This is a genomic window from uncultured Selenomonas sp. (genome assembly GCA_905372355.1).
Classification (GTDB): Bacteria; Bacillota; Negativicutes; order Selenomonadales; family Selenomonadaceae; genus Selenomonas.
In genome coordinates this window covers 1-57671 of record CAJPOT010000010.1, presented here as the reverse complement: position 1 = coordinate 57671, position 57671 = coordinate 1, and the positions used below count along the sequence as shown (strand labels likewise).

At 57.9% G+C, this 57671-nt stretch carries 49 protein-coding genes, 1 tRNA gene and 1 riboswitch (1 of these 51 running past the window's edge); of the genes, 16 read left to right on the top strand and 34 right to left on the bottom strand.

Going from position 1 to position 57671, the window contains the following annotated elements; genetic code table 11:
* The 8 genes from QZ177_RS07530 to QZ177_RS07495 form a co-directional block, all read right to left on the bottom strand.
* On the bottom strand, positions 1 to 341 hold the 5' portion of the coding sequence (locus tag QZ177_RS07530; protein WP_294176495.1) for an HAD-IA family hydrolase. It extends 298 nt beyond the left edge of the window; the window shows 341 of its 639 coding nt (coding positions 1–341); its start codon is at positions 339 to 341; its stop codon lies beyond the left edge, outside the window.
* Positions 342 to 350: 9 nt separating this feature from the next.
* Positions 351 to 1352, bottom strand: coding sequence for a Gfo/Idh/MocA family oxidoreductase (locus QZ177_RS07525; RefSeq protein WP_294176493.1), 1002 nt, complete (start codon positions 1350 to 1352; stop codon positions 351 to 353).
* A gap of 14 nt (positions 1353 to 1366) precedes the next feature.
* The gene (locus QZ177_RS07520; RefSeq protein ID WP_294176492.1) at positions 1367 to 2530 is read right to left on the bottom strand and encodes a DUF819 family protein; all 1164 of its coding nucleotides are present in this window, start codon (positions 2528 to 2530) and stop codon (positions 1367 to 1369) included.
* A 237-nt stretch (positions 2531 to 2767) separates the two neighbouring features.
* On the bottom strand, positions 2768 to 3772 hold the full coding sequence (locus tag QZ177_RS07515) for an ABC transporter substrate-binding protein (protein ID WP_265070544.1): 1005 nt from the start codon (positions 3770 to 3772) through the stop codon (positions 2768 to 2770).
* Positions 3773 to 3862: 90 nt separating this feature from the next.
* Positions 3863 to 4606 carry an ABC transporter ATP-binding protein gene (locus QZ177_RS07510; RefSeq protein WP_294176490.1) on the bottom strand — a complete coding sequence of 248 codons (744 nt, stop codon included), beginning with the start codon at positions 4604 to 4606 and terminating at the stop codon, positions 3863 to 3865.
* Position 4607: 1 nt separating this feature from the next.
* Positions 4608 to 5609, bottom strand: a complete 1002-nt coding sequence (locus QZ177_RS07505) for an iron ABC transporter permease (RefSeq protein ID WP_294176489.1) — start codon at positions 5607 to 5609, stop codon at positions 4608 to 4610.
* Between the two features lie 127 nt (positions 5610 to 5736).
* Positions 5737 to 7395, bottom strand: a complete 1659-nt coding sequence (locus tag QZ177_RS07500; RefSeq protein WP_265070547.1) for an RNA-binding domain-containing protein — start codon at positions 7393 to 7395, stop codon at positions 5737 to 5739.
* A gap of 196 nt (positions 7396 to 7591) precedes the next feature.
* A tRNA-Ala gene (locus QZ177_RS07495) sits at positions 7592 to 7667 on the bottom strand.
* A gap of 207 nt (positions 7668 to 7874) precedes the next feature.
* On the opposite strand from QZ177_RS07495, the gene QZ177_RS07490 reads away from it, so the two are divergent.
* Complete coding sequence (locus QZ177_RS07490) at positions 7875 to 8807, top strand: sugar ABC transporter substrate-binding protein (protein WP_294176486.1); 933 nt, start codon at positions 7875 to 7877, stop codon at positions 8805 to 8807.
* Positions 8808 to 8823: 16 nt separating this feature from the next.
* Entirely contained in the window at positions 8824 to 10548 is a 1725-nt protein-coding gene (locus QZ177_RS07485) for a methyl-accepting chemotaxis protein (RefSeq protein WP_294176484.1), read from the top strand.
* 174 nt (positions 10549 to 10722) lie between these two features.
* Here the strand turns inward: QZ177_RS07485 and QZ177_RS07480 are convergent, their stop codons facing one another.
* The 18 genes from QZ177_RS07480 to QZ177_RS07395 all read right to left on the bottom strand — a co-directional run bounded on the left by QZ177_RS07480 (position 10723) and on the right by QZ177_RS07395 (position 32189).
* Positions 10723 to 11154 (bottom strand): flavodoxin, encoded by a 432-nt coding sequence (locus tag QZ177_RS07480; RefSeq protein ID WP_294176483.1) that lies wholly within the window; start codon positions 11152 to 11154, stop codon positions 10723 to 10725.
* A gap of 59 nt (positions 11155 to 11213) precedes the next feature.
* Positions 11214 to 11786, bottom strand: a complete 573-nt coding sequence (locus QZ177_RS07475; protein ID WP_037369876.1) for a DUF3793 family protein — start codon at positions 11784 to 11786, stop codon at positions 11214 to 11216.
* A 207-nt stretch (positions 11787 to 11993) separates the two neighbouring features.
* Positions 11994 to 12425 carry a flavodoxin gene (locus QZ177_RS07470; RefSeq protein WP_294176481.1) on the bottom strand — a complete coding sequence of 144 codons (432 nt, stop codon included), beginning with the start codon at positions 12423 to 12425 and terminating at the stop codon, positions 11994 to 11996.
* A 232-nt stretch (positions 12426 to 12657) separates the two neighbouring features.
* Positions 12658 to 13380, bottom strand: coding sequence for a vWA domain-containing protein (locus QZ177_RS07465; protein WP_294176479.1), 723 nt, complete (start codon positions 13378 to 13380; stop codon positions 12658 to 12660).
* 369 nt (positions 13381 to 13749) lie between these two features.
* Positions 13750 to 16143 (bottom strand): hypothetical protein, encoded by a 2394-nt coding sequence (locus tag QZ177_RS07460; RefSeq protein ID WP_294176475.1) that lies wholly within the window; start codon positions 16141 to 16143, stop codon positions 13750 to 13752.
* A 410-nt stretch (positions 16144 to 16553) separates the two neighbouring features.
* Complete coding sequence (locus QZ177_RS07455; protein WP_294176473.1) at positions 16554 to 17552, bottom strand: ABC transporter substrate-binding protein; 999 nt, start codon at positions 17550 to 17552, stop codon at positions 16554 to 16556.
* 3 nt (positions 17553 to 17555) lie between these two features.
* On the bottom strand, positions 17556 to 18572 hold the full coding sequence (locus QZ177_RS07450) for an iron ABC transporter permease (RefSeq protein WP_294176471.1): 1017 nt from the start codon (positions 18570 to 18572) through the stop codon (positions 17556 to 17558).
* Between the two features lie 61 nt (positions 18573 to 18633).
* Positions 18634 to 19665 carry an iron ABC transporter permease gene (locus QZ177_RS07445; RefSeq protein ID WP_294176468.1) on the bottom strand — a complete coding sequence of 344 codons (1032 nt, stop codon included), beginning with the start codon at positions 19663 to 19665 and terminating at the stop codon, positions 18634 to 18636.
* 78 nt (positions 19666 to 19743) lie between these two features.
* Positions 19744 to 21906 carry a TonB-dependent siderophore receptor gene (locus QZ177_RS07440; RefSeq protein WP_294176466.1) on the bottom strand — a complete coding sequence of 721 codons (2163 nt, stop codon included), beginning with the start codon at positions 21904 to 21906 and terminating at the stop codon, positions 19744 to 19746.
* Positions 21907 to 21944: 38 nt separating this feature from the next.
* Positions 21945 to 22128, bottom strand: a riboswitch (cobalamin riboswitch).
* 121 nt (positions 22129 to 22249) lie between these two features.
* Positions 22250 to 22894: a PepSY domain-containing protein gene (locus QZ177_RS07435; RefSeq protein ID WP_009645826.1), complete on the bottom strand. Its 645-nt coding sequence runs from the start codon at positions 22892 to 22894 to the stop codon at positions 22250 to 22252.
* 166 nt (positions 22895 to 23060) lie between these two features.
* Positions 23061 to 24242 carry an iron-containing alcohol dehydrogenase gene (locus QZ177_RS07430; RefSeq protein ID WP_294176461.1) on the bottom strand — a complete coding sequence of 394 codons (1182 nt, stop codon included), beginning with the start codon at positions 24240 to 24242 and terminating at the stop codon, positions 23061 to 23063.
* 85 nt (positions 24243 to 24327) lie between these two features.
* Complete coding sequence (locus tag QZ177_RS07425) at positions 24328 to 25338, bottom strand: hypothetical protein (protein ID WP_294176459.1); 1011 nt, start codon at positions 25336 to 25338, stop codon at positions 24328 to 24330.
* A 239-nt stretch (positions 25339 to 25577) separates the two neighbouring features.
* Complete coding sequence (locus QZ177_RS07420) at positions 25578 to 27584, bottom strand: TonB-dependent receptor (RefSeq protein WP_294176457.1); 2007 nt, start codon at positions 27582 to 27584, stop codon at positions 25578 to 25580.
* Between the two features lie 103 nt (positions 27585 to 27687).
* Complete coding sequence (locus QZ177_RS07415; RefSeq protein WP_009645852.1) at positions 27688 to 28638, bottom strand: ABC transporter substrate-binding protein; 951 nt, start codon at positions 28636 to 28638, stop codon at positions 27688 to 27690.
* 228 nt (positions 28639 to 28866) lie between these two features.
* On the bottom strand, positions 28867 to 29613 hold the full coding sequence (locus QZ177_RS07410; RefSeq protein WP_013741077.1) for an ABC transporter permease: 747 nt from the start codon (positions 29611 to 29613) through the stop codon (positions 28867 to 28869).
* Positions 29610 to 30353: an ABC transporter ATP-binding protein gene (locus QZ177_RS07405; protein WP_294176451.1), complete on the bottom strand. Its 744-nt coding sequence runs from the start codon at positions 30351 to 30353 to the stop codon at positions 29610 to 29612. The genes QZ177_RS07410 and QZ177_RS07405 overlap by 4 nt, the downstream gene beginning before the upstream one ends.
* The gene (locus tag QZ177_RS07400; protein WP_294176449.1) at positions 30350 to 31159 is read right to left on the bottom strand and encodes an ABC transporter ATP-binding protein; all 810 of its coding nucleotides are present in this window, start codon (positions 31157 to 31159) and stop codon (positions 30350 to 30352) included. The genes QZ177_RS07405 and QZ177_RS07400 overlap by 4 nt, the downstream gene beginning before the upstream one ends.
* Positions 31160 to 31163: 4 nt before the next feature.
* Complete coding sequence (locus QZ177_RS07395) at positions 31164 to 32189, bottom strand: iron ABC transporter permease (RefSeq protein ID WP_294176447.1); 1026 nt, start codon at positions 32187 to 32189, stop codon at positions 31164 to 31166.
* 295 nt (positions 32190 to 32484) lie between these two features.
* Between QZ177_RS07395 and QZ177_RS07390 the strand changes: the two genes are divergently transcribed.
* A complete protein-coding gene (locus QZ177_RS07390) occupies positions 32485 to 32592 on the top strand; it encodes a nitrate reductase (RefSeq protein ID WP_265070561.1) in 108 nt (35 codons plus the stop codon).
* A 281-nt stretch (positions 32593 to 32873) separates the two neighbouring features.
* Here QZ177_RS07390 and QZ177_RS07385 read toward each other — a convergent pair whose 3' ends face one another.
* Entirely contained in the window at positions 32874 to 34160 is a 1287-nt protein-coding gene (locus tag QZ177_RS07385; protein WP_294176444.1) for an adenylosuccinate synthase, read from the bottom strand.
* Positions 34161 to 34231: 71 nt separating this feature from the next.
* A complete protein-coding gene (gene purB / locus QZ177_RS07380) occupies positions 34232 to 35524 on the bottom strand; it encodes an adenylosuccinate lyase (RefSeq protein WP_294176443.1) in 1293 nt (430 codons plus the stop codon).
* A gap of 221 nt (positions 35525 to 35745) precedes the next feature.
* Between purB and QZ177_RS07375 the strand changes: the two genes are divergently transcribed.
* Positions 35746 to 35850, top strand: coding sequence for a nitrate reductase (locus QZ177_RS07375; protein ID WP_265070564.1), 105 nt, complete (start codon positions 35746 to 35748; stop codon positions 35848 to 35850).
* Between the two features lie 172 nt (positions 35851 to 36022).
* On the opposite strand, the gene QZ177_RS07370 is transcribed toward QZ177_RS07375, so the two are convergent.
* Positions 36023 to 36490 carry a CYTH domain-containing protein gene (locus QZ177_RS07370; protein WP_294176436.1) on the bottom strand — a complete coding sequence of 156 codons (468 nt, stop codon included), beginning with the start codon at positions 36488 to 36490 and terminating at the stop codon, positions 36023 to 36025.
* Positions 36491 to 36624: 134 nt separating this feature from the next.
* The gene (locus QZ177_RS07365) at positions 36625 to 38178 is read right to left on the bottom strand and encodes a DASS family sodium-coupled anion symporter (RefSeq protein WP_009645810.1); all 1554 of its coding nucleotides are present in this window, start codon (positions 38176 to 38178) and stop codon (positions 36625 to 36627) included.
* Between the two features lie 471 nt (positions 38179 to 38649).
* Between QZ177_RS07365 and QZ177_RS07360 the strand changes: the two genes are divergently transcribed.
* Together QZ177_RS07360 and QZ177_RS07355 are read left to right on the top strand one after the other, a co-directional pair.
* On the top strand, positions 38650 to 39936 hold the full coding sequence (locus QZ177_RS07360) for an LCP family protein (protein ID WP_294176434.1): 1287 nt from the start codon (positions 38650 to 38652) through the stop codon (positions 39934 to 39936).
* A gap of 175 nt (positions 39937 to 40111) precedes the next feature.
* Positions 40112 to 41095: a nuclease gene (locus QZ177_RS07355; RefSeq protein ID WP_294176432.1), complete on the top strand. Its 984-nt coding sequence runs from the start codon at positions 40112 to 40114 to the stop codon at positions 41093 to 41095.
* A 133-nt stretch (positions 41096 to 41228) separates the two neighbouring features.
* Here QZ177_RS07355 and QZ177_RS07350 read toward each other — a convergent pair whose 3' ends face one another.
* Positions 41229 to 42065 carry an NlpC/P60 family protein gene (locus QZ177_RS07350; RefSeq protein WP_294176430.1) on the bottom strand — a complete coding sequence of 279 codons (837 nt, stop codon included), beginning with the start codon at positions 42063 to 42065 and terminating at the stop codon, positions 41229 to 41231.
* A 359-nt stretch (positions 42066 to 42424) separates the two neighbouring features.
* On the opposite strand from QZ177_RS07350, the gene QZ177_RS07345 reads away from it, so the two are divergent.
* The 9 genes from QZ177_RS07345 (at position 42425) to QZ177_RS07305 (ending at position 54397) form a co-directional block, all read left to right on the top strand.
* Positions 42425 to 44560, top strand: a complete 2136-nt coding sequence (locus QZ177_RS07345; protein ID WP_294176428.1) for a GAF domain-containing protein — start codon at positions 42425 to 42427, stop codon at positions 44558 to 44560.
* Positions 44557 to 45462 carry a hypothetical protein gene (locus tag QZ177_RS07340; protein WP_294176425.1) on the top strand — a complete coding sequence of 302 codons (906 nt, stop codon included), beginning with the start codon at positions 44557 to 44559 and terminating at the stop codon, positions 45460 to 45462. Before QZ177_RS07345 ends, QZ177_RS07340 begins: the two co-directional genes overlap by 4 nt.
* Positions 45455 to 47281, top strand: coding sequence for a DUF2194 domain-containing protein (locus QZ177_RS07335; protein ID WP_294176424.1), 1827 nt, complete (start codon positions 45455 to 45457; stop codon positions 47279 to 47281). The genes QZ177_RS07340 and QZ177_RS07335 overlap by 8 nt, the downstream gene beginning before the upstream one ends.
* Positions 47281 to 48723 (top strand): GT4 family glycosyltransferase PelF, encoded by a 1443-nt coding sequence (gene pelF / locus QZ177_RS07330; protein WP_294176423.1) that lies wholly within the window; start codon positions 47281 to 47283, stop codon positions 48721 to 48723. Before QZ177_RS07335 ends, pelF begins: the two co-directional genes overlap by 1 nt.
* Complete coding sequence (gene pelG, locus QZ177_RS07325) at positions 48704 to 49195, top strand: exopolysaccharide Pel transporter PelG (protein WP_294176422.1); 492 nt, start codon at positions 48704 to 48706, stop codon at positions 49193 to 49195. The genes pelF and pelG (QZ177_RS07325) overlap by 20 nt, the downstream gene beginning before the upstream one ends.
* On the top strand, positions 49192 to 50181 hold the full coding sequence (gene pelG / locus QZ177_RS07320; RefSeq protein ID WP_294176421.1) for an exopolysaccharide Pel transporter PelG: 990 nt from the start codon (positions 49192 to 49194) through the stop codon (positions 50179 to 50181). The genes pelG (QZ177_RS07325) and pelG (QZ177_RS07320) overlap by 4 nt, the downstream gene beginning before the upstream one ends.
* Positions 50178 to 52175 (top strand): peroxidase, encoded by a 1998-nt coding sequence (locus tag QZ177_RS07315; RefSeq protein ID WP_294176419.1) that lies wholly within the window; start codon positions 50178 to 50180, stop codon positions 52173 to 52175. Before pelG (QZ177_RS07320) ends, QZ177_RS07315 begins: the two co-directional genes overlap by 4 nt.
* 24 nt (positions 52176 to 52199) lie before the next feature.
* On the top strand, positions 52200 to 53222 hold the full coding sequence (locus QZ177_RS07310; RefSeq protein WP_294176417.1) for an endo alpha-1,4 polygalactosaminidase: 1023 nt from the start codon (positions 52200 to 52202) through the stop codon (positions 53220 to 53222).
* A 158-nt stretch (positions 53223 to 53380) separates the two neighbouring features.
* Entirely contained in the window at positions 53381 to 54397 is a 1017-nt protein-coding gene (locus QZ177_RS07305; RefSeq protein ID WP_294176415.1) for a diguanylate cyclase, read from the top strand.
* A gap of 57 nt (positions 54398 to 54454) precedes the next feature.
* On the opposite strand, the gene QZ177_RS07300 is transcribed toward QZ177_RS07305, so the two are convergent.
* Positions 54455 to 54886: an AtzH-like domain-containing protein gene (locus tag QZ177_RS07300; protein WP_294176413.1), complete on the bottom strand. Its 432-nt coding sequence runs from the start codon at positions 54884 to 54886 to the stop codon at positions 54455 to 54457.
* A gap of 278 nt (positions 54887 to 55164) precedes the next feature.
* On the opposite strand from QZ177_RS07300, the gene QZ177_RS07295 reads away from it, so the two are divergent.
* Positions 55165 to 55791 (top strand): peptidase C39, encoded by a 627-nt coding sequence (locus tag QZ177_RS07295; RefSeq protein ID WP_294176411.1) that lies wholly within the window; start codon positions 55165 to 55167, stop codon positions 55789 to 55791.
* Between the two features lie 168 nt (positions 55792 to 55959).
* On the opposite strand, the gene QZ177_RS07290 is transcribed toward QZ177_RS07295, so the two are convergent.
* Together QZ177_RS07290 and QZ177_RS07285 are read right to left on the bottom strand one after the other, a co-directional pair.
* Positions 55960 to 56460 (bottom strand): polymer-forming cytoskeletal protein, encoded by a 501-nt coding sequence (locus QZ177_RS07290; RefSeq protein WP_294176410.1) that lies wholly within the window; start codon positions 56458 to 56460, stop codon positions 55960 to 55962.
* Between the two features lie 14 nt (positions 56461 to 56474).
* On the bottom strand, positions 56475 to 57401 hold the full coding sequence (locus QZ177_RS07285; protein WP_294176409.1) for a M23 family metallopeptidase: 927 nt from the start codon (positions 57399 to 57401) through the stop codon (positions 56475 to 56477).
* Positions 57402 to 57671 lie beyond the last annotated feature (270 nt).

The following is a 57671-nucleotide window of genomic DNA, read 5'->3' as shown; positions in this document are numbered from 1 at the left end:
TGGCGCGTCTTCGTCGAGATGATGGCGGTCTTCACACCTGCCGCACGCAATTTTTCGAGGAGCGGCAGCGTCTCGGGATAGAAATGCGTATTCGGCGTCATTTCCTTGTCGGCCTCCTTGCGATAGCTGACGAGGAAACGCTCGCATTCCGCCGCCTCCTCGATGCCCGCAATGCGGCGGATCGCTTCGTCCATCGGCAGGCCGATCGTGCGGCGGATCGCCTCGTCGGGCACGTCGTCATAGCCGAGCTTCCTAAGCGTCGTATGGAAGCAGCCTGTGATGCCCTTTTCCGAATTTGCAAGCGTATAATCGAAATCAAACAGATAATAGCGGTATTTCATTCATTCACCTCAAGATCTTTCTGCAGCCGCTTCTTCCTCGGGGTACTTGACGCCCCAGGCTTCCCGCAGCTTCGTCATGATCTCCATGACGCCCCGCGTATAGTCGAAGCGCATCTCGTTTCCTTCCCCGCGGACGGCGCGCTCCATCGCGAGGACCTCGTAATCGAGCGCTTTTTCCGTCTCGCCCGCCGCAACATCTTCCCGGCGTCCATCCGCCGCCCAGATGATGGAAGCACGGTCGGCACGCGGATAGTCGCAGATCTCGATATAAGCGTCGTCGAAGGAGAACACGGCTCGCTTGGGCTGCTTGGCGTGAAGGGACAGCGTGATGGCGGCCATTTCCTCGGCGCTGTTCTTAAGCACGATGACCGCCTGCTCGTCGACACCGCTCGGTGCAAGACGCGCCAGAGAGACGATTTCCTCAGGGTTTTCCGCGAGGAAAAAACGTGCGCAGGACAAAGCGTAGACGCCGATGTCGAGGAGTGCGCCGCCCGCGAGACGGAGATTGAAGAAGCGGTTTTCCATATCGTAAGGCTTATAACTGCCGAAGCTCAGCTGCGCGAGACGCATCGAGCCGAACTCGCCCGCCTCGATGCGCGAGGCGAGCGCACGATAGAGCGGCATGTGGTAGATCGTCATCGCCTCAGCGAGGACGAGTCCCTTCTCCTCGGCGAGAGAGGCCGCCGTCGCAAGCTCGTGCGCATTGAGCGTGATGGCCTTTTCCGCGAGTACATGCTTGCCGGCGGAGAGCGCCTGCATGATGTAGGGCGCATGCGTATTGTGCGGCGTCGAAATGTAGACGATGTCAATGTCCGGGTCGGCGAAGAGAGCCGCCGGCGTATCGTACGCTTTTTCTATGCCGAACTCTGCCGCGAAGTCCCTCACCTTCTGCGGCGTGCGCCCCGCTGCAGCGCAGAAGCCGCGTCCGAGCCGCTGCAGCGCCTGCGCCATTTCATGCGCGATCGTGCCGCAGCCGATCGTCGCCCAGCGGCAGGTTCTCTTCTTTTCCATAACGTACAACCCCTTCAAGCGAGCATTTCCAGCAAGCGTGCAATCCATAGTCCGAGCGGCGTGCCGATGATGTGTCCAAGGATCGCCAGGAATATGCCGACGGGGATCAAAGCGCCGGAATACAGGCTCGCGAGAATCGGCGCTGACGCTGCGCCGCCGATATTCGCCATCGAGGATATGCACAGCGTGAACATGTCGAGCCGGAAGATGCGTGCGATCAACGCCATGAGAAGGAAGTGCACGCCGAGGATGATGAAGCCCGCGAGCACCCAGGCGGGTGCATCGCCGAACTGCAGCAGGGATGTGCGCGAGGCGATGAGCGCGATGAGCGAGTAGAGCATCACGTTTGCAACCTCCATGGAGCCGGCAATGCGCCCGAGCGGAGAAAAGGCGGCGATGAGTCCGGAGGCTGCAATGAAGAGAATCGTCCAGATGGACTGCGTGAGAAAGGGCATGGCAACGTAAAGCAAGGGGCCGAGATCTGCGCCAACGGAGGAAACGAGGAGCGACGTGCCAAAGATCAAGAAGATTCCTTGAAAAGAAATATCTCCCGTCCTCCTCGCATCATCGTCCTCGATCGCCTGCGATACGGCGTCCAGCTTCGCCGTATCCACTGCCATCCAGCGATTGAAGCGCGGGGCAAGCGTGACGAGCCAGAAGAGGAACAGGACCCAGATCGTATAGTCGATAGAGTCGACGATGAACGCACCTTCCATGTCGATCGTTGGAATGTGCAGCGCGGTCTGAATCTCCATGATATTGTCGTAGCCGCCGATCCATGAGCCGGAGAGTGCACCGAGCGTCATCCACGCGTTGACGCCGAGATGATCCTTCATGGCGAGGAAGGCGACGACGAACCCGGCGGCAATCGTGACGGTCGCAGAGAAGAAGCCGAGGAGCATGCGCGGCCCGATGCGAAAGATCTTGCGGACATCCGAGCGCAGGAGCATCGTGAAGATCATCGCATAGGTCAGGAGCGCCGAAAGCTCGCGATAGACGGGCTTCGTTGCCGCCATGCTCCAGACGCCGAGCGTAGCGAGCAGCATCGAACCGATGTAGATGAAGACGACGCCGGGGACGAAGCGAAAGACCGTCCACCCCGTCACCCTTTCGGCAGCAAGAATCACAGACGCGAAGAACACAAGGACGGAGACATAGGAAAGCCCGTCGGTGATCATCAAATCCCTCCTTTTTTGCAAAAGCGTCGGTATACAGAACTCCCTGCCAGTATACCATAAGGAAAGCGCCCGGACTACTCGCCTTTCGTACAAATCCAAAAAAAGCGCCGCACAGGCGCCTCTTTTGGTCAAGTATTGAGAATTCATGCACACCCCGCACATGCGGGAGACGTGCCAGGCAGCATCAAGAACGTACGGGAAGCTTCAACATCGCCGAGCAGCGCTTCCTTGAGAGTCTCACTGCAGGTTGATTCCGTGAATCTCTTCGGCAAGGCGCTTCAATGCCTCGACCGTGCGCACGCCCGGCGTGATCTCCGAGAGTTTCACCTTGAGGAAGTGGTTTTCCTTGACGGCCTTGACATTCGCAAGCTGAGGATTTTCCTTGATGGCGGCGACCTTCTTCTGGAAGTCGTCATCGTTCCGTATGCCGTTGCTGTAGTCGGCAATGATGATGTACTCGGGATCTGCAGCGACCACGCTTTCCCATGTCGTCGCCGCCCATGTCTTGTCAACGCCGGCGTCCGCCATGACATTTTCCGCGCCGATAAGCTTGAGGATGTTCGTCGTGTAGCCCTTGTAAGCAGTGAAAGGCTTACCGTCCGAGGCGTCGTAAATGAACACGCGCTTTTTCGGCAGATCCTTGATCTTTTCCTGCACGTCTGCGAGGATCTTCTTCTGCCCGTCAACCCATTCCTGCGCCTTCGGCTCGACACCGAAAATCGCGCCAAGCTTCATCATGTCGTCAAACACGGTATCGAGGCCAGCATCGAGCTTCTGCATCGAAGACGGGATATAGATGGGCACGCCCTGTGCCGTAATCGAATCTGCGGGAATGCCGCGCTTCGTGAAAGGCACCTCCCAACCCGTTGCGAAATCGGGCTTTTCTGCCATGAAGGTTTCGTAGGACGGCCACTTTTCCGCGAGCACCTTGACCTTGTCATAAGACGCCTGCAAGGGCGGGTAAATGTCTTCCTCCTTCATCGCCGTGCCGACCATCTTATCCTCAAGACCGAGCGCGAGCATCATTTCCGTCGTTGCCTGCGACATCGAGATGGCGCGGCTCGGCGCCTTTTCCACCGAAGCCGTCACTTCCTTCCCGTCGAGCGTTTCCGTCCATGTGACGGGATAGCCCGCCGCCTTTCCTTCCTCCGCCTTCTTTGCGTCATTGCCGCAGCCGGCGAGCGATGCGAGGAGCAGGGCGGCGAGTCCCGCCGCAGCCGTCTTCTTCAGCCATTTCTTCATAAAGATCCTCCTTTGATATATACCCTTGCCGCAGCGCTTGCCGCGACCATACGACTCATACAAGGAAACGCTGAATGTATCAGTGATTCTTCAATAATTCAAATAGACGCGCCCGTTCTTCTCAAATCGCACGAAGGGAACGCCGAAGATCTCTTCCAAAAGCTCCGTGCGCATAACGGCGCCCGTCTCCCCTTCTTCTCGTATGCGACCGTCTTTCATGACGACGACGCGGTCGGCATACTGGGCGGCGAGCGACAGGTCGTGCAACACGAGGACGATCGTGCCGCCGTAGGCGCGCAGCGTGTTCATGAGCGCGACCTTGTAGCGGACGTCGAGGTGGTTCGTCGGCTCGTCCATAAGGATGAGTTCCGGCTTCTGCGCGAGAACCTTGGCGATCATGACGCGTTGGATCTCGCCGCCCGACATGCTGCCGATGCGGCGCTTCGCCATCGCCTCAATGCCGACCTCGCGCATGGCAGTGCGCGCGATCTCGCAGTCGGCTTGCGTGTAGTCGCGAAACTGCCGCTTGTAGGGGAAGCGCCCCATGACGACGACGTCCTCGACAGCGAAGTCCGCGATGGTTTCGCGCTGCTGCGGCAGCATTGCCGCCTTCAAGGCGTAAGCGTGCGGCGAAATCGCGCTGATGTCTTCGCCGCAGAAAAAAACGTGACCGGGCGCAGCACGATTCTTCCCGAGGAAGGACATCAAGGTGCTTTTTCCCGATCCGTTTGCACCGAGGATCGCCGTGATCTTTTCCGCAGCGAAGTCGACGGACACGTCGTCGAGAATCTTTTTTGCGCCGACCGTGAAAGACAAGTTCCTGACCGAGAGCATGTCAATAGCCTCCGTACTTGCGGCTGATGATCCACAGGAACACGGGCGCGCCAAGTCCCGCCGTCAAGATGCCGATGGGAAGCTCTTCGGGGCGGAAGGCGCTTCTCGCGAGCACATCGGCCCAGACGAGGACGATGCCGCCGAAAAGCGCCGTGAACCACAGCAGCACGCCGTGCTTCGGCTCGCCGAAGAAGCGCGCCGCATGTGGGATGATGAGTCCGATGAAGCCGATGATGCCCGAGAGCGCCACGACAACCGCCACGACGGCGGACGAAAAGAGCACGATGAGCCGCTGCAGGCGCATGACGGACATGCCGAGATGACGCGCTTCCTCCTTGCCGAGCAGGAGGATGTCAAGCTCATGGCGCAAGAGGTAGATGAAGAGCATGAGCGCCGCGAGCGACGCCGCCATGACAGGCACCGCCTTCCACTGGATGCCCGTGAGGCTGCCCATGAGCCAGAACATGGCGCTTCGCACCTGCGCCTCATCCTTCGCTCCGTAAATCGCGAGCATCGTCAGGGCGGAAAAGAGCGCCGAGATGCCCATTCCCATGAGAACGAGGCGCACGGGACTGCCGCTCCTCCCCGTCAGAAAGATCACGAGCGCCGTCGAAAGCGCCGCGCCGAAAAAGGCGCCGACGTAAATGCCATAGCCAAAAAGCTGCTGCGCCAGTCCCGAGACGATGCAGACGACGGCGCCTGTGCTCGCTCCCGCCGAAACGCCGAGAATATAGGGGTCAGCAAGATAATTCTGCGAGACCGTCTGCATCAAAAGCCCCGTGAGTCCCAAAGCGGCTCCGGCAAGCGCCGCAAAAAGGATGCGCGGCAGGCGAATGTCGAAAAGAATCATCGCATTCTTCGATGATTCTCCTGAAAGAGCCGCAGAGATCTCAGCGAAGAGCGTATCCGTCGGCAGTGTCACCGAGCCGAACCCCAACGCGAGCACAATGCTGCAAATGAGCACGAGAACCAAGAAAGCCGCACGCAGTCTCAATGATTTCATCGGTATCCTTTCGTGTTGCCAAGCATCGAAGACCTACCACTTGGCGGAACGCTCCGCTGTCCTCAACGGCGGAAGCGTATACGTTTCATTTCACTAAACCTAATCATACCTAAGAAGAATAGTATTGTCAATGCGAATGTGTCGACAGCACATACTTGCGCCCGCGCTTCTGCCCGACAGCTCGCAGCCTGCCGTCCTCTGTCAGTCGCTTGAGCAACACATAGGCATAATTGTCACTGACGCGCAGGAGATCGGCAGCTTCTCCTCGTGTAATGCTGCCCTGTGCCTGAACGTACCGCAGGATGAGTTCGGGCTGACGTACTTCTTCGATGCCGGCCTGGCGAACATAGGCAGCGGTTTCATTCGCTGCCGCATACATTTGAGCACTGAGCATGTAACTGCGGTTTTTTCCGCTTCCCTTCGCTTCTATCACTCCATTCTCAACCATACGTTCAAGGTTCGCACGGATGCGATGTTCGCTCAGATGTGTCATTTTCCCGAGATCGGCAAACGTCAGGCGGCGTTCCATCTGCAAGGCCGAAAGAATCAGCAGGGCATGGATTGATGGCAGATTCCCCGTACGCTGCTGCTCATCTTGGATGAGCTTCATGAAAGCCAGATTCGGCTTGGCACGCGCAATAAAAACCCGTACGTTGTTCTCCGTTGTCTCGGAGTAATCGGGCCACGGACGACCGTAGATGATGGAACCCGCAAATATGCGATCAATGCCGCGCCCCGTACGCTCGGCAAGCCCTATGCGTTTCATAGCATCGGCAAGCGCCGGATTCCTGCCGCGCGGCGCAGCGGAAATGAGATTGCGCAAAGATATTCCTTCAATAAAGCCGCCGGGGTTTTCGATGGTCAGACCTTCTTCTGTAATTTGCACGAGCGTCATGCCGAGCTGTGCATAATCACGATGACAAAAAGCATTGACAAGCGCTTCGCGAAAAGAGGCGGGAGAAAATTCGGGAATGGCTGTGCGAAACAGCCCCTGCTCGATATCTCGTTCCGGATTCCACGCCTTGAAATATTCTGCATATTTCTCAAAGACGGCAAGCAACGGCAAGCGTGTCTGCTCATTCAATCGAATGGCAGAACCCTCAAGAACTTGAAATGCAGTCTGTGCCGTAGGGATGAAACGTGCAAGGCTTTCTTCCTTGCCGAGGAGAAGCAGTCCGGCAATGGTCGGCAGCATTCTCCCCTCATGCTCAACGGTCAAACGCAGGGCTTCCAAGAGTTCTTGATCCGACAGCTCTAAAAGCTCCGCCTCTCCATGTCGCTGGGCGATAATATGGCGTAAGTGCAGGATCTGGGCGCTGCTTAAGTCAGCGAAGTCAGCATTCGGTACCATTTGCGCAGAAAAATCGAAAGCGCCTAATTCAGATAACCGTATAGGAATCTCAAATGGATAGAGTGGCACATTTTCCGGAGATCCATCCGCCTTCAAGCGACGGCGCAAAATTTTTCCGCTGCCGGTAGCCACGATGCTGCGGCTTTTTGGCACATCGATGCGCAGGACGGGAATGCCGTCCACCCTGACGATTTCCGTGCGCACGGAAACAGAAGGAACCGTATTGTTTGCCACAAAAGCCATGACGGGAAGCACATCCATATGCGCCCCGTGAAGTCCCGTGATTTCTCCGTCATCTTCTACGCCTAGATATAATATGCCGCCATCCGTATTGGCCAATCCAACGACGGCATCGAGCAGAATGCTGTTCGATAAGCATTTCTTGTCGCTTTTAAACTCGACGGACAGACTCTCTTTCGCAGGAATCTTACACATGGGATCACCTCTTTATGGTTATTATATCAAAAATAACGATACTGTGGTTATTTTTTATCGCAGATAACCACAATATCGTTATTTGCAATGACCGCTTCCTTGACGAGCAAGCTATATCCGCGCTCCCGCAAAACCAAAGCCTCATCTATAACACAAAAAAAGAATCGGCAAACAGCCGATTCCTCACTTGTCGAGATGGTGGAGACGAAGGGGATTGAACCCTCGACCTCTCGGATGCGAACCGAACGCTCTCCCAGCTGAGCTACGTCCCCATGTCGTACTACGCAAGTATACTGCATATCGAAAGAAAATGCAAGAAAAAAATCATATTTTCCCAATATACCCAAGAAGGAAGAATATATTTCCCGATGAAGCAGGAGAATTTCATTAGAAGTCGAAGAAGGTGTAGAGCTGAAGGACTATATTTGAGCGCAGAGATGCGACAGGAATCGCAGCTCTGCAGGAAAGGACGTGAAACCATGAGTCTGACAAGAAAATGTCTGCTCTTTCTCCTGACCGTCTTGGGGTGTCTCCTCTTGGCGGGCTGCGGCTCTTCCGGTATCGGGGGATCGGGCAAGGTGATCTACGCGAACCACAACGATGCCGACGCCTTCGCCATGCAGCTCAAGAACACTTTTGCCGAGAAGGCGAAATCGGCAGGGCTTGATGTGGAATTCCTCGACGCCAAGGGCGACAGCAATCTGCAGATCGACCAGCTGAACGAGGCGATCAGCAACAAGGCGGCCGCCATCGTGCTCCTCGCGATGGACGGAACGAGCATCGTGCCTACGGTCGAGAAGGCGCGCGAGGCAGGAATCCCCGTCGTCATCATGAACCGCGACGTGAACGATCCGAAAGTGATCGGCTCGCTCTCCGACGACCGCGAGGCCGGCCGGATGCAGGGCGAGTTCATGGCAAGCCATCTGCCGCCGAACGCCAAGGTCGTCTACCTGATGGGCGAAAGTTCCCTGGGCGTCGCCGTCAAGCGTTGGGAAGGCTTCAAGGAAGCGTGCCTCGACAAGCGTCCCGACGTCAAGCTCCTCGCTTCCGTCGACGGAAGCTGGAGCAAGGCGGAAGGAATGAAGGCCATGACGCTCTGGCTGAGCTTCTTCCCCGAGATCAACGGCGTCGTCGCGGCAAACGATGAGATGGCCTTGGGCGCTATCCAGGCCTTGAAAGCGGCAAACCGTCTCAACGGCTGCCTCGTGACGGGCGTCGACGCTACGCCTGCAGGCCTCGCAGCGGTCGAAGCGGGCGAGCTTTCGCAGACGGTCAAGCAGGACGCCGAAGGACAGGCGGCGGGCGCGGTCACGCTCGTCCAAGGCTTCCTAAGCGGCAAGGCGCCGACCGAAAGCCTTGACATTCCGTTCACGTCCATCACGCGCGAAAATGTCGCGCAGTTCGTGAAGTAAGGGGGGGCTGGGAAATATGAGCAATTTTACTTTGGGCAGCGAGATCCTGAAGGATTACAGCGTAAAGACGAAGGTTGCGATCCTTTCCGTCTTCCTCCTCCTCACCGTGGCACTCGTCGCCGTCGTCGGCATCTATTCGAGCCATTCGGCAAAGCAGGCGCTCGACGAGATGTATCACCACAACTTGATGACGACGCAGTATCTAAACGACGCGAACAACCGACTGCGCAGCATCAACGTCAATGTTTCTTACATCGTGCAGCAGAATTTCACGCAGGAGAATCGTCAGATCCTCCTCGATGACATCGCGGGCAACCTCGCGGGCATCCGGCACGACGTGGAAGAAATCCAGAAGATGAAGCAGAGCGATCGCACAAAGGAAGCGCTCTCCGCACTTGACAAGGATCTCGATGCGGCAGACGCCGCGGTCAAGGCTGTCGGCACACTCGGCACAGCGCCCGAGGACAAGGCGGAAGCGTACAATCAGCTCTCCTCCTTGACGGCGATCGGCGCCAACATGCAGGTTCTGACGCCAGACAACGTGTTCCAGGGCAAGCAGCTCTTCGAGGCGAACAACATCCAGTATGCACGCACGCTGAAGATCTTCGCCGCGATCATCCTCATCAGCCTGATTCTCGGCATCGTCATGTCGCGCATCATCGCGGACAACATCTCGGCGCCCTTGAATACGTCGATCGACCACCTCAATGCCGTCGCGACGGGCGACTTGGACCGCGAGATTCCAGCCGCGCTGTCGAACCGCGCCGATGAGATCGGCGTCGTCGTCAAGGCGCTGATGAAGATGCAGGGCTTCATGAAGCAGGTGCACGAGGAAGCCGAAAAGACGGATGCCGTCGTCGGTGAACTCGAAGCGATGATCAACGCGATGAACAACGAGACGCAGGACATGTCCGCCGTGACGGAGGAGATGTCTGCGGGCATGGAAGAGACGGCGGCCTCGACGGCGAGCATGCAGCAGGTCAGCGGTCACCTGAGTGAAGAGATCCAGCACACCGTGCAGGAAATGAAGAAGAGCGAGGCGTACACGCGCGAGATTGCCGTGCGCGCGACCGAGCTGAAAGCGAAGATGGAGCAGTCGCAGGAAGCCTCGAACCGCGTCTACGCCTCGACGAAGACCTCCGTAGAGAACGCCATCGAAGCCGCGAAGGTCGTGCAGGAGATCGAGACGCTCACACAGGCCATCACAGACGTCGCCGAGCAGACGAACCTCCTCGCGCTGAATGCGAGCATCGAAGCCGCGCGCGCCGGCGAGCAGGGACGCGGCTTCGCCGTCGTCGCCGGCGAAGTCGGCAAACTGGCCGAGCAGTCACAGGAAACAGCGGAGAGAATCAAGAACCTCACCGGCCAGGTCATGGGAGCGATGGAGGCCCTATCAAAAGGCGCCTTCGACCTCCTGCACTTCATCGATGAAGACATCCGCAAGGACTATGAACAGATGGACGAGACCGCCGTGCAGTACAAGGAAGACGCAGAATTCTTCCACAGGACGGCCAAGGGCAGCACGAAAAGCTCCGAAGAGCTCCTCTCCTCCGTGCGCAACATGAACCAGTCGATGGACGAGATCGGACGTGCAACGCACGAGAGCGCCGACGGCAACACGCGCATCGCCGAAAACATCGTCGGCATGGCGGAACGGTACGCCGACATCCTCGAAAAGGTACAGGGATTCAAGGAAGGCACGGAACGCCTCAAGAATCTCGTGACGGCGTTCTCCAAGTGATTTCTGAATCTGCAGGCAAAAAACCGCTCGTTCAAAATCTCCACTTCGTTTCTCCTCAAAAGAACAGCAAGCAAAAAGACTGCCGCGCGCCGAAGCGCGGCAGTCTTTTTGTGCGTGTAGTTCGCTTGCGCGAGAAGGAATCTGCGGCATCTGCCGCGAGGTTGGCGAACCTTCTCAGAGCGCCTTGGCGACGGCTTCGCCGAGATCCTCGCAGGCCTTCACGCCGTCGTCATCGGGCGCATTCTCGACGATCACGCCGTCGGAGACGAGTTTGGCGCCGGCAGCTTTCGTGCGCTCCGCCCAAGCCTCCATCCAGGCGCCAGCGCCCCAACCGTACGAGCCGAAGAGGCCGACAGGAACGCCCGAGAGCTTCTTTTCCGCTTCCGTGAAGAACGGCTCAAACTCGTCCTCTTCCAAGACCTCGTCGCCCATGGCGGGGCAGCCGAAGAGGAAACCGTTGTAGTCGGCCATCTTGTCCGCGCTGAAATCGCTGACCGTGAAGAGCTCCGCCTCTGCGCCGCCCTTTTTCGCGCCCTCAAGGACGGCTTTCGCCATCTCTTCCGTGTTGCCCGTGCCGCTCCAATATACAACCGCTACTTTTCCCATGTCAAAGACCTCCTGATGATTTTTTCTTGCTGCAAAGAACCGCTGACCATCCCTGCGCGCTAGACCGCTTCCAAAAGCTCCGCCATCGGCGTGCCGCGCCCCAGACGCGCACAAAGACGCTCCGTGCAGTCCGTATATCGCTGGAAGAGAGCGCGCGTCTCCTCCTCGTTCGCGTAGACCTTCCAATAGCCCGCGCAAGCGAAATCGCGCCCCTTGTTCTCGATGAAGCCCTCCACGTCCTCCGCCGGATAGCCGAGGAAGAGGCCGACCTCATGTGGGAAACTCTTCTGGAGTTGGATGCGCATGGAAAGATACTCCAAATGCGCTTCGATCGCATCACCTGCACGATAGCCGAATCGCGCCAGAAGCGCGAGCACCGCCGGCTGCTCCAAGATCCGTTCGAGGAGCTTCCTGCGGTAGAATAGCATGAGGACATACTCCTCGCCCTCCGTCAAGCGGACGGGCGTGATGCCTTTGCACTCGAAGCATGTCGCATACGATTCAAGAAGCGCATCGAAATCCTCGAAGCGGCTCTTCTGGAAAGAAACAAGGCTCGCAGGCTTGATCCCCGCGAACGTCGGCGCACAGTGGAAGCAGAGCATACGCTCGAAACCATCCTTACCCAAAATCATCACCTCCAGCAATGTATGTATAGGATAGCATATACGGTAATGATTTTCAATATAAAAATAAAAGTTTTTTGCCCAAGGCGATCGACAAGCATCCCACCCTTTCCGGCGCATACGAAAAGAGCGGCTCTGCACCATCCTTCCACGATGCAGAACCGCTCTCCGGGCATCCCTATGACGCCGCCTCGCGCCAGAAAGGCACGGAAAGACTCAAAGCGACTTCGCCAGCGCTTCGCCAAGCTCCTCGCACGCCTTGATCCCGTCGTCGTCGGGCGCGTTCTCGACGGCGAGTCCATCGCTTACGAGCTTCGCGCCCGCCGTGCGCACGCGCTCCGCCCACGATTCCATGAAGGCGCCGCCGCCCCAGCCATACGAGCCGAAGAGTCCGACCGGCACGCCCGAGAGCTTCGACTCCGCTTCAGCGAAGAACGGCTCGACATAGTCCTCCTGCAGCTCCTCCGAACCCGTCGCCGGGCAGCCGAAGAGGAAGCCGTCATAGCCCGCCAGATCGGCGACCTTGAAATCCTCGAAGCGCTTGAGCTCCGCATCCGCACCGCCCTTCTTCGCGCCCTCCAGGACAGCCTTCGCCATCTCTTCCGTATTGCCGCTGCCGCTCCAATATACTACCGCAACTTTTTTCATGAAAAAACCTCCCATGTTCTCTTTATCAAAGATTTTACAAATAATCATTCTCATATCAATATAGCATTTTTATCTGCTATCGTCAACTTCGCCCAACCCTTTTAGATTTATATATAGGAGTTTCGGTGTCATTCATATACATATATAGTCAGAAAAAGAACTGCGTATCCAGCAAGATAAAAGCCCCGAAGCCATCGCGTGATGGCTTCGGGGCTTTTGCTTTCTGAGCGTCTCAATCCTGCGTCTCGTCCTTTTCCACATGCTCTTTCCAGCTGCCGCTCTCGGCGCTCGGATCAGCTACAGCTTCCGCCACATAGGCGCTGACGGCGTCGAAGTTCCTGCGCACGCCCGATTTCGTGTTGCGGTAAGTCACAGCGTTCTTCTGGTTGACGCCGATGCTCGCCGCTTCCTTCTCCGCGTCGATGTTCGCGCCGAGGTAGATGAAATCCCAGCCCGCCTTCTCCTGCTTGTCGGAAATCATCTGTTTGACCTTCTCGCGCGTGAACTCCTCGCTGGCGTTCTCCAGGCCATCCGTGATGATGACGAAGACGACCTTCGTATCCTCGTTCTCGATGCCCTCCGTGCGTGCGACCTTGAGGATCGTCGAGCCTACGGCGTCCAAAAGCGCTGTCGTGCCGCCGACCTCGTACTCCTTATCCGTCAGCGGCTTGATGCGCCGGATATCTTCGCGGTTATAGATCGTATCGATCTTGTCGTTGAAGAGCACCGTCGTGACATTGACCTTCGCATCGAGCTTCTTCTCCTTCTCGATCATCGAATTGAAGCCGCCGATCGTATCCGACTCCAGCCCCGACATCGAGCCGCTCTTGTCGAGCACCATCACGAGTTCCACGCGCGCGGGCTTCTCCTTGGCCGCCGCTTCAGCGGGTACGGCAGCTCCCAAGAATGCACAGAGTGCAAGCGCGAGAAAGGAAAGCGTCCACTTTTTCCACATGTTCAAAACCTCCTCTTTTCCTATAGTCTCTACTGTTCTTATTATAGCGCATTTTTCTTTGCGGCGGTACTGGTAAGTATGACAGGATGATGAAAATTCGAGAAGGCAACCAGCCGTACGTCGGGGGCTTCTTCCGCGATGTGTTCGAATGTATGACGGCCGGTGTAAGGTTATGCGGCGGATTTATCGACGCAGAGAGGGCGAAAAAGATGCACCCAGATGGCGGTACTGCATGTATCAACGCCTCCTTGATTCTTGCGCACACCCAGGACACAAAAAAGACGTGCCGTACAGAACCATAAGCCTTTGTACAACACGCCCTTTGATACCGTTTTGCAGAGCCGCCTTGCTTTCGACGTAGGGGGATACTCAGAATTTCCAATCCATACGGGCACTGCCCATCCAGCCGCTCCGATGACCCTGCCAGCCGGACAGGTTGACCTCGCAGGTGACACGCCCGTGCTTTGGCGTACTGCGCCAGCCGAGTTCCATGAAAACGCTCGCGCCGGTTGCACTGGAGGCAGGCATATCGTAGCTCTGGAAGTGTGCCGTCGCACCACCCGCCATCTCATATTCAAGCGCGAGCCCCGCATACAGTGCAGAGGCGGAGCCAAAGCGCGTGTAGCGTGCCCCTGCACGCAGGCGATGTGAGTCCGTCGCGTGGAAGTCGTACGTCTCCCCCGTATTCAACCGCGCGGATACGCCATTCGTATGCGACCAGAAGTATCGTGCATAGCAGTCGAGCTGCGCCGCACTGCCCACCGGCCGCGTCTTGCCGACACCGAGCTGCACCGCCCAGTACGGCGCGGTATAGCGATAGGTGGTGAGCTGTGAGGCGTAGACTTGCCCGTGATAGTTTGCCTTGGTGCTGCCGCCGTGCAGGACTGCCTCCATCCACACGCCGTTCGTGCGATCCATCCGCGCCAGAACTCCCGCGCCGAGATAGCTGAGATCCCCGCTGCCATGCGTACCGTCGCCCATGTAGCTGTCATATTTCCCCGTTGCATACTCAACGAAAGGGCTGAACAGGAGTTCTCCGCCCTTTCGTGCAAAGATGCGGGAGACACCGACCGCCATGTTGGACGCATGCAGGTCGATATCCGAGTCGGTCTTCGTGCGCATACTGCTCTTTTGCACGTCGGCCCAGATTCCATACTGCCGCCTGCGCTCGCGATCGTCATCCGCAGCCCCCATGCCGGCGGAGGCGAGGAGATCTGCACCGCGGTTAATCAGCTCGTTCGTCGCTGTGCGCGTCTCGATGAGGGAGCGCGTACGCGGGTTGACGGTACTCGCCCGCAGCGTGGCAACCAGTTCCTCGTTGCCGCGCCGCCAGACATCGAAGGCATAGCTGACGGAGACACCGTGCATGGTCTCAGCTTCTCGCGCCATTCCATTGATGTTAAGCGTCCCGCCCGGCGCGACGCGCAGCAGGCTGACGGTGTCGCCAGGACGCAGGACGAGCGCGTGCCCCTTCACGCCGACACCGACGGAGACCCCCGAGAGGCTCTGCGTCATCGTACGGAGCTGCAAGCGCGTCGGGCTGGCGGGGCTCGCCATCGGATCGAGGTAAAAGTCCAGATGCTGCACATAGATGAGCTTCTCCGCCTTTGCCGTTCCAACGCCATGGATCGCGAGAAGGTTGTTGTTCTCACGGTTGCCGTCGGAGAAGCCGCCAAAGATCATACCGTCCACCTCCGCGCCGTTCTTGAGGTTGACGATGTTCTTCGACCCGCGTGCCCCGTAGCCGCCGTAGACGTTACCCTGCATGATGTGAACGCCGTCGAGCGTGACGACGTTCCCCTCGGCGCTGCCGAGCAGACTGCGTCCGCCATAGACGTCGCCGCGCACCGAGCCACCCGTGATCGCGACACTGTTGTTGTTCGCGGAGCCGATGCCGGAAAAACCGCCGATTACAGCCCCACGAATGTCGCCCCCGGAGATGGCAACGCGGTTGCCATCGGTCTGCCGACCGCTGCCGCCATAGACGACGCGAAGCGTTCCGCCGGTGATCTCGACAGTATTGCGAAGAGCCTTGCCCCGCAGTGAGACACCACCGACTGCGGTACGAACGGTACCGCCCGAGACGACGAGCTGGTTGTCCTCCGCATTTCCTCCGTGTCCACCAGCCTCCTGCGGGGCGACGCCGCCGCCCGCAGTGTTCGCCCAACCGCCGGAGATGTGCACGGTATTGTGCCGTACATTTCCACTCTTGCGCACGCGCCCGCCATAGATCCCCTTCTCGGCGCGTCCACCGCTCATCTCCACAGTGTTCCACTCCGCGTCGCCAACGCGCAGGCCGTTCGTCCCCGTGACATTCCCACCGTAGATCTCATCCGTCACAGTGCCGCCCCGCATGATGACCGTGTTGTGATGTGTTCGGCCGGACAGTGCCGCCCCGTTCAGATGTCCGCCGGAGACACGCCCCGTCAGATGTGCGCCGGGCAGGATGACGAGGCGGTTGCCGTAGGTGTCGCCCCCGCCCTCCGTGTATCCTGCCGCGATATAGCCTTGATTCAGTACGTGCGGAGGGTGGTGCGTACTGTCAACAGTCAGCGTGTTGCCGTAGACGTTGCCGCTATCGCTCTCAGAGCCGATGTATCCCGCTGCACGCGGATTCGTATCCGGCCCTGACCAGTCGCGTGAGGATACGATGTCATGTCCCGTAACATCCGCCGCAGCAACGTACTGCGGAAACAACGCTGCACCCGCTGAAACGGCGAGCCCAATCATCAGCGCTAAACTTCGTCCTTCCCTTTTCCCCATGTAAAATCGTTTCTCCTTTCTCTGTGAAGAGGTCGCTGATAAAATCTATCCATATCCCACGCTCTTTGTCATATCGTTATAGTTCTTACATCCTATCAAAAGACAAGCCAGATGCACAGATATTTTGCTATATGGAGGATTTGCCGAAAATCAAAAGGTGAAAACGATGCGCTAGGATGGAGGCTGTGAATTTATAGCTGATCCTTTAGTCCTATTTCTTGTAGTATAGTAGACTTCTTATCTTTTGTCAACAGAAAAATCCCCCTGCACTAGGCCAAAAGGGGGATTTTTAAAATAAATTGACGAAAAAAGTTTCATTTTGGAAACCGTTCAGTTAAACTTTAGTTGAGAGCCAAAAGCAACTGAAAGGGAAACCATTAAACTTGCAATCTTCCGTTTGCGCGTGTAGTTTATTCTATCGCAATCCCTGGGTAAAAGGCTTTTGCCATCATCTTTATGCCGTCGACGGTATGGCAGAGCGGGCCGTAGGTATAGCTGAGCGGGATGCTGTAGATACGATGGTTTTGCACGCATTTCGTATGCTGCAGGCCTGGATGCTCATAGATCTGCTGCAGGCAGACACCGTACTCGGCGTGGCTGCAGATGACCATCAGTACGTCGGGATCTTCCTTCGCGATGTGCTCAAATGTGATGACGGCAGGTGTCTCGATCGCTTCGGCACCGATCTGTTCCGCCATGTTGCCCGCGAGCTTGCTTTTGTCGTACGAAACGAACGTGCTCATAAGCTCGATCAGCATGACGCGCGGCTTGGGATATCCTTGTGCTTTTTCGTTGATTTCATCAATACAGTCGTAGGTTTCTTGCACGATGTGCTCGGCGGCGGATTCTGCGTGGAAAATACGTCCGTAGTCTCGGATGCTTTCCATCTCCTGTGCCACAGTTTCCTTGATGTAGTGTCGCCTCGGCTGTGAGCTGCTCAGATTGACAAGCGTTTTTACGCCGTGTGCGTTCCAGTAGTCTGTGCTGCCCAAACTGTTCCGCGTAAAGCAGTATTGATTCCCGATGATGAGATCGGGGCGTGCCTGCATGACATATTCCATATGAAGCTGTTGATTCATGGCGCGTGGCAGGGTTTCTAAAATGCGGGCATTCTCCTCCTTCATAGGGAAAGGGCCGTCGTTGTTTGCTGCAGCCAGAAGGATCGAGGAAGCCGCGCCAAGCTCGATCAACGTCTCCGTCTCATTGTCGCCGACGACGAGGACGCGCTTGGGGACTTCGGTGAATACCTGCACATTCTTCCCTTGTACGAAGTAATTGTCGATGCGCAAGTTCTCCACGCGCACAGGAACGCCCTCCGTTGGAGCGCTTTCTTCCCCTGCAAAGGAGCAGCCGAGGAAGAAAGCGCAGACTGCGTTCAGGATGACAGCATACCATGATGTTTTCTTCATGAGTCAGACGCGCTTTCTCTTCAATAGAAGATGCAGAAAAATCGGGCTGCCGAGCAGGCTGACGATGATGCCGATCGGCATATCGCCGTTCTCCAACGCCAAGTGGCTGAAAACATCTGCCCACGCGAGGAAGCCTGCGCCCAAGGCGACGCATACCGGCAAAAGCCGCTCATAGCTGCTGCCCACGAGCAATCGCGCGATGTGAGGCACTGCCAGGCCGACGAAGCCGATGATTCCGGCGTTGTAGACGACCATGGCCACCGCCATGGCGCATAGGAAGATATACCGGCTGCGGCTCTTCTCCAAGCGATAGCCAAGCGTGCTCGCTTCGATATCGCCGAGGAGCATCAGATTCAGTATGCGTGTACGTAACAGGAAAAAGAGGATGATCGGCAAGGCAATGCTGGCGAGATAGAGGTTCTTTTCCCAGCCGCTGCGCTCCAGACTGCCGAGCAGCCAATAGGAGATGTTCGCCACCGTGCGCGAATTGGGTGCAAGAGAGATGATGAGGCTGATGGCGGCACTGCAAACGGCATGGATGCCCAGTCCTGCAATCAAGGTCATGAAGGACTTTCCCTCTCCATAGCGGTGTGTGAGCCACAGCACGAGGAAGGTCGAGAGTCCCGCGCCGATGAAGGCTCCCAGCGGTACGGCGGAGAATCCCGCAAGCACCGTGATGTTTGCGCTCATCATCAGGACAGCGCCCAGTGCTGCACCAGAAGAGATGCCCAAGAAATACGGATCCGCCAGCGGATTGCGAAAGAGCGCTTGCATGACGGCGCCTGTGACGGCGAGCGTACCACCTGCCAAAAGAGCTAGGACAAAACGCGGTGCGCGCATGTACGCCAAGACATCTGCATGAATGGGGGCGATCTGTGGATTCGTCGGATCGACGAGAAACAGCACAACCTCATGGAAGTCCACGTTGACGATGCCGCGCGTCATGGCCGCCAATGGCAGGAGAAGAAGCATGGCAGCAAGCGTTGCATACAATATGATGTTTTCGTTTTGTTCTTTCATAGAGGAGGCCATCCTATACGGTAGTCGTTCACAGTCCCCACGCAGTTCAGATTCACTCGTCTTACATGAAGACGTTATATCTCTGCCGGAATACGAGATAGATGAAGAGCGGTGCGCCGACGAGCGCAAACATCACGCCCAAGGGGATTTCCACGCCGGGAATCGGAATGAGCGAGCGTGAAAGGAGATCCAGAAGGACGGCGGTCATGCCGCCGAGCATGACCGCTGCGGGCAGCAGTACGCGATGGTCGGCGCCCAAAAGGCTGCGTACGATATGCGGAAGTACGAGGCCGATGAAGCCAATCATGCCTGCGTTGTAGACGATGAGGCCGACCAAAAGGCCGTTGCAGAGCAAGTACTTCGTCAAGTGATCCTTGGCATTGACGCCCAAGGTGATCGCCGTGTCGCGTCCCAAGAGGAGGATGTTCAGTACGCGGCTCTGCGTCATGAAATAAAGGAATATCGCGACGACGACGACGCATAAGACGAGCGCCTGAATCAAGGAGGCGTTTGCCACGCTGCCCATGAGCCAGAAGGTTATGGACTCCATGCCCTCCGTGTCGCTGGCCTTGTAGACGAGAAAGCCTGCGAGCGATGAGAAGACGAGTCCCATCGCCAAGCCTCCCAGGAGAAGATTGGACAAATCGCCATTTTCTCGACGGGCAAAGCCGATGACGAGGACGGAGACAAAAAGCGCACCGGCAAATGAGCACGCACCGATGCCGATTGCACCGAACAGAGAGCCCAGTCCGAGGAAGAGGCCCGCCGCCGTGCCGAAATACGCACCTGAAGATACGCCCAAGATATAAGGATCAGCCAACGGATTCTGCACGATCGCCTGCATGATGACGCCTGACAAGGTCAGTCCCATGCCTACGCAAAGTGCGAGGAGCACACGCGGCAGACGAAGCTCATAGAGGATGCTCGCGGTGAGTGCATCGTCGGCATTTCCTGTGAGCATCCCCAAAATGGCAGACATGGAAATATCCGTAAGTCCGGACGAGACCCCCCACCATACGACGAGCAATTGCAGCGGCAGGCACAGCAGAAGAAGCTGCATCGTCCCCATCGTCTTGAGCTTTTCCAGCATCATGGCCTCATCCCTCCATCAGCCTTCAAAACCGCACAACGAAGACAGGCAAACGCAGAAGTCCGTTTGCCTGTCCTACTATCAGATTTCGAAATTCGCTGCGAACGACACCGAGCGCGGCGCACTCAATTGCAAGCTATCCGCTCCCGCGACGGGAATCCAGTAGTCCTTGCCGGTCACGTTGTAGCACATCAAAGTCAGCGTGACGGGGGTCGTTCCCATCTTCGTTTCATAAGAAGCGCCGAGATCGACCTTCCAGGAAGCGGGCACGCTGAGAGTCTCGTTCTTGATGTCGGCTCTTCCGAGATACGAAACTCGGCCGATCAAAGACCATGCCGGATCGACATGATAAACGGCGCCGATCGTACCGGAGAATTTCGACGTACCGCCGACGGCTTTGCCGTCGTTCGCGCCGTCCTTCGTTTTTGACTGCTTGGCGTCGAGATACATCATGCCGCCGACCAGATCGAGGCGCTTGCTGATCTTCCCTGTGAACGCCCATTCAAATCCTGTGTTTTCCTGCTCGCCATCGTTGAGACGATACTTTCCGTCGGGACGCATGACGTCGATCGTATTCGCTTTGCGAATCTTGAAGAGGCTCAGCGTGTTGACGAAATCTCCCTTCTTGATCTTCACGCCGAGTTCATCCTGTTTCGTCTTTGCAGGCGGCAAGACTTCGCCCTTGTTTTTGTAAGAAGCGCCAGAGACGAGCGTCCCGGCGTTGAATGACTCACTGTGGCTGACGTAACCCATGATTTCCGGTGTGAATTTGTAGCTCAAGGCGAATGTCGGGCACGTCGCGTCGGAATCCTGGCGCTTCTGACCGACTCTCGTATAGCTCGATTTATGCCCGTGCAGACCCAGCGTAAGCTGCAGGCGATCATCCATGAACTTCATCGTATCTACGAGATGATAGCCTGTCATCTGCTGCTTGAACTGCAGCGGCGGCTGATAATCGGGCAGTGGCACGCTTGCCCACGAATTGTTGCGGTAGAGATTGCCTGTGCCGCTCCAAAGATCGCCGCCGCCCGAGAAACGGTTGACCCAATTCTTGTCGAAGCCGATGATGTATTCGTGCTTGACATCTCCTGTCTGAAAATCGCCGCGCAGGCCTGTGCCGAAATAGATACGCGTATGACCGAGCGGCCAATATTCGGCATTGATCGTGAAATCACCATCGTTCGAGGTCAGTTTAGGCGTGCCTTCATAGTACTTGTCATAATCGAACTTATGGTGTCCGAAATTGATATATGCCGTTACATGATCGTTGAGCTTTTGCTCATGGTTGAGGATGATCCATGTGTCCTTGTATGTATGGTAGAGCCAAGACGGCGTGTAGCTCTTCCTTGCATCGGGCGCCTTGGGCAGTACTGTCAGATTGCCCACACTGAAGCCGTCACCGCCGCCCTCGTACTTGATGCGGCTATATCCGAGCATCAAGTTCGTCGTTGAGCGTTTTCCCTGATGATCGAAGTTCACGAAGATGTTGTTCTGTTTGAGATTCTTATCCTCCTGCACCGTTTCGCCGCCGATGTGGTTGGCCGCGACGCGCAGGCCAAATGCCTTGTCTGCACCAAAGCGCCGGCCGATATCAACACCTTGCTCGAACGATCTGCCGCCGTTGTAGGAGAGGCGTACATCCGTATTGTCCTTGGTCTGCGCCCTCTTCGACTGGAAGTTGATCGAGCCGCCGATCGTATCGGAGATGTTCGTCCCGTTGACGCCGAGATTGGGCCCTGCGACTACAGTGGCGTTTTCAATCCAGTAGTAAGGCAGGTTGCCTGAACTCATCGCACCAGGAATGCCGTTGATGTACATGGAATAACCGTTTTGCTGGAAGCCGCGAATCGTCACGGAATGAACGCTCTTGCTCGAAGACGCACGCACGGAAGGGACGAGCGAGAGCGTGTCCATCACGCCGCTCTGCGGTGTGGAAAATGTCTCGATCGCTTTCTGGCTGACGGTCGTGACACTGAAGGGCAGTTCCAAGGAATCCTTCTCTCCTAGAATGCCCGTCGTACTCTTCCTCTCGATCATGCCGCCGCGGAAGGTCTTGCGATCTCCTAGAACTGTGAGATCGGGCAGATGATATTCGCTGTCGGCGTTTTCTTGCGCTGTACGCTGTGAATCTTCTGCTTCGACTGGCGTTTTTGCCGCTTCCTCCGCGAAGGCGTCATGCGCTGCGCCGAAGGAACATCCCATCATCAAGGCTGTCAATAAGAGTCGTTTGCTTGCTTTTTTCACGGTGAATCCATGCTCCTCTCCCCATCGCTCGTGGGTCCATCGATGAGCGTCAAACAGGCAGTTCTCCTGGCTCGGCGTCATAACTCCTTTGCCTGCCTTCCCAAAGCTTGCGCCCCAGTGGCAATCGCGGCAAAGTTGCTCGTCCTTACAGTGGCGGGACCGCGTCGGCTTCTACCGACTTCCCTATTAAGCCTCGAGGGCACCTGTTCCACTTATCGTACTACTAGAACTTTTAGTTATACCGCAAATATCGTAATATGTTTCTTATCTTTTGTCAACAGAAAAATCCCCCGCCGCAGACATTCTGTCTGCGGCGGGGGATTTTCTCTGCCGATGAATCGCGTCAGTCGAAGTCGGTATCTCTCTTTAAGATCGTGCCGTCGGTGGCGCGCAGGTCGTATTCGTACTCTTCTGTGCCGCGTTTCAGCTCGATGGAGTAGACAAGCTCGCCCCGCTTCGTGTGCAGTTCCAGCTCGTAACGGTCGAGGTCGTCCATGGAAAGATCGGCGTCTTCCAGCGCAATCCCCATCGCCTCTACGTCTTCGATCACATCGTAGTCGCTGATGACGAGCTTCGTACGCGTGTGCTTCCACGACTTTTCCCGCACGTCGATGATCTCGCCCGTCTTGGCGTCGAAGTCGATGTCCACGCCGCCCGCGTTCGTCTCAAGCTCCACGCGGTAGGTCGGCATGTAGCCGCGCCCGTCGAATTTGATCTCGTAGTTCGTGAGATCGCCCTCATTGAGTCCCGATTCGGCAATCGCCTGAACCTTGATCGTGTCGTAGCCCACGAAGTCGGCTGTCGCCGCCTCAGCGACGGAAAGGAACGGCGTATCGCTTCCCTTCGCGGCGGGAGCTGCGACTGCGGCAGTCCGCAGTGCAGGTGCGTGAAGCGTCGTCTGTCCTTGGAAGATTCCCACGCCGAGCGCGACGAGTGCACCCAAGCTCAGAGCGCCCGCCACGGGAGCTGCCATCTGCCATTTCTTCATTTTTATCTTCTCCTCTCATTGTGTCTGCTTGCTTCAACACGTTCAGTGTATCATGCTGCGCTAAAAGGACGATAACAGACAGATAAACAAAAGATAAACTATTTTCATACGATCCGCTTCGTAAACATCGTGCATCTTCTCTGCAGGAAAATATCTGACCGCAGGCTCAATGGTTCGCCGCCGTATAAATCTTCAAGGCGAGCGCACGGTCGACGGGATGGAATGTGCCGACTGCCTTCGTGCCATTGGCCGTCACGTTGTCGGCGAGCGCTTCCAGTGCGCCGTGCGCCAAGATGCCCGTCGGAAGTTCTCCGAGCGAGGTCGGCAGCTTCAGCGAGCGGAAGAACTCCTCCGTCTTGCGGATGCCCGCACGCGCCCGCTCTTCGGCAGAGCCAGCATCAACGCCCCAGACCTTCTCGGCAAAGCGCGCGAAGCGCTCGGGACGATCTTCGTAGACGGCACGCGCCCACGCACCCCAGAGAGCCGTCAAAGACTCGCCATGGTTCGTGTCGTAGCGTGCCGACAGCGCATGACCGAGCTTGTGCACGGAGAAATCCTTGTCGCGGCCGAGTCCCGTGAGTCCGCAGTGCGAGATCGTGCCGCACCACATGATTTCGCTCATCGCCTCGTAGTTTTTGTGATGTGCGAGGACGATGGGCGCATACTTCGCAACGTTCTGCAGGAGAGCTTCGGCGATGCGGTCAGTGAATTCGTTGCCTTCCGTATGCGTCATGTAGCGCTCAAGCGTGTGCATGACGATGTCGGCGATGCCCGCCGCAAGCTGCGGCGAGGACAGGGAAAAGGCCAGCTCGGGGTTCAAAATGGCGAAGGCGGGGCGGTTGAACGGCGACGGCAGTCCCGCCTTCTCGCCCGTCTCTTCGTTCGTCAGCACGGAGGAATCGCTCGTTTCGCTGCCCGCCGCAGGAAGCGTCAAGATGACGCCGACAGGCAGGCTCTTTTTGAGCTCTTTCTTACCCGACCAGAAATCCCAGATGTCGGTATCGGGATTTGCCGTGCCATGCGCGATGGCCTTCGCCGTGTCGATGACGCTGCCGCCGCCGACGGCGAGAAGGAAGTCCGCCTCGAAGTCAATCGCTTCGCGCACGGCCTCACGCGCAAACGAAAGGCGCGGATTCGGCCGCACGCCGCCCCGAACGGAGAAGGCAAGGCCCGCCGCCGTGATGACGCGCTCGACGCGCGCGAGCAGCCCGCTCTTGATGACACTGCCGCCGCCATAAACGATAAAGACGCGATGTGCGCCGTACTTTCGAAGAAGCTCCGCCGTGCGCTCCTCGACGCCGCGGCCAAATACGATCTCTGTCGGACAATGAAAAGAAAACTCCTGCATGTTCGTACCTCCCCATCTTCAATGCTGCAAAATTCCTGCACGGTGCAGGCGGTCGGAGACAAAAGCTGCACACCGCTGACTCGAATCAGATCCAGCTCGGCTCTCGGCGCGAGGGAGAGATGGGCGGCGTGAGGAACTCCGGGCGGTCACTGTCTTCATCGCTCCAATCATCCCAGCCATCCCAGTCGCTCCAATCATCCCAATCGCCCCAGTCGTCCCAAGGCGTTCGGTCATCGGGCGAGCCGAGAGCACCTAAATCGCCCGGACTGCTCCCGCCCATGCCGATGCCGTCCGCGGCCTTCTTTTTCGCCCGCCAGGTCTTGTCCTGCCAGCCACCCTTCAAGCGGAGCAGGAAAGGCTCTGCCTCGCTCGTGCTGTTTGAGATGATGTACTCCGAGATGCCGTTCGCGTCATAGATGTCCCGCTTGCTGCGCAGATACATCATGCAGACGAGCTGCGTCTTCTTGAGATCCGTCTCGCCCGGCGGCAGATAGCAAAAAGCGATGTCGCGTCCGACGCTATGTTCGCCAAAACGTGCTACGTCATAAATCTGCGCGATTTCGAGAAATAGCTCCGCCGCATCCGCGAGCTGCTTTTCATCCGTCAGAAAAACGGTATCGACGCCGCCTTGGTAGCCGAGATGCGCCGCCTTCTCCTCGGGCGTAATGAAGCGCAGGCCGCGCTTTTTCGCGCACTCCTGCACCTTGTCGTTGAGCCGGTCGAGGCAGCGCGCGGGATAGTCGGTATAGTAGGAGCGTCCGCCCGGCAGGATGATGAAGGGAATCGACGCATTGATGGGCGCGACCTTCGCATGCGCGGTGAACGTGAAGTCGCGCTCCTTGTCACGGAAGGTGTAGTCGACCCGCTTCCACGGCTTCTCCTGCGTGACCGTCTCGCCCAGATATTCAAGCTCGACGGGAAAATCATACTCCGCCTCGATTTTTTCGCGCACCTCGTAGGCGGAATACGGCTCGCTGTTTTCATCGCAGCCGCCCGTGAAGAAATAATATATGCCGTAGACTCCCAAGCCCACAAAGAGGAAAAACGCCGCAAAGCCGATCGCAATCGCCAGCTGCGCGTCCTTTGGCACATTCATAGGCTTCCTCCTCTCCATCGTTTGCTGAATTGTTTTCTCCATTATACGTTTTCTTATGGCGCAGCGTCAATATACGGCTTGTCCGCTGAGGGCACTCGTGCTGTACGCAGGGCGGCAAACGGCGACTTTTATATATAAGCAGCCGATATATCATACGCTGGCGGCAAAGACGATGAACGGCAACCCGATATGCAAAAAGCCCCCGACTTTGCATGTGGGGGCTTTTTCGCTTTGCTGTCTCAGAATGTCATATTTACGCCGCCGCGCCAGATTCTGCCGTCATGGGCGAGGACATCGCTCTCTTTGCCGAGGATATTGTCAATGCCGAAGTAAGCGCTGAAATGATCGTTGATTTTTTTATTGACGACGAGGTTCAGGATGCTCAGGGAAGCGTCCTTGGAAATCGTCTTTGCCATCATGCCGCTTCCAACCGTTTCTTCGTAACGATAGCCTGCAATCCAATCGTTCCATAGCGTCGCATCCCAGCCGTTCTTTGGGTCTTGATAGTGCAGCTGCAGGCTCGCCTTGTGATACGGGCGGCCGGTGAGCCTTATATCTTTGCCGTCACGCGCATCGAGATAAGTGTAGAGGCCGCGCACGTTGAAGCCGCTCCCGAGATCTCGTTTGACCTCAAACTCAAGACCTTGGAGCGTCGCCTCCGTTTCATTGACATAGAAGATGTGATTGATGGACCTCATTGGTGGTGGCATATACTGAAATTGGAAATGCCCGTTGATCAAATCACGGACTTTGTTGTGAAAGTAGGTGATCTTGCCAAAAGTTTTATCCTTCTCCATCTCAAGACCGACATCGAAGTTCAGCGAGGTCTCCGGCTTGAGGTTGGGGTTTCCATGAAACCATAGCTTCACTTTTTCGCCGCCTGGCATACCATCCCAGTCGAAATAAAGCTCGCTTGCCGTTGGTGCGCGATATGCTGTTCCAATATTTGCTTTGAACCGCAGATCCTTGTTGATTTTGTATGTTGTGCCAAGTTTTCCTGTCACTTTGCTGCCGAAGGAAGTACTGTGATCCAAGCGCATGGACGGAATCAGCAGCCAATCAGGATTGAGGAGCCACTCATCCTGCACATAGAATGCCGCATAGTTCACCGAGCTCTTGCCAAACGGACTCACGACCCCCTCATGCGAGATAGAGCCGCTGCCCTTCAGTCGGGTGCTTTCATAGTCTTCCTTACGATATTCGCCGCCAAAGGTCAGAAGGTGGTCTTTCGACAGCTGCATGGAGCGCTTGCCATCGAAGATCAAAGAGTTAAACGTCATATCATCGAACCCGAGAAGGTTATGGTTCGCTCTGTCCCTCTGATACTGATCTTTATGAAAGCGCGTGTAATAGACCTGCATTTCATAGTTGCCGCGTTTGTCGCGACCTGCATATTTAACGCCCGTCGACAGGCGCGTATGATCGTAGTCTCTTCCATGATAGATCGGCGGCTTATTCCTGTTAGTTATCATCCCCTTCATATACTGATCTTCAATCAAATAGTCTGCAAAAACATCGAGCCACTTGTCTTTCGCTACATCCATACGGCCTTCGATATTGAAGAAATACTTCTTGCCGTACATATTGCTCTTAGCATCCGTACCGCGCTCGCGGTAGTCGGACACCTTGAAGCTCGCCGCGATATTCCAATTCCCGTGTTTTCCTGCATCGAAACGAATGCCGGCGTCCTTGCGTCGAGTCGTCCAATCCAGCGTGACGGCTGTCTTCTGCTCGTCCGGTCTTTTCCGGATGATGTTGATGACGCCGCCGAGGGCTTCCGAGCCATAGAGCGAGCTTGCCGCACCGCGCACGATTTCGATGCGTTCGACATCGTCTATATTGATGCGCTCAAACTCATAAAAGTTCATCGTCGAGTCTGTATCCTCTGTGCGCACGCGCCGCCCATCGATGAGAATCAGCGTCTGATTCGTATTCATGCCGCGAATCGAAACTTTATTGCCAACCATGGCGTTTTCCTGCGTATCGATACCAAGTGCCAACTGCAGTGCCTGTGCTACAGACTCCGCGCCCATCTTGTCGATGTCCTCGCGTGTAATGACCTCGACCGAGCTTGGCGATTCCTTGACCTCCTGCTTCGTCCTCGATGCTGTGACGACGACTTCATCCGTCTTGATATGCGTCGTTTCCTCCTGCTTCTTCTCCGCCGCCTGCACGGGGACGCTCATAGCAGCGAGGATGGCTGCTGTCAGCAGCAGGCTCTTCTTCTTTGTGATCTTTTTCAGCATTACTCCATCTCCTTATCCTTGTATTCCTATGAGATATATGGATACAGAGGCCGCAAGGGAGCGAAACGGCATCGCTTCCCTGGCAAGCCTGGAAAAACCTTCCTTATTTCGCCTGTGGATACATGATGTCGGCGAGCACCTCAAGTGCATCCGCCGCACGCACGCCGGGATTGATGGCGAAAAGTTCATAAGGTAGGACATAGACGCGTCCGTTCTTCACAGCGTCTACATCCGCCCACGCCTCGCTCTCCTGCAGGTCACGGCGCATCTTCGGCTCAAGTGTTTCCGTCGGGCCATGCACGATGGCGAAGATGATCGAGGGGTTTTCGCGTGCGACGAACTCCATGGAAAGCGGCAGATAGCCGCCGTCGCCCTCGGCGTGGTCAGCGATATTGCCGCCGCCGAGCAGCTCGATGAGTCCGCCCGTGAAGCATTTCTTCGTGCCCATGTTGAAGCTCTCGGGCGAGCCGAAGACGAGCAGACTCTTGGGCGGCGTGCGCCCTGCGGCACGTTTTTCAACCGCCGCGAGCTTGTCCTTGATCGTCTGCACCTCTTTTGCAGCCGCCTTCTCATCGCCCGTGAGCTTGCCGTAGAAGGTCAGCGCATCGAAGAGCGAGGGCACATCGTCGAGTGCCTGAATGTAAATGGGAATGCCCGCATTGCCGAGCGTCTCTTCGAGATCGGTGTGAAAGGGCACGTTCGTGCCGATGACGAGATCGGGCTGCAGGGAGAGGATCTTCTCGATGTCGGGCTGGTGGATGATGCCGACTTCCTCGGCCTGCGCCGTCTTTTCCTTGACCGTCTCCGACAATGCCTGCGAGGTCGGCTTGCCAACGACGAAGTCTGCGCCTCCCGCTGCGACGAAGAGATCGAGGTTCGAAGCGTTCAATATGACGACGCGCTTCGGGTGGGCGGGCATAGTGACTTCGCGCCCCATGCTATCCTTCGCCGTCAGCTCCTTCGCCTGCGGCGCTTCCTGCGCACGCGGCAGGAAGATGAAGACGACAGCCGCCGCGAGGCACAGGAGCGCGATGATGATACCAAACTTTCGCATAAAAACCTCCTTGAAGTAGATTCGTAGAAACCAAACGGAAAAAGCGCGAATAAAGCCAGCGTTTCCCAAGGAACCACTGATAAATTCAGCCACCCATCTTCACGCATCTGCGCTGTCCTCTCGTCGTCGACAAATCCTCGACGTAGCACCGCTACGCCTCCGGTTTGTCTCCTCGATAGATACAGCGCATCTGCGCAAATCTGGGCGACTTCATTTTATCAGCGTTTCCTAAAACTCCTGATACCGTTTCATGCGCCGGACGCCCCAGCCGAAGGCGAGCGCTGTCAAAAGCGCGAGCACAACGAAGGACGAGAGCGCACCGCCGTCCCAGCCGTCGGCTTGCAAGAGTGCGTTCGTATGAGCGAGCGGCAGCAGCGAGACGAGACGCTGTACGATCTCGGGCAGGTTGGCGATGGGAAAGAAGGAGCCGCAGAAGAACGTCATCGGCGTGATGAAGAAGTTGATGATGACGGAAAACTGCTCCTGCCCGCGAATAGAAAGGCCTACGGCGACGCCGAACGCCGCGAAGCAGAACGCCGTGAGCACGAGTCCCACGAAGCCCGGCACGGCGAGCAGCCGAATGTCGAAGAAGAGCCAGGCGGCAAGGAAGACCGCCGCCCCCGCGAGGATCGCTCGCACGGCGCCCGCAAGCGCGATGCCGAAGACGATCGAGGCGTCGCTCACGGGACTCATGCGCAGCACGGAGAACGTGCGGAAGTAGAAGCGTGCGGCGCTGACCGAGATCGCCGTTTGCTGGAAGCCGTTCATCATGACGGTGATGGCAAGCATCCCTTTGGCGAGGTAGGCGATGTAGCCGCCCGTGACTTCGACGGCGCTGCCGAGTCCCCAGCCGAAGGCGAGCAGGTAGATCATCGGAAAGAGCAGCCCCGAGAACAGGTAGCCCAAGCCGCCGATGCGATGGACGAGCATCGCCATCTCGCGCCGAAAGACCGGCCAGAAGCCAAGCGCAGTCACGAACACCCCTCCTCATGCGAAAGGCGCAGGAACGCCTGCTCAAGATCTTCTGCATCGCCTGCCGCCGCGCGTATGCCATCTGCCGTATCGAGGGCGCGCAGTCTGCCCGCGCGCAGGAAGGCGATGCGCCCGCAGAGTCTTTCCGCCTCTTCCATGTAGTGTGTCGTGAGGAGCAGCGTCTTTCCGGCATCGCGCAGCTTGCGTATGAGCGCCCAAACCTCCTGCCTGAGATCGGGATCGAGTCCCGCGCTCGGCTCATCGAGGAGCAGCACGGCAGGATCGGTCATCGCCGCACGCGCGATGACGGCGCGTCGCTTCATGCCGCCCGAGATTTCTTCGGGACGCTTATCAAGAAAGTCCGAGAGGTGATACCGTTCTGCTGTCTGATGAACCATTTCTTTGGCATCCTTGATACCATAGAGCCGTGCGTAGGCGAGCAAGCTCTCTCCAACAGTCAGCTCGCTCTCCAGCGTATTCTCCTGCGGCACGAGGCCGATGAGACGGCGAAAGCGCACGCTGCGCTTCGCCGCATCCTCGCCGCATACATGGATCGTGCCCGCATCGGGCCTTGCCAGTCCCGCGACGAGACGGATGAGCGTCGTCTTGCCCGCACCGTTCGGCCCCAGAAGCCCCATGACCGTGCCGCTTTCCACGTCGAGCGTCACGTCTTCGAGGATTTTTTTGCCCTTGCGGCTGCATGAGACGCCGGCGATAGCGATTGCCGTGTCCTTTGTGCTCATACAGCTTTCGCTCCATCGGCGACGCGCTCGGGCAGACAGAGCTTCGTGCGCCTTCCCGCAATCGTCACGTCGCGGACGATGCTCTCTACGCCGTAGAGTTCGCGCACGAGGGCTTCGGTGAAGACCGCCTCGGGCGCACCGTCGGCGAGCACCTGCCCGTCGTGGATGGCGATGATGTGATGGCTGTAGCGCACGGCTTGATTGAGATCGTGCAGCACCATGACGACGGTCAGCCCCAGGGACGCATGGAGTTTTTCCACAAGCTCCATGAGCGCCAGTTGATGACGAATGTCGAGGTACGTCGTCGGCTCGTCGAGGAGCAGCACTTCGGGCTGCTGCGCGAGCGCCATGGCGAGCCGCGCACGCTGACGCTCGCCGCCCGAGAGCGCGAGGATCGGCCGCTGAGCGAACTTCTCCATTCCCGTTCGCGCCAGGGCTTCGCGACATGCCTCGCCGTCCTCCTTGGAAAAGGAATCCCAGAACTTCCGATGCGGCAGGCGTCCCATGCGCACAAGCTCCATGACGGTGATGTCGCCGGGCGGCTCGGCGCTCTGCGGCAGAAATGCGACCTTCTGTGCGACCTCGCGCTCCGTCTTCTGCCACAGATCCTCGCCCATGAACTCGACGCGCCCCGCACGCGGCTCCAAGAGACGCGCGAGCGCCTTCAGAAGCGTCGACTTGCCCGAGCCGTTCGGCCCGATGATCGCGGCGATTTCCGCGCGATTTATGGAAGCCGTGACTTCATGGACGATCTCCGCCTTGCCGTAGCCGAGCGAAAGGCCGCATGCCTTCAAGATTTCTGCCATGTCATCACTCCCTTCGAAGGCCCTTCTTGAGCAGATAGAGGAAGAACGGCGCACCCAAGAACGACATGAACACGCCGACGGGAATCTCGACAGGAGCGAATGCCATGCGTGCCGCCGCATCGGCGCCCGCCACAAGAACAGCGCCCCAGATGGCGGCGGCGGGCAGCAGGTAGTCGAAATCCGATCCCGTCAGAAGGCGCACCATGTGCGGCACGACGAGCCCGACGAAGCCGAGCATGCCCGCCGCGCTCACGGCGGAGGCGGCGAGCAGGGCGGCGAGCACGAGCAGCACGAGCCGCGCACGCGCCACATGGACGCCAAGGCTTCGCGCCGTCTCCTCGCCAAGCTGCAGGGCGTTGAGCCAACGGCTGCCGAGGAGCGTGCCCGCGATGCCGACGAGCGTGTAGGGCAGAACCATTTCCACATGGCTCCAGCTGCGCCCGGCGAATCCGCCCGCCATCCAGTTCACCGTGCCCTGCACGCGGTCGGAGTAGAAGACCATCAGAGCCGTCATCGCCCCGCCGAAGAACGCCGCGATGGCGACGCCCGCGAGTACCATGCGCATTGGATGCACGCCGTTGTCCCACGACAGCGCAAAGACGAGCGCGACGGCGATCATCGCGCCGACGAAAGCGCCGAGCGGCACGAACTTGACTTCTGCGGGGAAGAGGATCATGATGCACATGGCGGTCAGTCCCGCACCCGCCGATACGCCGATGATGCCGGGATCGGCGAGCGGATTCTTCAATATGCCCTGCAGGATGCAGCCGGCGAGCGCGAGATTCACGCCCGTCAAAGCGCCCGTGATGATGCGCGGCAAGCGGATGTGGTAGAGAATGCGATAGTCCTCGGGCGTACCGTTTCCCATGAGCGTCGGCACGATGGCCTCGGGCGCGATGTGCACCGCACCCGCCGAAGCGCTGACGATGAGCGCAAGGGCGAGCGCGACAAGACCGAGGACGATGGCGATGCGCCTCTTTCGTGCGCGCGGATGCACTTCTGCCGGAAGGATTTTTTCCGATGCTTCCATTAATTCACCTCATTTATATATATTATTATTCTCATTAGTAGAAGAAAAGAAAAGGAAGTCGTAACACGAACTTCCTATAGTTATTTTCATATTTAATAACATTTTGCATTTACGTTGGTATCTTATCATGAAAATATCAGGAGGTCAAGCGAAATTGCAATCCGCTCAGAAACTAGCTGCGCCCCCTTCTCTGCATCGAATTCCCTATCTGCGAGACTATGGTGTGACGCAGGGAAGTATGCTATACTTGATGCGTTGCCGCCCCTAGACATGGCAATGGAAAGGGGGTGTACTGGTGACTCTAACCGCGTTTCTTCTCTCCATCATGGCTGGCGTGATCGCCAATCGCATCAGCAAATGGCTCGATGAGAGAGCGCATGACGGCGACGAGCCTAGGGATTAAGAGTGGTCAACGTCAACCGCGCATCTGCACCCTTCGGGTTTGATTTGCGGGACGTTTTCACATACGAGTCGTTTCCCAATCGCCTGCACCCCTTGGGCTTGTCTCTTGGACGACTCAGCACCACCTGCAATAAGGGAATAGAAAAGCCCCCAAGACCGCAACTTGGGGGCTTTTCGTGTACTGGTTGTGACTCTAATCACGTTTGCCGACCTTAGTATAGCATATTCAACTGTTCATGTGCAAGGTAAACTTCCAGGACATATGTTCAGCCCTTCTTTGCATCAGAAAATATCGTTCGCACAGATGATTGTCTGATCGCGGTTCGGGCCGACGGAGACGATGCCGATGGCCACGCCCGTGACGGCGGAGAGGCGTTCGAGGTATTTCCTCGCCTTTTCGGGCAGCTTCTCGTAGTCACGGCAGCCCGAGATGTCTTCCTTCCAGCCTTCGAATGTCTCGTAGACAGGCTCGACCCGCGCGAGGACGTTGAGGCTCGCGGGGATCTCGTTCAGCGGCTTGCCGTCGAGCTTGTAGCCCGTGCACATCTTGATCTCATCAAAGCCGTCGAGGATGTCGAGACGCGTGATCGCCATGTAGTCAAGACCCGAGAGTTGCCCCGCATAGCGCACGACGCAGGCGTCGAGCCAGCCCGTGCGGCGCGGCCTACCCGTGACGGTGCCGAACTCGTGGCCGGCTTCACGGATCTTGTTGCCGATGTCGTTGAGCTGCTCGGTCGGGAAGGGGCCTTCGCCGACGCGCGTGCAGTATGCCTTGACGACGCCGACGACCTTGTCGATGCGCCTGGGCGCGACGCCCGCGCCGACACCTACGCCGCCCGATACAGGGTGCGAGGCCGTGACGTAAGGGTACGTGCCGTAGTCGATGTCGAGCATCGTCGCCTGCGCACCCTCGAAGAGCACCTTCTTGCCCGCATCAAGCTCTTCATTCAAAAGAGCGATAGTGTCGCAGACATAGGGTTTCAGGAGATCTGCATAAGCTTCGTATTCTTCGAGGATATGCTCGTAGGAGAGCGGCGCATGACCGTAGATCTTTTCCAGTTCCTCGTTCTTGACCGCGAGGTTTTCCTTCAGGCGCTTCTTAAACTCCTCCGGCTCGACGAGGTCGCAGACGCGGATGCCGATGCGGTTCATCTTGTCCATCGTGCACGGGCCGATGCCGCGCTTTGTCGTGCCGATCTTCCCCTCGCCGCGCGCTTCCTCGGCGAGACCATCCATGATGCGGTGATACGGCAGGACGACGTGCGCGCGGTTCGAGATGCGGATGCCCGAAGTGTCGATGCCGCGCTTTTGCATCTCGTTCATCTCTTCGAGCGCGACCTCGGGATCGAAGATGACGCCGTTGCCGACGACGTTCGTCTTGCCGTGGTAAAGGATGCCCGAGGGCAGGAGACGCAGCTTGAACTCCTCGCCCTTGACGCTGACGGTGTGTCCGGCATTGCTGCCGCCCTGATAGCGTACGACCGTATCGGCCTTCTCGGCGAGGTAGTCGACGATCTTTCCCTTGCCCTCATCGCCCCATTGCGTGCCTGTAACTACTACTGCTGACATAGCGATTCTCCTTCTCTATACGAGGTTTCAGCTTCCGATGTGTGCGCTGAAGCCGTGGAAACGCGTTCGGCTCAGAGTCCGAAGCGCTCGAAGATCTTGTCGATGTGGCGCAGGAAGTATTGATAATCGAAGCAGTTGTCGATTTCTTCCTTCGTCAGATACTTCAAGATGTCCTCGTCCTTCTCGACATTCGTGCGGAAGTCTTCGCCTTCCATCCAGCGCTTCATGGCATTCCGCTGCACCCACTTGTAGGCATCTTCACGGAGAACGCCCTTGTCGACGATGGCGAGCATGAGGCGCTGGCTGTAGATAAGGCCGCCCGTCTTTTCCATATCGGCGAGCATGGCCTCGGGATAGACGAGCAGCTTGTCGATGATGTTCGTGAACTTCTTCGTGCAGTAGTCGACGTTGATCGTGCTGTCGGGCAGGATGACGCGCTCGACGGACGAATGCGAGATGTCGCGCTCATGCCAGAGCGTGATGTCTTCGAGCGCCGCGACTGCATTGCCGCGCACGAGACGCGCCATGCCCGAGATGCGCTCGCAGGTGATGGGATTGCGCTTGTGCGGCATGGCGGACGAACCCTTCTGGCCGGGAGCGAAGTATTCCTCCGCCTCGCGGATGTCCGTGCGCTGCAGGTTGCGGACTTCCGTCGCGAACTTTTCGAGCGAGCTTGCAACGATGGCGAGTGTCGTCATGTACTCGGCATGACGGTCGCGCTGAATGACCTGCGTCGCGAGGCGCACGGGCGTGATGCCGAGCTTTTTGCACGTGATCTCCTCGATGCGCGGGTCGATGTTTGAATAGGTGCCGACGGCGCCCGAGAGCTTGCCAACGGCGACGATCTTCTTCGCGTGCTCGACGCGTTCGATATCGCGCTCGACCTCGGCGCTCCACAGGAGCAGCTTCAAGCCGAAGGTCATCGGCTCCGCATGGATGCCGTGCGTCCTGCCGATGCACGGCGTGTGCTTGAACTCGACGGCGCGGCGGCGCAATACTTCGAGGAGCTTTTTAAGATCATCGATGATGATGTCGGCAGATTTCTTCATCATGATGCCAAGCGCCGTGTCCTTGACATCGCTCGACGTCAGTCCCTTGTGGATGTATTTCGAGTCCTCGCCGACATACTCGGCGACGTTCGTGAGGAAAGCGATGATGTCGTGGTTCGTGACCTTTTCGATCTCCTTGACGCGCGGCAGGTCGAACTTCGCCTTGGCGCGGATGTTCGCCGCAGCTTCCTGCGGGATCTCCCCGAGTTCCGCCATGGCTTCGCAGGCCGCGATCTCGACTTCGAGCATGGTCTCAAACTCATGCTGCAGCGTCCAGATATTGCCCATTTCAGGATTCGTATAGCGTTCTATCATGGATGCGATTCCTCCTGTCATAGAAAGCGTGCCAAGCCTTCGCCGCACGCTGATTTTCCTCGTCTATCATAGCATTTTAATCGCTTCGCTGTCAATTCAACATCTTGCAAAAGAAAAATGCTGTGAGACTGCGTTTTAGCATACATAGCGCCATTTGCTCAGTTATGCTATACTGTATGCGTTGCCGCCCCTACATATGGCAATAGAAGGGGGTGTGCTTGATGAGTATTCTGACGTTTATTCTCTCCATCTTGGCTGGTGTGGTTGCCAACCACATCTGCAAATGGCTCGATGAGAGAGACGACGGCAACGAGCCTAGGCGCTGATCCCTGCCTGCGACATGGGAATAGAAGCACCCCCCAAGGAGCTAGCTTGGGGGGTGCTTCGTGTGCTTTGAGTATTCTCACGTTTGCCACTCATAGTATAGCATGATTCCATGCCACTGCGCAAGTCGAATATCTTCATTTCCACTGTCGCGCTACGAGGATTGACACATCCTCAATTCCGCCAGCGCGAAAACGGCAGGCGCATGAGGCTTGCGTTTAGGTAGCGGCTGTCGTCGGAGACCTCTTCGCCGAGCCAGGTCGGATGCTCGAACATCTCGTCCGCCGTAGAAAGCTCGATCTCGGCTACGACGAGGCCTTCATTCTCTCCCCTAAAGCAGTCGATTTCCCATGTATGCGCACCGCATCGCTCCAGATAGCGGCGCTTTTCAATCCATGGACGCTCGCAGAGGGCGAGCATGGCGCGTGCGTCTTCCGTTGGGATCTCGTACTCGAATTCCAGCCGTTCGACACCCTTCGTCGGCCCCTTGACGGTCAGCCATGCGCGATCTCCTGCCAGGCGCACGCGCACGGCACGCTTCTTATCCGCTGCGAGATAGCCCTGCGCGATCTCGATTCCTTCGTCCTTCGGCCGCCAAAGCTCCCTATGGACGAGGAACTTGCGCTCGATTTCTTTTGCCATATTGCCTCCCGACTCAAAGGAAAGAGCCGCTGCAGGAAGTCTCTCGAACTCGTGCAGCGACTCTTTTTTTGCATTACATCAAGCTGAACTTATGTCCAACCAAAGGCTTTGCTGCAAGCGGCAAATTCCCGCCTTCAGCGCGCGCCGACGATGAACTCGACGAGGTAGAGCACGATCGGGATCGTCACGCAGAAGATGCCGATGAAGTCGATGTAGACGCCCGTCTTGATCATCTTCGTGATGGGCACATAGCCCGACGCGTAGACGATGGCGTTCGGCGGCGTCGATACCGGCAGCATGAAGCCGAGCGACGAGGAGAGCGCGATGCCGACCGCGACGGGAATCGGGCTGAAGCCCGCCGCCATGGCGGCCGTGACGCCCAAGGGGCCGATCATATTCGTAGCAGCCGTGTGCGACGAAAGCTCCGACAGGAGAAGCGCCATGACGGAGAAGATCGCGACCATCATGAAGAGCGACGGCTCGCCGCCCATCCAGCCGACGATGCAGTCGCCGACCCACGTCGAAAGCCCCGTCTTGTACATCATGCCGCCCATCGCAAGACCGCCGCCGAAGAGGATCAGCGTGCCCCACTCGATGCCGGCAGCCGCGTCCTTCCAGTTCAGCGTGAACTCGCGCTCCTTCCAGTTGACGGGCAGGAAGAAGAGCAGGAGAGCGCCCGCCATCGCGGCGATCGCTTCGGGGAAGAGCTTGCTGTACATCTTGAGAATCGGCGAATCGGGGCCGAGAATGATGTTCAGGATGCCCGGCGTGACCCAGAGGATGACGGCGACGCAGAAGCCGACGAGCGTGTTCTTCTGCGCGCGCGTCCAGCCGCCGAGCGCACGGCGCTTCTCGGCAATGAAAGCCTCCGCGCCGTCGATGCGCTTGACATCGGCGGGGAACATGTTGACGAGGATGAAGTATGCGATGATAAAGTAGACGACCATAGCGACGAAGCCCCAGATCATCCATTCAAAGAAGGAGATGTGGATGCCGGCCATCTGGTCGAGGAAACCGAGCATGATGATGTTCGGGGGCGTACCAATCGGGGTTAGGACGCCGCCGATGGAGCACGCATAGGCCGTCATGAGCATGAGGCCCGTGGCGTACTTGTACTCGTGCAGCTCGATCGTCTTGCCGTTCGCAGCGAACATTTCCTTGATCGCTTCCAGAAGGCCGAGCGCGATCGGGAACATCATGGCTGCCGTCGCCGTGTTGCTGACCCAGCCCGAGCACAGTGCGCAGGCGAGACCGACGGCGAGGAAGATGCGCCTGGGGTTCGATCCGACCCAGGACATCGACAAGAGCGCGAAGGCGAACTTTCGGTCAAGTCCGTGCATCATCATGCCCTTGGCGATGATGAATCCGCCCATGAAGAGGAAGATCATGGGATTCGCGAATGCCGCATAGGCGTCCTTCGCCCCCACGACACCGCAGATGACGGCGAGCGTCGGCCCGAGGAGCGACGTCACCGGGATGGGGATCGGCTCCGTGATCCACCAAAGAGCGATCAGCGTCATGATCGCCAGGAGCTTGTGCGCCGGAAGCGGCAGGTCGGGAATCGGCGTGATCATGACGAGAATGGCGCAGATCGGCCCGCAGATCATGCCGAAGGTACGCCTTTTCCGGTCAAACGCCAGCTCGGCTTCATGGATCTTGTCGCTTTGGCTTTTTGTTTCCGTACTCATTTACTAACACCTCCATTGCTGTTTGGGAAGCGCTGATAAGTCGTACTCAATTATCGGTGCTTCCTTTCGAAGAACGGCATGGAGCACCCGTTCCATAACCAGAGACTATCGACGCATAGCACTCCGGAATCGTCACGCTTTTATGATAATATAAATTAGATGATTTTACAATAGGAAAGAGCAGCTTCGAGAGGAAATAATAACCAAAAAAATCCCTTGCTTAACGTCCACATGCTCATGCGCAGGATTTTCCCCTTCTTTTTCGTGAAATCCTCCTAATTCCGCCCAAAATGGAAAAATATCATTTGCGTAAAGAAACAAGACCTTTTATAATAGGAGAAACACCTTGCGGGCGAGGAATCACCCCATGCGTGCCGTGTTCCTTTCGCTTGGGCCTGTACGGACGTCCGCTTTGTAAAAAGCGGACGCCGCCTTGCTGGAACTTGATATGAAAAATGCTGAAAAGAAGGTATGATCTTGCAGAAAAATTCTCCGCCTCCTGCCGTGCCGAAAAAGAAGCGGCGCATCTGGCCTTATGTCGCCGTCGTATTCCTCTTTTTTGCCGCCGCTGCGGCGGGTGCGCTCTTCGCTTCGACGAGCCTCCTGGACAAGGAGAAGCCAAAAGCGGACGAGGAGCATCTCCTGACCGCAAAGGACAAGTCGACCATCATGATCATGGGCGTCGACCAGAGAGAAGACGACGTCGGCCGCTCCGACACCTTGATGGTCACGATGATCGATCCGAAGAAGAACAAGGCAGCGCTCCTTTCCGTGCCGCGCGACACGCGCGTGAAGATCAAGGGGCATGGCTACGACAAGATCAACGCCGCTTACGCCTACGGCGGACATAAGCTCAGCGAGAGCACGGTCGAAGACCTCTTGGGCGTGCGCATCGACCACTACATCATCATCAACACGCACTCCTTCCAACGCATCATCGACGCCTTGGGCGGCATCGACATCAACGTGGAGAAGCGCATGTACTACGAAGATCCGTGGGACGACGACGGCGGCCTCCTCATCGACCTCAAGCCCGGCATGCAGCACATGGACGGCAAGACGGCTGTGACCTATGTGCGCTACCGCGACGAGGAGGGCGACATCGGGCGCATCGAGCGCCAGCAGAAGTTCATGAAAGCGGTCATGGAAAAGCTCACGTCGCCTGCCATCATCACGCGCCTGCCCTCCGTCATCAAGGAGGTCATGGATTCCATCGAAACCGACCTCTCCTTCCGCCAAATGCTTGAGTTCGCGGGCACTCTGAAGGAGGCGCAGAAGAATGGCCTCAAGACCGACATGGTGCCAGGGCGTCCGCTCTACATCTCGGGGATCAGCTATTGGATTCCCGACATCATGAAGCTTCGCCAGACGGTCGCCAACACACTCGACATCGATGTCAACGCCTCGATGCGCGCCGCCATGGAACGTGAGAGCCACGAGTACGAAAGCTCGATCCCCGCGGGCGCAACCGAAGTGCCTGCAAGCGACACCTCCATCGGCCGTCCCAAGCGCGAAAGTTCGGGCAGAAGCGAAAGCTCCTCGAAGAGTTCGACAAGCCGCGAGGACGCGGACGAGAAGGAGTCGAAGAAGGGCGGCAGGGATCGCTCGTCGTCCGCTTCGTCAACAGAGAAGAAAGGCGCGGCACAGGACGCAGACGATTCGCGCACGCGTACGGAGGCGAAGTCTTCGGGCGCATCGCCCGCGGCGACACCCTCTGCTGCACCCACCCCCGGCGCCGAGACGCAGAAAACGCAATGACGCTCCCCATACGAAAGGGGCTGTCGCACAAATCATGTGCAACAGCCCCTTTTTCGTGTGCAAAAGCGCCTTCTTCATCAACCTTGTCTGTCACTGATGCACATGGGAAGAATTTCTGGCGAAGCTTCCGGAATCATGGTATGATAGTAAAGAGAAAAAAAGGAGGCCGCCTGCCATGACGTCATCGAACATCACGCCGGAGGATCTGCTGCTCGGCTATGCGAACCCTGCCTACGATCAGCATGCCAAGCGTTTGCTCGCGCAAAAAGATGTCGTGGCGCGAATCCTCAAGGGCGTCGTTCCTGAATTTCGTCAAATCGATCTTGCAACCATCGTTGGTCGATGCATCGAGGGCGAGCCGGAAATCGGCGTCATCCCCGTCGATATGGACAAGACGAACGCTGCAAGGCGGATTCCGAAGGAGATTCGCGGAGACAATACGGAGAGCGCCAATCCCACGGAAGGATGGATTCGTTTCGACATTTTGTTCCGTGCGAAAGTGCCTCAGACAGGTGCGCGTATCACCTTGATCGTCAACATTGAAGCTCAGAAGACGCAGTCGCACAGCCGTCTCGGTTACGCGCTGCTGCGGCGAGCCATATACTATGCCTGCCGCTTGATTTCCTCCCAGAAGGAAACGGAGTTTGCAAAATCAAACTATAATGACATCAAGAAGGTTTATTCCGTCTGGATCTGTATGGATGCGCCTGATGACAAGAGCGCCATCAACTTCTACGATATGCAGGAGCGTCACTTTCTGCATCGCACGAAAGCAGAAAAAAGCGATTATGATCTGCTGAACATCATCATGATTTACCTCGGTGCGGATGACTCGGGCAATGATCTCGTCCGCTTTCTGAAGCTCTTATTTCGCGATACAGCAAAATCTGCGGCAGAAAAGAAGAAGATTCTCGAATCTGAATTCGATCTTGATGTTTCAAGCGATATGGAAAGGGAGATGAACACCATGTGCAATTTGAGCGAAGGCATCTTCGAGCGCGGCATCGTGCAGGGCATTGAGCAGGGCATTGAGCAGGGAGAATCTGGCATGATCCTTTCCATGCTGAAGAAAGGATACGATCTCACAAGCATCGCCGATATATCTCAATGGTCAATCAAGAAGATCGAGCAGTTGGCAAAGGCGCATCATCTGCTGTAAATACGCGCACAAACGTCCGCTGTTTGGAAAAAGATGCTTACACATTACCCCAAAAAGGGGCTGTCGCACAAATCATGTGCAACGGCCCCTTTTTCGTGTGCAAAAGCGCCTCTATTGAACTGCACGATACCCTTCACCGTACAATATGCTTGCCGCCGTAATAATGCGCATTCCAGTAGTCGCTCGAAAGTTCGTCGATGCGCACGCCTTTGCTCGTCGAGGCGTGGATGAACTTGCCGCCGCCGAGGTAGATGCCGCAGTGCGACGCGCCCTTTTCATACGTCTCGAAGAAGACGAGGTCGCCCTCTTCAAGCTCCGCCGTCTTCGCACTCTTCCCGAGCTTGAACTGCTCGTCCGCCGTGCGCGGCAGCGTCATGCCGTTCTCCTTGAAGACATACTGCAGATAGCCCGAGCAGTCGAACGCCTTCGGCGTTGTGCCGCCGAATTTGTACGGCGTGCCGATGTACTTCTTCGCCGTCGCTATGACGGCCGCCACCTTGGCTCGCTGCAGGAACGGAGCGCTCTCGGGCGCTTTTTTTATGCGCGGTTCGAGTGCGGGTACGTTCTCTTTGCCCGGCGCTTCCGCCGCCGTATCATCGACTGGCTTCACACTGGGAAAGGCGATCGAGCCGCCCTGCGCAGGCTTTGCGGCGGGCGGCGCAGGTGCGGGAGAAGCGTCTCGTGCAGGCTGCTCCTGCAGGCGGCTCCATGTCTCGCGATCGACAACGCCCGTTTCCTTGAGGCTCTGGGCGCGTTGGAACGCAAGAACCGCGCTCTTCGTGCGGCTGCCGAAGATGCCGTCCGGCTCGTCGCTGAGGTAGCCTGTGCGCTTCAGTTCCTTTTGCAGCTTGAGGACGTCGTGCCCATGGGAGTTTTCCGAGAGGATCGGCGCGGCCAAGGCCGTGCCCGCCGACAAGAATACGGCAAGTCCGAAAGCAAGAAAGACCTTGCGCAAACGACAGAGGCGCATATCATCCCATCCTTTCCACGCAGCGGCAATCGCCTTAAATATATCTGTGCTTTTATATCGTTGCTTTCAAGTATACTGTAAAACTCCGAGAAGTCAAGCCTGAAGGGTATCGGCTCTATGTGAGCCCTTTGTCCTTAAAGGAAAGAATCCTATAAGATTTACAGAACATGTGGATAAAGGCTTGCCATAAAATAATGAGTCATATATACTAGTAAAGCAAGTAATTCTAGGCGGATAAATACAGAATTTGCCATATTCACCGTCTTGTTGATAGACAGAAAGTCCTTTGCTAAACGATACACTGCCTGTTGCGTCGGATGGTGAATAAAGGTCAAGCGAATGGAGCCTGAGACAAGAATATGAGTACATGGACGAAAAAAGTGATGTTTGCGGGGCTGCCGCGCTTCTTGGAGCAGCTGCTTGCCGCGTGTTTTCGCAAGGAGGCGTGGGACGTCTCGCGCCTTTCTGCGAGCGTGGAGGAGCGCCCGCCCGCAGGCATGAAGACGTATGACTGCGCCTTGGAGAGCGCTGAGGCGGGCATGGTCTTTGCCGTGGAGAATCTCGATCTCCTCATCTATCGTTTGGAGTGCGATCCCGTGCTGGGAGTGCGACGCCTCGATGCCATGCTGCGCTTTGCCCGCGCCTCGAAGGTACGGCGCGTGTTCCTGCTCTCGGGTGACGAGGTGTTTGCGCCTGGGACAGAGCCGCTGGAAGACGCAGCGCTCCAGCCGCAGGGCGAAACGGGGGCGCTGCTCGCGCGTTTGGAAGCTATGGGGCTCTCCTGGCGTGCGCAGGGACTTTCCGTGTCCATCGTGCGCCTTTCTGAGCTTTATGCGCCGGGACAGACTTCAGACGACGGCTTCATCGGGCGCCTCTTCGGCGCGGCTCTGATGAATCGTCCGCTGCCGCGCTACACTGAGCCGGCCGCCATCTCCTGCGGCTTTCTCGATGCGCGTGACGCAGTCTATGCGATCTATCAGGCGGCGGCACGCGACTTCAATGACGCACATCTGCACATCGGCGCACCTGCGGCAACGACGATGGAGGAGCTTTATGCGATCTGCCGCGAGTTCTTCCCGCGCACGGAGGAGGCGGCACTTCCGCGCGAAACGCAGGGGCGCGCTATCTTGAAAAGCGCAATCGCAGAAAAGGAACTCGGCTGGCGTCCCGTGCGTCCTCTCGCGCAGGGGCTCAAGGAGACGTGGGAGACGATGTGCGCGATGCACGATACGCGCGTCGCGGACGTCCGCGCGATGTCGCGGCGCGCACGTCTCGCACGCCTCCAGCAGCGCTTCATCCCCTACGCGGAGAACCTCGCGGGCGCGGCTTTGACGGCGGGCGTAGGCGCTTTGCAGGGCGGCACGACGGTGAACGCCATGACGGCGTTCGACTTCGCCTTCCTCTACATTGGCTGCATGGGACTTCTCTACGGCAAGCAGCAGGCGCTGATCGCGGCGGTGCTCTCGCTTGCGCTGCTCGTGCACAGCCTTTTGGGGGCAGGCGGCGACCTTGTGGCGATGCTCTACAATCCGCGCGAGTTCCTGCACTTCGTTTCGTACTTCTTCGTCGCAGTGCTGACGGGCTACTTCGCCGATCGCGCGAGCTATCAGCAGCTCGCCGACACGCGCATCAAGCGCCGTCTGAAGAATCGCTATTCCTTTTTGGAAAGCCTTTTCAAGGAAAACCTCGCCGTGAAAGATCGTCTTTATCGCCAGATCGTGAACTCGGACGACAGCATCGGCCGCCTTTACCGCATCATCTCGCGCCTCGATTCCGTCGAGACGGAGAACCTCTTCACGCAGGCGACCTCGGTCACGGCAGACATCCTCGACGTCGAGGATGTCGTCGTCTACGTCGTCGGCGAGGGCGGCTACTACCTGCGACAGAAGGTGCGCCTCGGAAGCCGGACGGGTGAGATGCCGCGCTCTTTGCGCGTTGACGATTATCCGTATCTGCAGGAAATGCTCCGGGAGAAGAAGATCTTCGTCAACCGCGATCTCATTAAGGGGCTGCCCGATCTCGCCGCGCCGATTTCCTACGAAGGGCAAGTGATCGCCGTCCTGCAGATCTATCATCTGGACTTCGAACAGTGGAGTCTCTATGAGCAGAACCTCCTCTCCATTACCGCGCGCCTTGTTTCGAGCTCGCTCGGACGCGCCTACGCGTGGGAGCAGGAGACGGCAGGGCGCAAATACATCGACGAGACGCGCATCCTGCGCATCGAGGAGTTCCAAAAGGTCATCGAGGAGTTTCGCGAGCGCCGCCGCATGCAGGCAGACTATCCTGTCGCGCTGCTGCCCGTCAACGTCAAGGACGAGAACTACCGAGAGATCGATCACAAGATTGCGAACAGCATTCGCGCCGAAGACTTCATCGGCGCGACGACAGACGGCGTTGCCCTCCTTCTGCCCGACGTCGCGGGCAAGACGCTCGACATGGTGCGTAACCGCTTGGAAAAGGCGGGAATTGAAACGGGGGAGAGCCTTTCGCTATGATCAGCGATTTGTTTGCAGGAACAGGACTCCTGCTTCTCGTATACTTCATATTGGTCGCCGTCTATATGGCGATCGAAGGAAAGCTCCGAGGTCGGATCTCAGCGGCGGCCAAGGGCGTCTTTGCCGTCGCTTTGCCCGGTCTCGGGCTTCTTCTGCTGCTCCTTTACGAGCTTTTCGGTCATGCGCTCGGGCTCATGAAGCGCACGGGGTCGGAGGAAGAGGAGGAGGACTTCAGCATGTCCTTCGGCGATCATGCGTACAATGCAGACATCGTGCCGCTGCGCGACGTGTTCTTGATGGACGATCCGAAACTCAAGCGCAAGTTCTTCACCGACGCCATCAAGCAGAACGTCGTGGAGCGGCAGGGAATCCTCAACGAGGCCGTGCATGACAGCGACCGCGAGATCGCCTACTACGCCGTATCGATGATGACGGCGCACATGGAGCAGCTCGGCGAGGAGATCTATGCGCTCGAAGAGGCGATCAAGCGCGGCGTGGATGACGATGCGCTTCTCGACAAGTATGTGGAAAAGGTGCGCGAGTTTCTGCTGCGCCGCTACGGCGACTCCGTGACGCGCGAGCAGCAGCGCATGCGCTACATGGAGATGCTGCGCCTCCTCTCGGAGCGCCATCCCGACCATCCAGCCTACCACGCCGAGCGCATCCGTGCATTGATCCGCGCAAAGCGCCTGAAGGAGGCGGCAGAAGCCTGCGCCGCATTTCGCGCAAGCCTCCCCGAGGCGGAGCTGCCGCTTCTCCTGACGCTTCAAATACAGCAGGCGGCGCATGAGCGCGAGGCGATGGAGGAAACGATCGAGTCGCTCAAGCGACTGCCGATGCGTCTGACGAACGAAGCGATGCAGGCGATCCGCTACTGGGAAGGAGGTGCGGCGCGTGAATAAGCGAAGTCTTTGCCTTTTGCTCTTCATCGCATTCCTTCTGGGCTGTTTCTTCCAATACAGCCGCTTCGACGGCTTTCTTCATCTCGACGCTCGGGGAAACCGCACGCTTGCGGATCGCGTCCTGCGGCCGATGCCGCCCGAAGGGGAGGAAATCGCGCGAGAGAAGTTCCTCATCGTCTATGATCCCGCCGATGTCCTCAGCATGTATGCGCGGCACAATATGGAAAAGATCCTCAAGGAAAAGCGCAAGGACTACGAGAGCCGCACCGTCTACGATACGCGCCCCTTTGACGGCGCATATCAGGGCGTCGCTCTGGCGACGGGGCGCTTGGACGCGGTGAAGATGCTGCCCGCGCTTTTGGACTATGTGCGCTCGGGCGGCACGCTGCTCGCTCTGCAAAAGATCGAGCAGACGCCCGAAAATCCTTTGCCGGCCGCCGTCCTGCAAGATTTCGGCATCGCATCCGTAGGCGAGACTGCCGATGTTCACGGCATCCATATACGGACGAACTTCCTCGTCGGCGGCAAGGATTTCCGCTTTGGCGAAAATTCGGCGTTTACGACGCAAGTCAATACGGTCGATCTGACCAAGGACGCTGCCGTGCAGATCGAAAGCGCCGACGGGGTGCCGCTTCTCTGGGAAAAATCACTGGGGACGGGGCACATTTACGCCTACAACGGCGTTGAGCGTGACGACAAGACGAACCTCGGCATCTTCACGGCGATGGCGGCGCACTGCGGCGAGGATGCGATCTATCCCGTCGTCGGCGTGAAGATCTTCGTCCTCGACGATTTTCCCGCCCCCGTGCCCGAAGGGGATTTCTCGCGCATCTACGACGAACTCGGCGTAGATACGGAGACCTTCTACCGCCAGATCTGGTGGCCGTTCATCCGCCGTCTGGCACAGGAGGAGGACATCCGCTATACAGGCGCCATCATCGAGACGTACGGCGCACAGGTCAAAGGGCCGTTCCGGCCGCTTGGCGGACGCGCGGCGCGTGACGGACTAATCATCTACGGGCGCGAACTTTTGAACATGGGCGGCGAGCTCGGCCTGCACGGCTACAACCATCAGCCGCTCGCCCCTGCGGGCTATGGACAGTCGCGGCTCAACTATGTGCCGTGGGAAAGTCAGGCGGATATGGAGGAAGCGCTGCGCGAGCTGAGGAACTACGTCAAGTCCGTCTATCCCGACTACGACTTCCGCTTCTATGTGCCACCGTCGAACATCATGAGTCCCGAGGGGAAAGCCGCGATCCGCAAGGTGTTCCCCGAGGTCATCGCCTTCGGCTCTCTGTTCGACGGGCCGGCGAATGAGCGCGCCTACTATCAGGATTTTGAGCGCAAGGACGGCGTCTTTGAACTGCCGCGCATCAGCTCGGGTCATGAGGATGACGGGCTCATGCTCTGGCAGGAAATCAGTGCGCTGAACTATATCGGCGTGTTCTCGCATTTCATCCATCCGGACGAATTGTTCTACGAGGAGAGCGCGAACATGACGTGGCAGGGCATGTCGGAGGGGCTGAAGAGCTTCATGCACAAGATCCGCGTGCGCTATCCGTGGCTGACGGCGGAAACGATTTCGGACAGCCTGCCGCTCTTTTCGGATTACTTCGATATGGATTACCGCGTGCGCCGGACGGATGATCGTCTGGAGCTTTATTCGTGGGGCACGGGCGGCGAGCTGCGCTTCCTGCTGCGCACGGCGAAGGAGATCGAACGCACGGAAGGCTGCACGGCTGAATTTGCCGATGACGGCGTTTACCTCGTCCGCACGAGCGAGGCGCGAGCCTGCATCTATTGGAAAGGAGAGAAGTGATGCGCATCTGTCTGTTGGCGGAAGGTTCTTATCCCTACGTCGTAGGCGGCGTGTCCTCGTGGATTCAGATGCTCATGGAGGGGCTTCCCGAGCATGAGTTCGTCGTCTACACCATCGGCGCGGAGATGAAGGATCGCGGCAAGTTCAAGTTCAAGCTGCCCGCGAACTGCGTCGGCATCGAGGAGGTGTTTCTCGACGAGATCCTCTCCCTGCGCGCTTCCGACATGCTTGAGGGCATCTTGACGCACGACGATTGCCAGACGCTCTACGAGCTTGTGCGCGGCGAGCGCGACATCCCGCTCAAGCGGCTGTTGGAAGTCTTCGCCTACGGGCGCTGGAAGTCGCCGCTCGCCGTCTTCATGTCGAGCGACTTCTTCGATGTGATCGTACGCGTCTATCGCGAGCAGTACGAAAATCTGCCGTTCACGGATTTTTTCTGGACGATGCGCTCGATGCTCCTGCCCCTCTTCTACCTGCTGCAGCAGAAGCTGCCCGAGGCGGACGTCTACCACAGCGTCGCGACGGGCTACTCGGGCGTCATTGGCGGCATGGCGGCGACGCGATACAAGAAGCCGTACATGATCACGGAGCACGGCATCTACTCACGCGAGCGCGAGGCGGAAATCTTGAAGAGCGACTGGGCGAAGGCGGACTTCAAGGGCGTGTGGATTCGCTACTTCTACTACCTCGCACGCCTTTCGTACCACAGCGCCGATCGCCTCTACACACTCTTCGAGCACAACGGCAAGATCGCCGCTGACCTCGGCTGCGATCCGGAAAAGATCGAGATCGTGCCGAACGGCGTGCGCATGGAGCGCTTCTCTTCCGTTCCCGAGCTTCTCAATCACAAGGGGCCGATCACGATCGGCGCAGTCGTGCGCGTCGTGCCCATCAAGGACATCTTGACGCTCCTTCGCGCCTTCGCCATCGTCAAGCGCGAACTGCCCGACGCGCGCCTCGTCGTCATGGGCGGACTCAAAGAAGATCCCGACTACGTTGCAGTCTGCCATCGCACGGTGCGCATGCTCGGACTTGAAGATGTGACCTTCACCGGCTCCGTCCCTGTGGCCGAATATCTGCCGAAGATGGACATCCTCGTCCTGTCGAGCATCAGCGAGGGGCAGCCGCTCGCCGTCTTGGAAGGATTCTCGGCGCACCGCCCCTACGTGACAACGGACGTCGGCTGCTGCCGCGAGCTGATCTACGGCGACAGCGGCGACGATCTCGGCACGGCGGGCGCGGTCGTCGCGCCGCTCGACTACGAGGCGATGGCGCACGAGATCGTGCGGCTCGCGAAGGACTACGAGCTGCGCCGCTCGATGGCGGCCATCGGCTTTGCCCGCACGAAGTCGCGCTACACGCACGAACAATTCATTGAGTCGTATCGCAAAGCTTATCAGGACATAGGAAAGGAGGGGGCACATGGCGGGCGTCGGATTTGAACTCAAGCGTCTCTTTCGGGCGCGCACGGCGACGGGGCATCTCAAGGCGTACTCGTATTCCGCCATCGTCACGACGGGGCCGTTCGCCCTCTTGACGAGCATGGTGCTGCTGATCCAGACGCTCTTCCAGCTCCACGGCACGCCGGAGGCGGAATCGGCGGTCTATCTTGGCGCCATCGTCTATTCCTTCGTGTTTTCCCAGCTGCTCTCGTGCGGCTTCACGATCGTCCTGACGCGCTACCTCGCGGACTGCATCACCGTGCAGCACTACCGCGATGTGACGCCGTCGCTCTTCGGCATGAGCGCGATCCTGCTCGTGCTCGGCGCTGCCGCCTCCGCGCTCTTCTTCTGGGACAAGCCGCTCGCCTTCGAGCTGAAACTCCTGTCGTACCTCTTCTTTTCGGAACTGCTGCTCGTCTGGACCGCGAGCGTCTATCTGACGGCGGTCAAGCGCTTCAAGTACCTGATTTGATTCTCGGCTACCTTGCGGGCGTCCTTTTAAGCGTTGCGCTCGCGGCGCTCCTCCTGGAGCTGGCGTGGCTTTCGCCTGCGGCGGCGGCGCTCTTTGCCATGGACGTCGGCATGGGCGCACTCGTCCTCTTCTTCTTCCTCTATGTGACGAGCCGTTTCGGCTTGCCAAAGGACGGCATGATCTTCGCCTTCCTGCCCTATCTCGGGCGACACGGGCGGCTCTTCATCGGCGCGTTCGGCTACACGCTCGGGCTTTTCCTGCCGAACATCCTCATCTGGCAAGGGCCTTGGGGCGTGCTCATCGAGGACACGTTCCTCTACGCGCCGCGCTACGACGTCGTCGTCTTCTACGCGCTCCTTTCCATCCTGCCGATCACGACGATGTTCGTCGTCAAGGTGGAGACGCATTTCTACGAGCGCTACGCGCAGTATTTCACCTCCATCACGCACGGCGGCAACCTTCAGATGATCGAGGACGCGCGAAAGGATCTGCTCTACGTCATGTGGTTCGAGCTGCGTCAGGCGTTCGAGTTCCAGTTCGTCTTTACGCTCGTCTTTCTGGCCTTTGGCAACTATGTGCTGTCGTTTGCCGGACTCGATTACAACTCGGTCAACATGTTCAACGTCATGCTCTTCGCAGCCTTCTTCGCGGGCGCTCTGCAGGTTCTCATGATCATGCTTGAGTACTTCGACTTCCAGAGCGGCGTCTGGCGCATCGGCGCGATTGCGGCGCTCGGGAATCTCGCGCTGGGTCTTTTCTCTCTCTATCTCGGGGAAAAGAGCTACGGCTTCGGCTTCTTCCTCGCGACGACGCTTGCGCTCGCCTATGGCATCTGGGCATTGATGCGCTTCGCCAAGGGCATCAACTACTATGTGTTCTGCGCACAGCCCGTCTTCTATCGGGCGGACGCGGGGATTTTCCAAAAGATCGCATATTGGCTCTACGGAGAGGAGCTTCCCGATCTCGAAAGGATGGAAAAAGCATGAGCATACTACAGAAGATGAAACGTCGCAGGGCGCTCGCACTCCTCAAGAGAGCCTGCACCCTGACGCTCGCTCTCGGCATGACGTCGGGCGCGGCGTCGGCGGCGAGCCACGACGCCCTGCACGATGTCTACGGCTACTTCTCCTACATGATGAACGTCCGAGACGAGATACGATCCCACCGCGCGGCTCTCGCGGCGCTCGCCGAAGCACGGGCGGACGTGGAAAGCGCGCGCGCCAACCTCGTCGAGGCGCAGGAAGCGACGCGGGATGCCGCCGCCAACCTCGCGCTTGCCATCCAAAACCTGCGCGCGGCAGAAGAGCATCTCGCCGCCGTTCGCAAGGCGCTCGCGTCGGCCGAAGAAGCGAGCGCCTTGCGAACGGAAGAAGCGATCGCGGCGCAGAACGCTGAGGCAGACTACGCACCCGAGGTCGAGGCGCAGCGCACGGCACTGGAGTCGCTCTACCGCGAGGCGGACAGTCTCTCGCGTGCGTCAGATACGACGGGCGGGGAGAATCCCGATCGCGAGAAAGTGGTCGCACGCATCCTTGCAGAAGTCGGCTACGAGCAGAACCGCATCGTCGACGCGCAGCGCATGGTCGAAGAAGCCCTTGCTGCCGAGCGCGGCACGACGCCGGACGCGGCCGGCGCAAAGCTCGCGGCCGTCTCCGCCGAGGTCGATGCGGCGCAGGCGAGGCTCGATGCGATGGAAGCGCAGCTCGATGCGCTGACGGCTCTGCGCGAGCAGGCGGAGGACGCGGAGCGCGATGCGCGCGAACTCGTCGCCGACTACACGCAGGAAGCCCAAGCGAGCGAAGCCGACCTCGCCGAGAGCCGCAAGAACAAGGAGGAAGCGGAAACGTACGACGCGGAGGCGAAAGCCTGGGCGCTGCAGGCGGCGGACGAGCAGAAGGCTGCCGAGCGAAGGCTCCTCCAGAGCGAGCACGATCTCGCCTATTTCGGCGAAGGCGCGGGCGCGGAGACGGGTGTCGAGTACTACACATGGCGCGGCGAGAGAGCGGGACATCAGCTCTATCTGCCGCTTTCGTACTTTTCGCGCACGCACGCGGGCAAGACGAAGCTCGACTACGGCATCTCTGCGGGCTACGTCAAATCCCATACGGGATTTGACAGCGGCGTCTCGGGCTTGACGGATACGCAGCTCAGTGTTACGATTCACAATGAAAAGCCTCGGACGAGCGTCCATTATGGCCTCTCGGTCAACCTGCCGACGGGCGAGAGCAAGATTTATCAGCGTGCTGCCGTACCCGAAGGACTCGCACGCTTCACCGACTTCGGTGCGGGCTGGCAGTTCATCCCGAGCGTCGAAGTCACGCACCGTATCAGCGAGCGCGACCGTCTGACGGGGAGGTTCAGCTATGCCATGCGCGGCGGCTACGACTATTCGAAGGAAGTGCCGAATGCGCATGTATCGCCGGGCAACATCTTCGCGCAGGAAATCGAGTACCTCCATGCGGGAGATAGGAAATCGTATATGGTGCAGTTCTACCACAACGCAACGTCGAGCGCCGTACAGGACGCGGTGGACACAGACAGCCGCACGATTACGGGCAAAATGCACTACCGCGACGGCGACGACTGGGAGCTTCGCTTCTTCTATAACGGGATGATTGCCCCAAAAGACGAACTGCGCTTCTATTCCATCTATGCGCTGACTGAGGCGGCCAAGGGCATCGCCTCGCAGGAAGTCGCGCGGCAGTACTACGGACTCGGCCTGCGCCACCGCGTGTCCGACAAATTGACGTGGCAGATCATGGCGCACTATCAGAACGTGAGCACGACCTACGATCCTTTGCGCACAGCACTCAACACGGGCAGCGGCTTCAAGCGCCGCTCGCTGATCGCAGGTCTTGCGTGGAAGGCGAGCGAGCGCAGGAATCTCACGTTCCAAGTCGAACGCTATGTGAGAAGCGACGTGGGCGGCGCGGGCTACAACGGCTGGGGCACTGCGCTCTGGTATCAGCAGTCGTTCTGATTTTGTCATCGCGAAGGAGTGTGTATGGGGAAAATAAAAAAAAGCGTTGCCGCGCTTCTTCTGGGAGCGGCGGGACTCTTCGGGCTGCAGCAGACGCCCTTTATCGCAGATGCGCCGAAGGACGCCGCGGCACGCACCGCCGTCGTGCCGGAAACGGCGATGGTCGATCTTACGCAAGCGCTCGGCCGCTATGCACGCGCCCGTAAGGAAGACTTCCTGCTCGTCGGAAACGGCCCCGTGGGGCTTCTGGAAGTGACGGAGGACAATCCCGAGGAAAACGTCGCACGGCTCATCGGAACGCTCGACGGCATCCTCATGGAGTCGGTCTTCTATGACGGCTATGAGGAAGAAGGAGAGATGCCCGAGCGGCGCGATGCAGAGACGGAAGAATACCTCGCCGCCATGCTGCGAAAGCCGCTGCTCGCAGGACGCTCCGTCTTCACGCTCGACTATGTGAAGGGCGAGAAAATCGCCGAGGTCGGAGCGCTCGGACATGCGGCCGGCTACATCTCTGAAGCCGGTGACCGCCTCTTGGATGTGATTCCTGCGCATGCGCCGCAGGAAGAAAATGCGGCGGATGTCACGCGCCTCAAGCAGGTGAAAAACTTCCTCGCGCTGTTGAACCCCGAGCATTTTCCCACGCGCGAAGCCTACCTCGACGCGCTCACCGCGACGAACTACGACCTCCTGATCGTCGACCTCTACTATGGCGACCGCCCGCTCACACCTGCAGAAACTGCCCGTCTCAAGCACAAGGCGAACGGCGGCCGCCGCCTCGTCCTCTCTTACATGAGCGTCGGCGAAGCGGCGGACTACCGCCCCTATTGGAAAAAGGAATGGGACAGCGAGCGTCCGCACTGGCTCGCCGAGCCGAATCCCGAATGGCCGGGCAGCTACAAGGCGCGCTATTGGTCAAGAGAATGGCACGACATCCTCTACGGCAGGGAGGACGCCTACCTTGACCGCATCATCGCCGCCGGCTTCGACGGCGCCTTCCTCGACGTCATGGACGCATGGCAATATTTCAAGGAATCGGGGATGAAATAGCTCTGTCTGATCGGCGCTGTAAATTTCCATAAAAAAACCGGAAAAGAATTTTCTTTGAAAAAATCTTTCTTTTGTTCTATAATGAAAGAAAGGCTGTTTCACAGCGGTAGGGATTTATACTCGTCTCGAACTGCAGCGGCCGGATAGGAGTTTTACCGATGAAAAGCACCGACATGAGAAGGAAGCGTTCGCTGAAGGTCAGCGGAGCGCACCCTATGGAAACCTTGGGCATTCCTCAGCCCATGCCGCAAGAAGCGAGGAAAGATACAAAGGGGCGGGAGGAGGCGTGCAGAGAGGCGATATTACGCGTCTTCTTGGAAAAGACAAATGTGATCGCTTACCGCTACGAAGTGGCGAAAGATGAAACGACGCTCTGGCAGACCGCTCCTGGCGAAGAAATGAAAGAAGCACATAGGGCAAACTTCTACGACTATTTTACCAATGAAGTGCTCGCGGATGCCGACCAGCGCGAGGAAGTGCTCGCACGCTTGACAGACGCCTGCCGGAGGATTCGCGACGATGTCGTCGAGTATCGGGTCAAGACGAAAGACGGCAGTCCGCTTTGGCGGCGCACGTCGTATCGCAGCCTGGCGACAGAGGACGGACAGATCTATGCGGTCGTCGGACTCATGGAGGAGCTGCACGATACTACGCACATGATGGAGCGGCAGGAGGCACAGCTGAAACGCGATCCGCAGACGAGGCTCTTTGACCGCGAGGGATTGGAGCTTCTCGTCAACCATCAGCTCATGAACCTCTTGCGCGGTGAAAAGGGTGTGCTCTTCATCGTTGGCATCGACGACTACGAAGAGCTTTGTGAAGCGTTGGGTGAGGCAGCATGCAACGGCTACATCGGCACGCTCTCAGACTCCGTTCGTGCGGACTTCCGAGGCGTCGATGTCTTCGGGCGCGTCAAAAGAGACGAGGTCGCCGTCTTCATCTCGGGCCGCATCTCCATCGATATCATCGAAAAGCGCGCGCAGCGCATTCTCGATCTCTTTCTGCGCGTGCAGCCACAGGATCATGCGCCGGTATCGTTCAGCATGGGCATATCGGTCACGGGATCGCCTGCAGAGTCATTTGATCATATGGTCGATGAGGCGGAAGAAGCCATGCTGTCAGCGCGCAGGTTCGGGCCGAATCGTTGCCGCATGTACGACGAAATCAAGGGATGAGGTTTGTTCTTGACATGAAAAAAGAGTGGCTTCCCAGCGGAAGCCACTCTTTTTCTGTCAGATCTGCTGGCGTTCGTTTGTGATCGGCATGCCCGAGATATGAGCGTGCAGGATCTTCCAGCCTTCCTGCGAGGTGCGACGGTACGTCTGGCTCGTGCGTCCCTTATGCTCGATCTCCGTGCCATCGGAGCGCAGCTTGCCGTGAAAGTCCCATGTGTACATGGCAATCGCCGTATCGCGGTAGACTTCGATCTCGAGGTCGCGGAACTCGAAGTGGCGCTCCGTGTAGAGCTTCTGCAGACGATCAATGTAGAAGTGCTGCCGGATGTTCTCCCAGCCGACGTCCTCCCCGCGCGGGTGCACCATGGACGTCTTCGGTCCTGATTGCCAGATGCTGTCTGCAAGCGCCGTGTTTGCATCATTCAGCGTCTTTTTGTAGAGATCGACGAACTGCTCTACGATGGCGGCGTCTCCTTCACGAACTGTCATGGACGATTCCTCCTTTGGATGGGGAGAGTGACCGTATGGAGCAAGAACCCCGTTCGGGGCAAAGGGTCACACTGCCCGATGTTGAAATTTTCCACAATCATCTGTTTTTATTTTACCATGAAAATCCAAGAGGTCAAGTCCGAAGGGCGCAGACTGATTGGCTAAGCTTCGGTAAGATATGTTATACTAGCATTGACGTATCTGGCCCTCTATAGACTTTAGCGCAGAGGAGCCGCTGCCCGAATGCGCCACATGAAGGAAAGGGAAAATCGCATACAATGAAAACACCGCTTCACTATCAAATTTCCGAATACGACTGCGGACCGACATCCATGCTCAATGCCATGAGCTTCCTCTTCTCGCGTGAGGAACTGCCGCCCGAGATCCTGCGCAATACGATGCTCTACTGCCTCGACTGTTACGGAAAGGAAGGACACCCTGGCAAGAGCGGCACCTCGTGCATGGCGATGATGTTCCTGTCGAACTGGCTCGACGGCTTCGGCAGGGCAGGTCTGCTCCCCGTATCGAGCCGCTATCTTCGCGGCGAGGAAGTATTCATCGGGGAAGGCAGCCGACTCAACGACGCGCTGTGTCGCAAAGGCGTCGCCGTCGTGCGCCTGTGGTTCGAGGTCGAGCACTATGTGCTCATGACGGGCATCGAGGATGAGGAAATCCTGCTCTTCGATCCCTATTATCAGGAAGAGCCGTTCAAGGGTGCAGAGTCTTCTGTGCGCATAGATCTGAAGCATCCCCTATGGTACAACCGCCGCGTCCCTTTCTCCTTCTTCAACCGTGAGACGCAGGAGCTGTACGCACTCGGAGAGAAAGATACGCGCGAAGCCGTACTGCTCTTCAACGATACGACGAAGCTCACGGCAGAGAAATCCATCGAATACTTCATCTGAACGATGGATTGACCGCGCAGATCGCATCAAAAAAGCCGCTGCATGTCCGAAAGGTTCATGCAGCGGCTTTCTTTACGGCAAACTAGACGCACAAACGTCCACTTGCGGACAAAAGTACGCCGCCCTTAATGAAAGTTCCGAGAAGCTATGTCATACGGGCGCAGACTTTCATTTTTTCTCCGCCTTCGTCGATGATTTCAGCTGCGCCGCCATCTTCGACGATGATTTCGCCGAAATGTCTACAGAAGACACTTGTTCCTGCAACGGTCTTGCCGCAGGCTGCGGGCGCACTTTCAGTTCAATGCCGGCGCGCGGGTTCATTTCGCTGCGCCCCTTGAAGATACCGCCGTCCTCAATCTGGAAAGCGTTGACCTTGACATCGCCGATGAGCTGCCCTTCGCTGTGGATCGTCAGTCCCTCTTCCGTCTGCGCGTTGCCGTGCACCGTGCCCGATACATCAAGTGAGCGCGCCGAGACGTTGCCCGTGACCATGCCTGTCTCCCCGACGATTACGGAGCCGGAGAGTTTTAGCTCACCCTCGATCTCCCCGTCGATGCGCAGATTTCCCGTGCCGCTGACCTCGCCATGAATCTTCGTGTTCTTGCCGATGATCGTTTCTATATCGCCTGAGGCGGAACTTTCATCGCGCCTTTTCATCACACCAAACATAGACTCCCCACTTCCTATAGATAGCTTGCCGGATTCACCGTCTCGCCATTGACATGGATCTCATAGTGGACATGCGGCCCCGTCGAAAAGCCCGTGCTGCCCATATAGGCGATGACCTCGCCGCGCTTCACATGCTGTCCTTCGTGCACCACGACTTCGGACGCATGACCGTAGCGCGTGAGGATGCCGTTGCCATGGTCAATATCGACCATGTTGCCGTAGCCGCCTCCATTCCAGCCAGCCGTCGTCACGACGCCGTCCGCCGTCGCCACGATGGGCGTCCCCATATCGTTGGCGATGTCGATACCTGGATGAAAGTCTGTGCCGTTCCAACGCCAGCCGAAGGGTGACGATATGTCGCCCGATGTCGGCCAGCCCGAAGGGACATTTCCCGGCACGCTCGTCCGCGCCATCTTATCCTTTTCGGCCGCACGCGCCACCGCTTCTTCTCGCTGCTTCTCATATCTCGCTTCAAGCTCCGCGAGGTTTTCGCGCCGCTCAGGCAGACCACGCGACACCGCATCGAGCGCACGGCGCACCTGCGAGACTTCCGCCGGCACAGCCGGCCCGCCCTGCCCCGTATGCTTGGCAGGCTCGTCCGCCGCCCCCTCGTCGAGCAAGCGGCGCAGCGTCTTCTCACGCTCTGTGAGCTTTTCCATCTCGCTCTGCAGATTCTGCGCCTCCTTGGCAAGCTCCTTCAGCTCCGCCTGGCGGCCCGTCTCAGCGGGCGTCTCCGCCTTCGCGTCCGCCGCTTCGCTCCAAAGGCTGTACGATACATAGCCGAATCCCGCCAGTAAAACCACACCAAGAGCTGCCAGAGCGCACGCCAGAAGCTTCAGCCTCCGAACCGAGAAGCTGTAGCTTCGCACTGTCTCGCCCTGGTGCGGGATGACCTTCAGCGTATACTCACGCTTGTCCGGCTTCTTTCCTTTCGTATTCAAGCCATGATCCCCCAACGATTTTGAAGAATGATACTACTTTTTCTCATACAGTTATCATTATAGCATAGAAGAAAAGAGAAGATCAAACGTTTTAGGGAAACGCTGATAAAATGAAGTTGCCCAGATTTACACAGATGCGCTGTATCTATAGCGGTCAACGTCAGCCAATCATGCGGCGCACTTCGCGCTTGCATTCTTGGGACGTTTTCGCATACGAGCCGTTGCCCAATCGCCTGCGTCCTTCGGACTTGGCTCTTGGACGGCTCAGCA

Excerpts from the sequence above, each read along its gene's own strand:
- QZ177_RS07525 (WP_294176493.1), bottom strand. The coding sequence starts at position 1,352 with ATGGAAAAGAAGAGAACCTGCCGCTGGGCGACGATCGGCTGCGGCACG.
- QZ177_RS07520 (WP_294176492.1), bottom strand. The coding sequence starts at position 2,530 with ATGATCACCGACGGGCTTTCCTATGTCTCCGTCCTTGTGTTCTTCGCG.
- QZ177_RS07515 (WP_265070544.1), bottom strand. The coding sequence starts at position 3,772 with ATGAAGAAATGGCTGAAGAAGACGGCTGCGGCGGGACTCGCCGCCCTG.
- QZ177_RS07510 (WP_294176490.1), bottom strand. The coding sequence starts at position 4,606 with ATGCTCTCGGTCAGGAACTTGTCTTTCACGGTCGGCGCAAAAAAGATT.
- QZ177_RS07505 (WP_294176489.1), bottom strand. The coding sequence starts at position 5,609 with ATGAAATCATTGAGACTGCGTGCGGCTTTCTTGGTTCTCGTGCTCATT.
- QZ177_RS07500 (WP_265070547.1), bottom strand. The coding sequence starts at position 7,395 with ATGTGTAAGATTCCTGCGAAAGAGAGTCTGTCCGTCGAGTTTAAAAGC.
- QZ177_RS07490 (WP_294176486.1), top strand. The coding sequence starts at position 7,875 with ATGAGTCTGACAAGAAAATGTCTGCTCTTTCTCCTGACCGTCTTGGGG.
- QZ177_RS07485 (WP_294176484.1), top strand. The coding sequence starts at position 8,824 with ATGAGCAATTTTACTTTGGGCAGCGAGATCCTGAAGGATTACAGCGTA.
- QZ177_RS07480 (WP_294176483.1), bottom strand. The coding sequence starts at position 11,154 with ATGGGAAAAGTAGCGGTTGTATATTGGAGCGGCACGGGCAACACGGAA.
- QZ177_RS07475 (WP_037369876.1), bottom strand. The coding sequence starts at position 11,786 with ATGATTTTGGGTAAGGATGGTTTCGAGCGTATGCTCTGCTTCCACTGT.
- QZ177_RS07470 (WP_294176481.1), bottom strand. The coding sequence starts at position 12,425 with ATGAAAAAAGTTGCGGTAGTATATTGGAGCGGCAGCGGCAATACGGAA.
- QZ177_RS07465 (WP_294176479.1), bottom strand. The coding sequence starts at position 13,380 with ATGTGGAAAAAGTGGACGCTTTCCTTTCTCGCGCTTGCACTCTGTGCA.
- QZ177_RS07460 (WP_294176475.1), bottom strand. The coding sequence starts at position 16,143 with ATGGGGAAAAGGGAAGGACGAAGTTTAGCGCTGATGATTGGGCTCGCC.
- QZ177_RS07455 (WP_294176473.1), bottom strand. The coding sequence starts at position 17,552 with ATGAAGAAAACATCATGGTATGCTGTCATCCTGAACGCAGTCTGCGCT.
- QZ177_RS07450 (WP_294176471.1), bottom strand. The coding sequence starts at position 18,572 with ATGAAAGAACAAAACGAAAACATCATATTGTATGCAACGCTTGCTGCC.
- QZ177_RS07445 (WP_294176468.1), bottom strand. The coding sequence starts at position 19,665 with ATGATGCTGGAAAAGCTCAAGACGATGGGGACGATGCAGCTTCTTCTG.
- QZ177_RS07435 (WP_009645826.1), bottom strand. The coding sequence starts at position 22,894 with ATGAAGAAATGGCAGATGGCAGCTCCCGTGGCGGGCGCTCTGAGCTTG.
- QZ177_RS07430 (WP_294176461.1), bottom strand. The coding sequence starts at position 24,242 with ATGCAGGAGTTTTCTTTTCATTGTCCGACAGAGATCGTATTTGGCCGC.
- QZ177_RS07425 (WP_294176459.1), bottom strand. The coding sequence starts at position 25,338 with ATGAATGTGCCAAAGGACGCGCAGCTGGCGATTGCGATCGGCTTTGCG.
- QZ177_RS07420 (WP_294176457.1), bottom strand. The coding sequence starts at position 27,584 with ATGCTGAAAAAGATCACAAAGAAGAAGAGCCTGCTGCTGACAGCAGCC.
- QZ177_RS07415 (WP_009645852.1), bottom strand. The coding sequence starts at position 28,638 with ATGCGAAAGTTTGGTATCATCATCGCGCTCCTGTGCCTCGCGGCGGCT.
- QZ177_RS07405 (WP_294176451.1), bottom strand. The coding sequence starts at position 30,353 with ATGAGCACAAAGGACACGGCAATCGCTATCGCCGGCGTCTCATGCAGC.
- QZ177_RS07400 (WP_294176449.1), bottom strand. The coding sequence starts at position 31,159 with ATGGCAGAAATCTTGAAGGCATGCGGCCTTTCGCTCGGCTACGGCAAG.
- QZ177_RS07395 (WP_294176447.1), bottom strand. The coding sequence starts at position 32,189 with ATGGAAGCATCGGAAAAAATCCTTCCGGCAGAAGTGCATCCGCGCGCA.
- QZ177_RS07385 (WP_294176444.1), bottom strand. The coding sequence starts at position 34,160 with ATGTCAGCAGTAGTAGTTACAGGCACGCAATGGGGCGATGAGGGCAAG.
- purB (WP_294176443.1), bottom strand. The coding sequence starts at position 35,524 with ATGATAGAACGCTATACGAATCCTGAAATGGGCAATATCTGGACGCTG.
- QZ177_RS07375 (WP_265070564.1), top strand. The coding sequence starts at position 35,746 with ATGAGTATTCTGACGTTTATTCTCTCCATCTTGGCTGGTGTGGTTGCC.
- QZ177_RS07370 (WP_294176436.1), bottom strand. The coding sequence starts at position 36,490 with ATGGCAAAAGAAATCGAGCGCAAGTTCCTCGTCCATAGGGAGCTTTGG.
- QZ177_RS07365 (WP_009645810.1), bottom strand. The coding sequence starts at position 38,178 with ATGAGTACGGAAACAAAAAGCCAAAGCGACAAGATCCATGAAGCCGAG.
- QZ177_RS07360 (WP_294176434.1), top strand. The coding sequence starts at position 38,650 with ATGATCTTGCAGAAAAATTCTCCGCCTCCTGCCGTGCCGAAAAAGAAG.
- QZ177_RS07355 (WP_294176432.1), top strand. The coding sequence starts at position 40,112 with ATGACGTCATCGAACATCACGCCGGAGGATCTGCTGCTCGGCTATGCG.
- QZ177_RS07350 (WP_294176430.1), bottom strand. The coding sequence starts at position 42,065 with ATGCGCCTCTGTCGTTTGCGCAAGGTCTTTCTTGCTTTCGGACTTGCC.
- QZ177_RS07345 (WP_294176428.1), top strand. The coding sequence starts at position 42,425 with ATGAGTACATGGACGAAAAAAGTGATGTTTGCGGGGCTGCCGCGCTTC.
- QZ177_RS07340 (WP_294176425.1), top strand. The coding sequence starts at position 44,557 with ATGATCAGCGATTTGTTTGCAGGAACAGGACTCCTGCTTCTCGTATAC.
- pelF (WP_294176423.1), top strand. The coding sequence starts at position 47,281 with ATGCGCATCTGTCTGTTGGCGGAAGGTTCTTATCCCTACGTCGTAGGC.
- pelG (WP_294176422.1), top strand. The coding sequence starts at position 48,704 with ATGGCGGGCGTCGGATTTGAACTCAAGCGTCTCTTTCGGGCGCGCACG.
- QZ177_RS07315 (WP_294176419.1), top strand. The coding sequence starts at position 50,178 with ATGAGCATACTACAGAAGATGAAACGTCGCAGGGCGCTCGCACTCCTC.
- QZ177_RS07310 (WP_294176417.1), top strand. The coding sequence starts at position 52,200 with ATGGGGAAAATAAAAAAAAGCGTTGCCGCGCTTCTTCTGGGAGCGGCG.
- QZ177_RS07305 (WP_294176415.1), top strand. The coding sequence starts at position 53,381 with ATGAAAAGCACCGACATGAGAAGGAAGCGTTCGCTGAAGGTCAGCGGA.
- QZ177_RS07300 (WP_294176413.1), bottom strand. The coding sequence starts at position 54,886 with ATGACAGTTCGTGAAGGAGACGCCGCCATCGTAGAGCAGTTCGTCGAT.
- QZ177_RS07295 (WP_294176411.1), top strand. The coding sequence starts at position 55,165 with ATGAAAACACCGCTTCACTATCAAATTTCCGAATACGACTGCGGACCG.
- QZ177_RS07290 (WP_294176410.1), bottom strand. The coding sequence starts at position 56,460 with ATGTTTGGTGTGATGAAAAGGCGCGATGAAAGTTCCGCCTCAGGCGAT.